The organism is Bartonella sp. AC70YNML, from assembly GCF_042196545.1.
Lineage (GTDB): Bacteria > Pseudomonadota > Alphaproteobacteria > Rhizobiales > Rhizobiaceae > Bartonella.
On the sequence record NZ_JBHIQK010000009.1, the window covers coordinates 1 to 57,671 of the forward strand.

Genomic DNA, 57,671 nt, shown 5'->3' on the forward strand with positions numbered 1-57,671 from the left:
TGCGAAGCGTGCTTTATAGAGAAATGTTAAAAATCCTATTCCCTAACTTTTATTTACGCGTCCCTCACTGTAAAAAAGCTGTATAAATACAGCAAGTTATTTTTACATAAAACTTATATATTATTCTGTTATTGAATGTTTTATATTAAATAAATCGTGATAATTAATCACGGTTTATTTATTTTTTTTAATCTTAATGACATTGATAAGTTTATCCTTTTATATCATCAAGATATTGTTTTGTGGATGCCAGTATATGGTGCATTAAATTCAGCTAATCAGTTGCTTTTTAAATTTACTTAAATTTTTTCCTCTTCAAAATGCGCATTTTAGCTAAGTTTGTGGTTGATATTTTTTTATGATGAAAACGCGAATGCATTAATTGAGATATCCATAAACTTTGTATATCAACTCAAAAAATACAAGGTCACACAATCTTACGACTATTTGTGGGTTTTATGTTGATGAACTGAATAAGTATAGCGATGCGTCTTACAAATATTTGCAAAAATGCTTTTATTGGAATCTTTTAATCTCTTTGTGGTTTACAATTCATTTTATCATTTTATCTTAAGCAAAGAGAATGTGAATTCATTTCTATTTCTCTATTTTATCTGAGAAGGGTGGAGTTATACGAATGTCAAAAAAAGTCATGATCGTGGAAGATAATGAGCTTAATATGAAGTTATTTCGCGATCTTGTAGAAGCGAGTGGTTATGAAACCGTTGAAACGCGTAATGGTCTTATGGCATTAGATTTGGCGCGTTCATCAATGCCATCTCTTATCCTTGTGGATATCCAGTTGCCAGAGGTCTCTGGAATAGATGTTATTAAACAATTAAAAGAAGATGAAAAACTTCGATCAATCCCCGTTGTTGCTGTAACAGCTTTTGCTATGAAAGGCGATGAGGAGCGAATTCGTGCCAGTGGATGTGAAGAATATATGTCAAAGCCTATTTCTGTCCCTCATTTTATCACAATGGTAAAGCATTTCTTGGACTAAAGCTTGTTAAGTGGTGATAGAAAAAGCATTGAAAAGCTTATAAGATTGCTAAAGTTGTCGCGTAAATATTTTTGTGCTTCAGCACGTGGATATATTACAAGTTAGTAAAACAGATTTTAAAAATTGAAACTGAAGTTTTGAATTTTTTCGGTTTATTTTTCTTGCCTTTTATCTTAAGAGAAGAAGTTGTTTTGCATTCTTGTTTTTTCTAATCGGTATAGATTTGTTCCTACATTCATCTAAAAGTTTGTTTTAGTAGGGGAAAAAGCCCCGTTTTTGTCCGAGGCTTTATGCATTGCAAAAATTGAAATTAACGCTTTGAGAATTGGAAAGAACGACGTGCTTTTGCTTTACCGTACTTTTTACGTTCAACAACACGGCTATCACGGGTAAGAAACCCACCTTTTTTCAAGATTGAGCGAAGTTCTGGTTCGTAATAGGTTAAAGCTTTGGAAATGCCATGGCGCACTGCACCGGCTTGTCCGGAAAGACCACCGCCTGCAACGGTTGCAATAATATCAAATTGGGTATCCCTATTTGTTGCAACAATTGGTTGACGAAGAATCATTCTAAGAACAGGACGAGCAAAATATTTGTCAAATTCCTTATTGTTGATCGTGATTTTTCCAGAACCTGGTTTAATCCATACACGTGCAACAGCGTCTTTACGCTTTCCTGTTGCGTAAGCACGTCCTTGTGAATCAAGCTTTTGCACGTGAACAGGAACAACATTTTCATGTGTTTCTGTAATACTTGTTACTATGCTAAGCTCAGAAAGAGAATTAATTTCAGCCATAATCAAGCAATCCTTTTGTTTTTGCGGTTTAAAGCACCAACGTCAAGAGATTCAGGCTGTTGTGCTTCATGTGGATGTTGGTTTCCAGCATAAACACGCAGATTCTTCAATTGACGGCGACCAAGAGGCCCACGAGGAATCATACGTTCTACCGCTTTTTCAATAACGCGTTCGGGAAAACGCCCCTCAAGAAGTTGACGTGCTGTACGTTGTTTTATTCCACCAATATAGCCGGTATGCCAATAATATTTTTTATCTGTATATTTTTTGCCAGTGAGAGCTATTTTATCTGCATTAATGACAATAACGTTGTCACCATCATCAACATGTGGAGTAAATGTAGCTTTATGTTTGCCACGTAAGCGGTTCGCAACAAATGTGGCAAGACGACCTAAAACAAGGTTTTCTGCGTCAATAATAACCCATTTTTTCACCACTTCAGTTGGCTTTTGTGAAAAAGTTGCCATAGAAGTATCCTTTATTAGAACCCTTTTAATATAAGGGAATTTTTACTGTTTTGCGTTGAAAATTGTTACCATAGCGAAATATTTAACGCATACTATTTGCTCTGATATAATGTCTTTTGATTGACGTCAAGAGAAAATAAAAACTTTATAAAACAGCATGTTATGAGAGCGGTATTATAATACCGCATTAAAGAAGTTTGTGGATCATTTAAATTTAAAATGAATGTTGCAAAAGACTATTTTATCTTTAACGCATGATTGTATTTTATCGTTCTTCATTATAAAATAAGTAATAATGCAGTGGTCTCGTTATTTTCTCAATGTTGAATCTTCTGCTTGTGGTCAAGCTTGGTTAGATGCCCTTGATGTTCAAGGGATAAATAATGCGCGCGCTATTTCTCAAAAATTTGGTTTTCCAGATCAGCTAGCTCGAGTACTTTCAGCAAGAGATGTGGATGAAGCTGAGGCTGTTGCTTTTATTAATCCAACATTACGTACGCTTATGCCTGATCCAGAAAGTTTTAGGGATATGCAATGCGCTGCAGAGCGTATTGTTAAGGCTCTTCTCAATCAAGAACAGGTTGCTGTGTTTGGTGATTATGATGTTGATGGTGCTTGTTCATCGGCACTCATAGCGCGTTTTTTTCGTTATTTTGGTATTGAAGTCAAAATTTATATTCCTGATCGCATTGTTGAAGGCTATGGTCCGAATGAACAAGCAATGAGGATGCTTGTGCAAGAAGGCGCTCGGTTAATTATCACTGTTGATTGTGGCGCAAACAGTCCAGATGCCGTAAAAGCAGCTAGGCTTGCTGGGGCTGATGTTGTGATTTTAGATCATCATCAAATGTCAGAGATTCATCAAGAAGCTATTGCTCTTGTTAATCCTAATCGTCCTGATGATTTTTCTGAACAGGGTCATTTATGTGCAGCGGGTGTTGTCTTTGTTACATTAGCTTGGGTTCATCATTTACTGCGGAAAAAACAATTCAAAGGGAAACTGCCTGATCTTCTCAGTATGCTTGATCTTGTTGCATTGGCAACCATATGTGATGTTGTTCCATTACAGGGGGTTAACCGTGCTTTTGTGATAAAAGGGCTGCAAGTTGCTCGTTCTATGCATAATCTAGGAATAACAGCTTTAACAAAGGTTGCACGAATAGGGGAGCCGCTTAATAGTTTTCATTTAGGTTTTTTATTAGGTCCTAGAATTAATGCAGGAGGGCGCATTGGTGATCAAGCTTTGGGAGCACGTTTGCTTAGTTGTGAGAATAAAGATGAAGCGGACAGAATAGCAGAACAATTAGATCGGCTTAATCAAGAACGCCAAGAAATGGAGAACATTCAATTAGCACAAGCGGAATCTTATATTACTTCTCTTTATCAAGATCAAGAAATACCATTGTCGCTTGTAATTTCTCATAAAGAATGGCATCCAGGAATTATTGGTATTCTTGCTTCCCGTCTCAAAGAGCGTTTTTTTTGTCCTGTTTTTGCTATTGCTTTGAAAGAAGATGGAAATGGCGTAGGGTCGGGACGCTCAATTAATGGTATAGATTTAGGAGCACTCGTTCGTGAAGCTGTTACATTAAATTTATTAGAAAAAGGAGGGGGACACAGTATGGCAGCAGGAATTACAATTCAATCAACAAAAATTGAAATTTTTCGAAAATGGCTAGAAGAAAAAGTTTCTTTAATGGTTTCACAGTTGCGTGCAAAAAAATCTCTTAGTATAGATGGTTCTCTTTCTGCTTCCGGTGTTAATGAAGCGCTGTTTGAATTGCTTGAAAAAGCAGGGCCATTTGGGGCAGGGAATGCAACACCTGTTTTTGTTCTTCCCTCTCATCGACTGGTGAATCTATCTGAAGTTGGTAAAGGACATCTTCGCCTCATTGTATCTAATGTTGAAGGAAAAAAACTACAAGGAATAGCTTTTCGTGCTGTAGGGACATCACTTGGTGATTTTCTTTTTGAAAATATTGGTGAAATGATTCATTTAGCTGGTCATCTTAGTTTGAATTATTGGAATGGAACGATCAATCCGCAACTGCGCGTGATTGACGCAGCCGCAGTGGTTTGAAAGGGATATTTTTTATATTAGATGTCTAGATTAGAAGCAAAAGTAGAGTTTTCTTGTATGAAACGAAATCGTGCTTCTGGTTTTGTTCCCATGAGACTTTCTACAGTCTTTTTCGTTTCTTGTATTTCCACGGCATCAATAGAAACACGAAGCAATGTACGTTTTTGAGGATGCATAGTCGTTTCTTTAAGTTGTTCTGCGCGCATTTCACCCAGCCCTTTAAAACGCCCGATTTCGATTTTAGCTTTTCCAGTAAATTCAGTTTTGAGCAATTCATCCTTATGAATGTCGTCACGAGCATAAGCAACTTTTCCTCCTTGCGATATTCTATAAAGGGGAGGGACGGCAAGATATAAATGTCCCTGATGAATAAGGTCAGGCATTTCTTGAAAGAAGAAGGTAATGAGCAGTGACGCAATATGAGCACCATCAACATCAGCATCTGTCATGATGATAATACGTTCATATCTGAGATCTTTTTCACGATACTTGGAGCGTGTTCCACATCCAAGAGCACGGATAAGATCGCTAATTGTTTGGCTTGAGTTCATTTTTTCATGTGCAGCACTAGCGACATTTAAGATTTTACCACGAAGAGGTAAAATTGCTTGGTTTGCTCTATTTCTTGCTTGTTTAGCAGATCCTCCTGCAGAATCCCCTTCAACAATGAATAGTTCAGCACCCAAAGCATGGTTCTGGCTACAATCTGCAAGTTTACCGGGCAGACGTAATTTACGGACAGCAGTTTTTCGACTTATTTCTCTATCTTGGCGTCGTCTAACACGTTCTTCAGCACGTTCGATAACCCAATCGAGAAGTTTTGTTGCTTCTTGTGGGGAATTTGCTAACCAATGATCAAAAGGATCGCGGATTGCATTCTCAACGATACGCTGTGCTTCAATGGTTGCTAATCGATCTTTTGTTTGTCCAACAAATTCAGGGTTACTGATAAAGACTGAAAGTATTGCGGCTGTTGAAATCATAATATCGTCAGACGTAATAATTGCTGCGCGCTTGTTTCCTATTAACTCAGCGTAGGATTTCAATCCACGCAAAAGAGCTTGGCGTAATCCTATTTCGTGTGTTCCGCCTTCTCCTGTAGGAATCGTATTGCAGTAAGATTGCACACAAGAATCACCACCATGCCAAGCGATCGCCCATTCAACGCAGCCATGGCCGTTATTTTGTTGTGTTTTGCCAGAAAAAATTTCTGACGTTACTCGATATTCATCTTTTAGTGACGCAAGTAAATAGTCTTTAAGCCCATCGGGAAAATGAAAAACAGCTTTTTCAGGAATATTTTTTGTGCCTTCAAGTATGACGGGATCACAACACCAGCGAATTTTTACGCCACCAAAAAGATAGGCTTTGGAGCATGTCATCTTATAGATTTTTTCTGGATCAAAAGCTGCTTTTTCACCAAAAATTTCATGATCAGGATGAAAACGAACGCGCGTACCACGACGATTATAAACATCTCCCAGATCTTCCAATCCAGATTGAGGAATACCGCGTGAGAAACGTTGGCGGTACAGTTTTCGTTCTCGTGCAACTTCAACTTCCATATCATCAGAAAGAGCATTGACGACAGAAATTCCTACTCCATGAAGTCCACCAGCAGTTTGATAAGCTTTTCCATCAAATTTTCCGCCTGAGTGGAGTTGTGTCATAATAACTTCAAGAGTAGATTTCTCGGGCATTTGAGGATGATTTTCGACAGGAATACCGCGTCCATTATCTGTAACGGTTATATAACCGTTCCTATCTAATGAGACTTCAATAGAATCTGCATAACCCGCAACAGCTTCATCCATCGCGTTATCAATAATTTCGGCAAATAAATGATGAAGTGCTTTACTGTCTGTTCCACCAATATACATTCCAGGGCGTAAACGTACGGGCTCTAACCCCTCAAGTACTCGAATAGAGAGAGCATTATAGTCATCTTCTTGCATATCTTTCGCACTTTTTTTTGAAATCACCGCTTTTGATTTCATTGGAGACTGCAGAGTGCTTTCTTTTGTATTTACCCGAGATTGGGCTTTATTTAAAACACTAAAAAGATCCTTGTTGTTATCGCTCATAGCGTTTAACTATCCACCTCATAAAATATTTATTAAAATAAATTTTATGCCTGTTTTTTATTTAAAAATCAATGCACTTAGGAAACATCAATTGTTGGACCAAAAATTTCTTCAAAAGCGTGTTTGAGAGCGATATCAATATCATACATTGTTACAGAGTACCCTAGATCAAGAAAGCTTGTTACACCATGGTTTGTAATTCCACAAGGAACAATTCCTGAATAATGGGCTAAATTAGGATTAACATTGATAGAAACTCCATGAAAGCTTATCCATTTGCGCACTCGAATGCCAATAGCTGCAATTTTATTTTCAGAAGAAAGATCATTTTGTTTTGATGGGCAATGAGGCTGTTTAATCCAGACACCAACGCGATCTTCTCGTCGTTCGCCTTTAATATTAAAATTTGCAAGCATCTGTATGATCCATTCTTCTAATGCACTAATGAAAGCACGAATGTCTTGTTTTCGGCGTTTAAGATCAAGCATGATATAAGCAATACGTTGTCCTGGACCGTGATATGTAAATTCACCTCCACGTCCTGCTTCATAAACAGGGAATAAATGGGGTGCTAAAAGATCTTTTTTGTTGGCACTCGTCCCCGCTGTATAAAGGGAAGGGTGTTCAAGAAGCCAAACTTGTTCATGTGCGGTTTTTGCAAGAATTTTTTCTACACGTTCTTGCATATAACGCAGAGCTTCAGGATACTCAACTAGATGATCACTTATCTTCCATTCAACTGGTGGATTGCCTAGAATTGCATTAAAATGATGTGATAAGTGATTACGATCCGTATGTTTCAATTCAAATGTCATTAGTAATATTTATCTTGATGTTTGAGTTTATATTGTAATCAGAAAAATAAAAAAAGAATAAAATTAAGAGATAGTTTATAAGAAGTGCAATGAATTTTATAAAAAAATTGTTATATGCTCGTTTTACCATCTTCCTGTTGCACCGCCACCACCTGATGATCCACCACCACCCCTAAATCCCCCTCCACCTCGAGGACCTCCGAACTTTCCACCAGGATATCTGCCACCGGCACTTAAGTTAAGAAACCAAGGTGTGAAGATAATCCCCATCCAAAGATACTTTTGTGGGCCTACTTTTTTACCAAAAATCATTGCAAGAATGGGCAAACCAACGACTATAAAGAGAATGAAAAACATGATTGTATTGATAATCATTTCTTCTTTTTCAGCTTGTTTACGTTGTTCTTCAACAGCTTTAGCTTTTTGATTGATTCGAAAAGAAAAATCAGCATCACTTTGTGTGATTACTTTGATAATTGCATGAACCGCTTCGACAATCCCTTTTTGATAATTTCCTTCACGAAAATTAGGAATCATGAAGCTATTAATGATGACAGAAGAAATGGCATCTGTTAGTTCTCCTTCCAGACCGTAGCCTACTTCGATACGTGCTGTGCGTTCATTTGGTGCAATGACCAGTAATACACCATTATTGATCTTCTTTTGGCCTAATCCCCATGTACGAAAAAGAGAATTGCTGTATGTTTCTATATCATTGCCCGAAAGAGTAGGGAGTGTGACAAGAACAATTTGATCTCCCGTTTTCTCTTCGAGTGCTGCCAGTTTTTTTATCAAGTCTTCCTTGGTTGCATTATCGAGCAAATGAGCTACATCATTAACATACCCTGTTAAATGAGGAAATTTTATTTGCGAACAAGCGATACTTCCCAATGCAGCAACTAAATACAGAGAGCAGATAAAAGCCCATAATTTTGGAAATACAATACGTTGCAAAGAGTATCGAAATAGTTTCATTAATTAAAATTAACCTTTGGTGTTTGTTGGCTATCTGTATCGATGGTAAAAGTTGGCATGGGTTTAGCATCGCGAAACCATAACTTTGCCCAAATCATCGTCGGCATTGTTTTGAGTGCAGTATTGTAGGCACGTACTGTTTCAATATAATCGCGGCGCGCAACGGAAATACGGTTTTCTGTTCCTTCTAATTGTGACTGAAGAGCAAGAAAGTTTTGGTTTGCTTTAAGATCCGGATAGTTTTCAACAACAGCCATAAGCCGCGAAAGTGCACTTGATAAGTTTGCTTGATTTTTGAGATATTGCTGCATAATTTCTGGATTATTCAACATATCTGCATTAATATTGACTTGCGTTGCTTTAGCACGTGCTTCAATTACATTTGTGAAAACGCTTTGTTCATGAGCTGCGTAAGCTTTAACTGTTTCTACAAGATTAGGGATGAGGTCTGTACGACGTTGATATTGATTGAGCACTTCACTCCATGCGGCGTGTGCTTTTTCTTCATTTGTTGGTATCGCATTGAATCCGCAACCACTTAAAAATGGCACTAACCATACCAAAAAAATAATAATTGAAAATCGTTTTAATATTCTAAACATTGAAGAAGTTTGTACATTTAACATAAAGATGTCTCCACAGATATTTTATGTATTATATAGAGTCTTTTTTCTTGGTGGAAAGTATTTTGAAATTTATAAACAGGCGTATTTATCAATAAATTGATATCTCTATGCGTTTTAGGTACGCTTAAGTGACTTGTTGATATTAAAATAATAATAGTAATATAGATGTCATCTTATAAAAGATCAATAATATTTATATCAATTATTATTACAGAAAATTATATTATTTTCGTAGGAGTTTTGGATTTCGCAACGTGCAGATAATAATTGGAAAAGAGAAAAATGTAAGGATCAATTTTATAGAAAAATAGAAGGTAAGGGCAGTTCTTATTTTCTTCCTTTAGAAGTTATGCTTAACGTATTGGATAAAAATACTTTTTAATTATGTATATCAGCAACTGTAAGGAGAGACAAAGTTCTATGATAGAAAGTGTCCAACAGCAAAGTGAAAAATTTGACGGATTGGCTGATGATTATAATCGCTATCGTCCTCGCTATCCCCTTACTTTATTTAAGACCATGCTCTTTCCTTTTAAGAACAAAAAGAATTTGTCCATCGTGGATGTAGGCGCTGGGACAGGCATCGCATTAGAGGGGATTGTTAAATTTTTAGGCAACGAGCACCAATATCATGCTATTGATGTATCGGAAGATATGATTAAGCAGGGACGAAGAAAATTTCCGAACGTGCGTTGGTATCAGGGCCGAGCCGAAGATCTATTGCCTCAAATAGGCAAGGTAGATCTTATCGTTGCAGCGCAGGCATTTCAATGGATGGATCGCCCTAAATTGCTTTGCGTTATTTCAGATCAACTTCGGGTCAATGGTGTCATGGCGGTTATTCAAAATAATCGTGATTTCAAGCATAGCGAATTTCTAGAGGCTTATGAGACATTGTTAGAGAAGATGAGTCCAAATTATTCCCGTTATTATCGTAATTTTGATTTTTTACAGGAAATGAGTGATGGCTTTGGGGTAAAAGCAGAAAAAATTTCTTTCCATACGCATAATTGGACGATGATGATCTCGTCTGAATCTTTTATTGGAATGAGCCGCTCTTCAACGCAAGCGCAACGCGCTATTGCGAGCCATGGAAAAGAATATTTGCGGCAATTGGTCGCATTGATAAAGAAATATGAAGTGCAAGGCAATTTGGAGATTTTGTATCGAAGTGAGCTCTATATGTATGCAGGATAATCCGATATCGATGATTGCTTTTGCTCTTTTAGCACATCAGAGTGGGCGGTATTCAGAAAATTAACGCATTATTAAGGCAGACTTTGAGGGAGAAAGGTTTTTTCTTCTTCAGCATTCACATTGACATCTTATTACCGCTGATTTTCATTGTTCATTTAATATGAGAGAGTTTAAATAGAAAACTTATGCTCTGCATTATAGCATCGAAGCGCTTTCTTTACTGCAGTTTAACAACAGATTATTTTATAAAATGGAAAGAGGTAGATTGAATAGAAATGTTTGATAATTCTTTGTTTTTATGATTGCTTTTTATTATTAAATGAGAGTGTTTTTAATAAATTTTGACAAAAATAACTGAAAAAGTACAAAAAATTATCATAATCAGAAATTTGTAGTAAAAAAGTAATGGCTTGGAAGAACCTTAAAAAAACAACTCATTTTGAAATTATCTCTAAATTTAGATTCAGTATAACAAAAAAGTAAAATATAAATATGCTATATGAAGCATTTCTCTTTTTAAAAGATATAATATAAAACAATATATTAATTATTTTTTTTGATATAAGAAAACTTCTTTTATTTTCTATTTTAAATAACGGGTTAGGCCGAGTCTTATGTGGTTTTATTGAAGATGTATTTTTCAAGGTTTAATCTGGCGCTTTAAATACAATTTTAGAAGTGGCAAATAAGCTCAATTTCTTCTCTGTTGTGATGTATTGAATAAGTTTTTAATTTTCTATAGAGTTTGATTTTTGCAATCATGATAGATTGTGACAGCTATCTATTTAAGGTTTTTATAAGTTTAGTAAGAATAGCTTGATAATAAATCCATTGAGTTTTCCATCTTTACGCTTCATAAAAGAATAAGCCTGCACCATCCACACTTTCATCTCCCAATGTTGCGACAGCCCTTGACACGGTTCATAAGAGGAGTTTTTAGTCCTTTTTTACAGTTTTATCCATACGCCAATCTCGCTTATTACGTGCAAGCGAATGGTTTTGATTTATTCAACATACACAGATTTGGAATGAGAGAGTTTTAAGATATTCAGCTCTCTCATTTAATATGCAGCATGCTAGATTATGATTATAAATTAAAGTGTTATCTATTTTTGAAATCCATTACTTTGGTTGTGCTTGTCAATATTTCATTTTCATTTATCGTCAACTATTCTACTTTTGGATAATGACTCCATTGTAAGGAATACCTTTAAGAAAGCATTATCGCTTTAAAGAGTCGTTATAGTTTTTTTTGTTTTATAGAAAGATCAATAATGTTAAGCATTGTACTTTAATGAACGAAGAAAGAAAATCATGATGATTACACTAAAACCGGGCGAGGTAACGCTTAGTGAACTTAAAGATATTTATTTTAATGGAGAAGTGGGTAAACTTCATAATAATACGCATTTAGCTATCGAGAAAGGAGCGCAGCGCATTTCTGAAATTGCTGCTGGAAGTAAGCCAGTGTATGGTGTTAATACTGGTTTTGGGAAATTGGCTTCCATTAAAATTGATACGGACAATGTTGCTGTTTTACAGAGAAATCTTATTTTGTCCCATTGTTGTGGGGTGGGAGAACCTTTAGCAGAAAATATTGTGCGTTTGATAATGAGCTTAAAGCTTATCTCTTTAGGAAGAGGGGCTTCAGGGGTTCGTCTAGAATTGATAAATTTGCTGGAAAATATGCTTGCAAAGGGCGTCATTCCTGTCATCCCTGAAAAAGGGTCTGTTGGTGCTTCCGGTGATCTCGCCCCACTTGCTCACATGGCGGCTGTTATGATGGGAGAGGGAGAAGCATTTTTTAAAAATATTCGTATGAGTGGAGCAGCTGCGTTAGAAAAAGCGGGATTGTCGCCTATTATTTTAAAGGCAAAGGAAGGTCTCGCTCTTATTAATGGGACTCAAACCTCAACAGCCCTTGCACTTGCCGGTCTTTTTCGAGGTTATCGGGCATTGTGTGGTGGATTGCTGGCAGGAGCTTTGACAACAGACGCCCTCATGGGGTCAACGGCGCCATTTCATCCTGATATCCATATTTTACGAGGACATTATGGGCAGATTGCCGTATCGAAAACATTAGAAAAACTTGTAGAGAATTCAGAAATTCGTGCAGCACATCTACGGGGTGATGAGCGTGTACAAGATCCTTACTGTATACGTTGCCAGCCACAGGTGATGGGGGCATGTTTTGATATTTTGTTAGCCGCAGCAAAAACACTTATTATTGAAGCAAATGCTGTTACAGATAATCCTTTGATTTTAAGGAATGGTGAGGTTGTATCAGGTGGGAATTTCCATGCAGAACCTGTAGCATTTGCTGCTGATCAGATCGCTCTTGCTTTGTGTGAAATAGGATCTATTTCTCAGCGGCGTATTGCTCTTATGGTTGATCCAGCTGTTTCTTATGGACTTCCAGCTTTTTTAGCGCATAATCCAGGTCTTCATTCAGGTTTTATGATCGCTGAAGTAACAGCAGCAGCTTTAATGTCTGAAAATAAGCAAATGGCCTATCCTGCTTCCGTTGATTCAACACCTACTTCAGCTAATCAAGAAGATCATGTTTCAATGGCTTGCCATGGCGCTCGTCGGTTATTGGTCATGAGTGAAAACCTTTTTACACTTATTGGCATTGAAACGCTTGTTGCAGCACAAGGAATTGAATATCGTGCACCTTTAAAAACAAGTACTTTTTTGCAATCTGTTATGGAATGTTTACGAAAAAATGTTGCTTCTCTTAAGGAAGATCGCTATCTGGCTCCAGATCTTCATCGAGTACATATACTTGTGCGTGAAGGACATTTATTATCTGTTTTACCAGAAACAATTTTTCCTTCATTAAGTTTTCAATAGTATTTGTTTTAAGGTCAATGCTGAAGGGGGGATATTGAATTTTGAAACTTTCTCATATGAAAATATAGAGGAGCAATAATATATTTGAATTATTTAATAAAATGTATATTTATTACTGTATATATCTGATTTTTGTAGTTAACTAGATATTTTGTTATTTTATAGAAACTATAAAATTAAAGCACCTATATTTTCTGATTTATATCAGAAATTTTAATATAAGTTAAATAATATATACGAATTATATATTCGTGATATTATATTTTTATAAATATAAATTATGATATATGTATTGTATCAAGTAAATATAAAATTTTTATTTTATATTCTTCTTATTTTTAATACTTTATGAATTTTATAGTTCATTTTTGATATTTAAAATAAAAAAGGAGAAAAGAATGTTTAAAAGTGCTAAATTATGTGTTTCAATAACAGTTCTTTTTTTCTCTCAAATTCTTGAGATTCATGCAAATTTTAGGAGAGCTAGCTTTCCAGAGGAAGTTTTCATTATGATAGTGGCTCAAGAGAAAGAGCCTCTTATTTCAGCGAAAAACAAAGATTTTATTGCTATCTCAGGGCAAATTCCCAGAGGTAATGAGAACGCTATCATCGGACCAATAATCAAAGATGCTCTTTTTATCGTATATTTTTTTTTCATTGGAAAGCTTGTCGTTAAGACAGCTGGAGTCCTTAAAAGATGGGTTGTAGATAAATTTTCTCATGCTTTTGAAGACTTGCGAGATTCGTATTATCATTGATTGAGCTATTCAATTGGCATAAAAAGTTTGTTTTATGGGCTCAAAGAAAGTTTGCTTAAAGTAACAAAAAATTAATTTTATGCATAGTTAATGTGTTTGTTATGAATTTTTAGGCTTCTATTTCAGTGCACCGAAATAGAAGCCTAAAAGTTTAGATTACATTAAGGTTAATTTTCTCTGTAAAAAACTAGAGAATACGAAATGAATTAAATGACAATTGTGAAAAAATTCATTATCACTTTATTTGAATAAAATAATACGAAATTGTAGGCTATAAAAGCTGAATAATTCGCAATAAAAGTATTTTTTCATTGTTTAGAGCAAAGTGTTGGACTGGCTGGTCTTCGATGTTTTTTGAAATATATTTGTGAAAGAAACATGAGGCTTTATTTATCATAGGGCTGTTATCGTGGTGTGGATTGTCAGCATTTCAAAAAGTAAGGAAAGAAATGGCAATAAATGAACTGAAACGGGGTATGAGTAAGCGCCAAGTTATTTTTTTAGCTCTTGGTTCTGCTATTGGAACAGGTCTTTTTTATGGGTCTGCACAGGCAATTAAGCTTGCGGGTCCCAGTGTTTTGATTGCCTATTGTATTGCTGGTTTAGCTATTTTTATGGTTATGCGGGCTCTAGGAGAGATGATACTTCATAATCCATTGCCTGGTTCTTTTGCTCGTTATGCGGCAAATTACATATCACCATTAGCAGGTTTTTTAACGGGATGGACATATGTATTTGAGATGATTCTTGTTGGTTTGGCTGATATTACAGCTTTTGCGACTTATATGGGTTTTTGGTATCCTGATGTTGCTCCTTGGGTATGGGCACTGAGTATTACATTAATCATCACAGGCATTAATTTAGCTGCTGTAGAAGTCTATGGTGAACTAGAGTTTTGGCTCTCTTCTATTAAAGTTATAGCTATCATTGCGATGATTATTTTAGGAATAGCAATTATTTTTTGGGGGTGGGGTGAAGGTGCAGATTTTTCTACCGTTACTGTTCATAATTTATGGAAAAATGGTGGTATTTTTCCCAATGGTTGGTTTGGTTTTTTAGCTTGCTTTAGTGTTGTTGTTTTTGCTTTTGGTGGCATAGAAATTATTGGCATGGCAGTTATGGAAGTTCAAAACCCTCATCAAACGATTTCAAAGGCAATTAATTCTACTCCAGTTCGTATTTTGCTTTTTTACGTCATGACGTTAGCTATTTTAATGTCTCTTTATCCTTGGAATGAGATTGGTCTTATGGATAGCCCTTTTGTATCTATTTTTGAAAATCTTGGGATTTCGTATGCAGCAAATATTTTAAATATTGTTGTTGTTACAGCGGCTATTTCAGCAATGAATAGTGGAATGTATGGTGCTTGTCGTATGATCCATGGTTTATCGCAGGAAGGTTATGCTTTAAAAAAGTTTCAATATTTATCAAAAAATGGTATACCAGTTTTTGTTATTTTGATGATCTTCGGTATCTTTCTTCTTGGTGCTCTCCTTAATTATTTTTATCATGAAAAGCTTTTTTTTCTTATTGCCGCAATGGCAACATTTGCGACAGTTTTTGTTTGGATGATGATTCTACTTTCACAATTTTCTATGCGAATTAAGATGCCTAAAGAAGCACAGAATGGTTTAAAATTTCCCATTCCATTTTGGCCAATAGGGTCGATTTTTTCTATTTTATTTATGGTTTTTATTTTTATTCTCTTATGGTATTTTGATGAGACACGACCGGTTTTAATTATAGGTGTTAGTTGGATTGCTTGGCTTGTTGTTTGTTTCTATGTACTTAAACTTTATAATTTTAAGCAAAAGAAACGGCAATAAAATGTGAATAGAGATAAAACTCAAAACAAATAGCTGATGTCATCAGGAAAACAGGTGTTTGATTGTTATTCTCTAAAGGTTAGAACAATCTAGATTGAAAAAATCTGCTCGTTATTATTTTGCTTTGGAAGTTTTTGTGAGCCATTGCTTACGGTAACGACCAAATCATATAAATATTAGGCGTTTTTTGATGGTGAGCTGTGCTATCAATATAAGTCTTTCAGGTTAAAATGCCTAACAGCGCAAATAGATTTTACCAGATACAAGATTATAGGCAGATATCTTTTTCTAAACGTATTAATGAAGTTCTGTTTTACAAGAGAAGTTATTGTAAGAATTGTTTTTTTAAGCTCTTTAAAAAATTGGTTGCTTAAATTTTGTTGTTTAGAAAATTACTATTGCTTTTAGAAACGAAGATAAAGTTCTTTATGTCTTTTCTTGAAAAGAAGGGGTGAAGTTTTTTTTTCTATTCTTTTTTCTTAAAGAGAATTGGCGTTGGTAGAAAATAGTGGATAACAAAGTTACATGAGGCATTGTATCATTGTTTTTATAAAAACTTTAATAAACAGCAGCAAGATATTACAATAAAATCTCATAGAAGAGTAAATTAAAAAGAACAATGAACGTGTGACAGTTTTACGATTCTTATTATTATTGCTCTCACAAGAGGAAGGATCAAACTTATTTTTTATAATATTGATACGAGAGTAGTTTTTATTACAAGTGGAGGCGGACAAAATGTACTCCGCAATTGTATTTCGGTGCAAAATTATTCAATATTACCATAAAAGGCGCTCAAGAACACTACGACCAGAAAAAACAATCATCGGAAAGTGGCTTTTTACACGAGAAGTCTTCCAATAGCTCTGAAACACACACAACAACGATTCCGTTTATCCTTGAGGTAACAGGCAAAGTTGATATGGATGTACAATGAGATGCTACGATTATTGCTTCTCATCTGATTTCTGGTCAAGATATCAATGTAATGGAAGAAAGTATGACGGTTGTTAGCATGACAGACCATCATAGCGGTCATTCACAGAGGCATGAAACAGGTTTTGATGGGCATAGATTTGACTTTGTAAGCAGAATTATTGGCGGCAATGACTATACTTACGAGACAGCACCTGCTGGTAGTAACTGGTGGACAGAATGGTGGAGAGTGATCATGAATCCCATAAGCTCCCATACCTGTCTTGGAGATGCGGGTCCGAAATGCCAAAAGTTTTATGGCACATCTCATTTAGAACAAAAGCCTTGAATTAAATCATGGAGGAAAAAATGAAACAAACCTTAAAATTATTAAGTGCGATAATTCTATTGGGTATAGCTGGGTGCCAGTTTAATAAACCTCCTCCAGGAGAGGTGGCTACGTGGGAGAAAAATGGTGTTACTGATTTTACTGAGGTAGGAAAAGCTTTGTTAGAATGTGGTATGCCAAGCCTTATTGATGCCGATCCAGAAAACAGAAAACTCAGCTACAATGCATGGGCAACTATTGATGCCTGTATGGTTCAATCGGGATTTCGTGATAAAGTGGGGGGAGGGACTTGGTGCGAGAATCATAAAGCCGAAGATCTCCCGATTTGTCGTCCAGGCGCTGTTGTTCCACAGCGCAGTGTCAAGAAGCGCTTAAACAGCCCTTTTTGTAAAAAATATAAAAATGCACCTGAATGCAAACCTTAAGTCTTGCTGTTTGTGACGATCAACAATCCCTACCTTCATGTTTCTCATGCCCGTGTGGGGATGGCTTAATTCAGCATGTCAATGCTATTTATTTATGGGGACTACAACTGTTGGCGCAATAATATAAAATATCTATCTTGGTTGTAATCAAAATATTGAGAATAATTATATGCATAACGTTGATAGAATACGATTTAAGTAGTAATTTTGCTGTATTTTTGATATAATATCGGTGGCATAATTATCGGAAAGAGATAAATAACCATGAAGGTTGATAATGTTCATCGTTATTTTGGAAGTGAAAAAACAGCATGTAAAGTAATTTATGGATTGTTTCATAATATCAAATTATTCAAGGATAGGAAAATGAAGCAGATTTTAAAATTATTAAGTGGGATGACCCTATTTGTTATGGCTGGATGTTATCCAGAAAAGCCTTCTCAAACAGCTGTAGATGCATGGGAAAAGTCTGGTGCTGATCAACTTGAGATAAAAAAAGCTCTGTTAGAGTGTGGAATACAGTATCTTGATGGTCGTTTTGATACAGAAACAAGTACTGATGAGAGATTCAATGCAGAGGAGTCTGTGAATGCATGCATGATACAAGCAGGTTTCCAAGATAAATTGGGAAGGGTAAAGTGGTGTGAAAAGTATGAAAATCTTCCAATTTGTCAGCCTGATGCTGTTATTCCTCAGCGAAGTGTAGAGAGGCGCTTGAATAGTCCTCATTGTGAAGAGAACAAAGAGCAGCCCGAATGTCAACCTTAAATATTGATGCTGTTGTAATCAATAATCCTTATATTTTTGTTCTCGCAAGGGGGGCGGGATTGTTTTTCTCAATAGACTAGCAATCTTACATGTGAAAAAATTAGCACAGAGTTATAGGCTTTTTTATTCGTAAATATTGAGGGAGGGGGAAAATGAAAAAAATATTGAAATTATTGAGTGCTATGATTTTTTTTAAGCTCTGCGGGATGTGTTAGTAAATCTCCCCCATCGATATTGGCATGAGGGGAAAAGCCTGGTGTCAATAAATCTATGGTTCAACAAGCACTGTTAAAATGTGGATGGAAACCAATCTACGTTTCTTCTGAAAATATGGATTCGCGTGCAAGTGAATTTGCAGCAATTTATGAGTGTATGACTAAAGCAGGTTATCGGTACAAATTGCAGGATTCAAAGGGAATCTATTTTTCATCAACACCGCGAAGTGATTCATTTTTAGTCAATTTAATGGTAGCAGGGTATCAGAAGGTTATGGACAATGATACTTTGAAACAAAAACAAGATTTGATGTTACGTCTTCAGAATGATAAAAAATAGAAAAGTTTTGAAAAAGTGACCTAACAGTAAAATATATTCATCTTTAAAGTAATAGTTCAATGAAAATATTAATAGGGGTGAGGGAGTAAAAGTGCTGCTCTTTTACCCTCGATATAGTTATATTCATTAGAAACTAGCTTAGCAATGTATTATTTTCAGATGATAATAATATTGGGGGATGGTTAGCATTTTTAGAGAAGGTTATTCAATATAAAAAATGGCAAAGAATAGCTTTGCTAAAATATCCTCTTTAACGATAATAAATAGATTATTTTTATAGAAATGAGTTTGATGAAATATTTTATTTTGATGTTTTTTAATTTCAGGAAAGTGAGTGTTTTATTGTATTTTAAATTTTATCAGAAGATATTAAAGCGTTATGCAAGTAATTTTGATGTAAATATCTTTTCATTTTATGGTCTATTTCGAGATGATATCTTTTAGAGTGGTTTATTGATGAATTGAAAACATTGATGATAGGAACTTACGAGAAAATTTATTCAATTTTTTCACTAGGTAGTTTACAGCTTTTATATAGAATTAGATACCTACATTAACTTATACGCTAGTGAGCATTTCCTTAGGTTTTTGTTGTAGAAGAAATGGTGCAATTATAACTTTTGTATAGTTTATTTCATAGTGTTGTGTTTTTATTAAGACATTTTGAGTTTTTAAATCTTAACAATTATTCTCATTTTATTGTATTTTTATTTTTGGGTAGTGAAAGAAATTTAAGATTATATCTCTCCAAAGTTTGCCTTTCTTCAAGTTTTTTTGAGATTATTTTTCCGACACTTTGTGTTGCCATTCTCAGCAATTGGGGGATTAGTTCTTTAAGAGAGCGTAATCCTAAATGGTATTATTAAGTTTTTTGTTCTTTCTTTACATAAAATACAAAACATATTATGAAATGCTGTCATTTATCAGTAAAATAGTAAAATAACTTTGTTTATTTTATTCTTATCGTATTTAATGTATGGTTTATTTTTTACCGGCATTTTTTGTGTTTGTTGAGAAAAAGAAAGTTTTGAAAATAATGATAAGCAAGGTATCTAAAAATCGCTTATATTCGTGTGTTTTTACGGCAGCTATTTTTTCTTTTTTGTTAAACACAAATATTGAGGCACATTCTCGTTCATTTGTATTACTGTCATGTGATGAAAACAAATTACCTTATGAATGCAGAGATGGTGCAAAGCATACAATTAGTGATAAAATATATAAGTTCACTGCACCTGTTAAAGAAAAGAATGGGGAAGGTAGTTCTCTCATATTGCCTGCTGCTATAGTAGTACAGGAGCCTAATACAGTTATTCAGGCAATGCGTGTAGAGGTTGAAGGAATTTCAGGTATAGAAGATATTTATGGTGCTGTTGTATCACGAGGGGGAAGAATTGTTTTAAGCGATTCAGCTTTTAAAAATGTATCAGTAGGTCTTAAAGCTGATAGTGGAATAATTGAGGTCAATCGTGGAACAATTGAAGCTTCTCATATAGCTGCTTATGCAGAGAAGCAAGAAGCAGCTGTTAGGTTAACGAATACAAAAATTAAAGTAGAAGGTCAGGGTATTGGTCGAGAGAGTGCTCTTTTCGTTGGTGCTGATGCGGGCATTCAGATGACGGGTGGATTTATTGATGTAAATGATGCCGCTGCACTTTATGTGGGTATAAGGGGAAATGCAACTTTAGATGATGTTACCATTACTTCAAAACGTCAAAAAACAGAAGATAAAGAAAATACAAATGAAAAAATTGCGTATACAGTTTTCAATGTAGACCAGCGTGGTTCTGTTTATTTGAAGAAGACTAATATTGTTTCTACAAATGTTCATGTTTTAATGGTTGGACAAGATTCTAAGGCACAATCCAATGTTGGCTGGAATGAAAATATTTTAATTTCGCGGGTTAATATTGAAGATTCAACAATTAAGGCAATCGGTAACAAACATGGTATGCATTTTGAGATGGGGGGAGGGAACAATGCGTACGAACAAGGACTAGTCTTTTTGAAAAGGACGGTTTTTGAGGTTGCAGATGGAACAGCTATTCATAGTCATAACAGTCGTAGTTATATTGCAGTAACAGAAGGCACAAAAATTTTGGGTGACTTATTATTAACAGCTGAAAAGGGGGGGGCTGTAGCGATTTTGGCTGATTCTTCTTCATTGATAGGAGGAACTCGTGTTGCTGATGGTTCTATTGCTGAGCTTTATTTAACAGGAGGATCAAAATGGTTCGTAACAAAAAGAAGGGCGATAGATTCACATATTGCAAACCGTACAAGTTCATTTATTTCATTTGTAAAACTTTCTGATAGTTTGATTGCTTTTGAAACGCCAATGTTTCAGGAGTATCAGACACTTTATATTGGGAAGGGAGAGAAAGAAGTTTATAGTGCGCAAGATAGTGCAGATATTTATCTCAATACACATCTCAGTCGTGATGGTTTGCTTGATAATAAACAGACTGACCGACTTTTGATACATGGTGATGTTTCTGGGAAAACCACAGTTTATGTGCAATTTGTTCCAGGAAATCAGGGGGAGATAGCAACCGGTGAAAAGGCTCATAGTATTTCACTTATTCAGGTTTCTGGAAAAGCGGCAGAAGATTCTTTTCAGTTAGATCGTGCTTATATTGCATTAGAGGGTTTGCCTTACCAATATTATCTTCATGCTTATGGTCCGAATTCTTCTCTTGGAAATGCACAAACTTCTCAAAGATTGGTTGAAGGAGATGGAGACTTTTGGGATTTCCGCCTTGAAAGTAAATATATTCAGCCTGTTTTAGAGGTGTCTGCTATTCCCCCTTCTGAGTTAAAGGTCAGAGAGGTTGTTCCACAAGTTCCGACCTATCTTTTGTTACCAAATGCTTTGTTTCATGTTGGACTCATGGATATTCGTCATCAACAAAAACAGTTGCAAGCTACGCGGTCTATTTCTCGTAAATTGTTAAAAAACGAAGAGAATTTTGCTTTATCTATTCACAGTTATGGTGGGCGTTATCGTTATGTCTCAGATCTTTCTACACTTAAATATGGGTACGATGGTCATGTTGATTATAACGCTATAAAAACAGATATTTTGCTCAAAACAATAGAAAGCGCATATAGTACGACATTTTTTGGGATTATGGGAACCTATGGAAAGCTTTCCTTACAACCTCGTAACGTGGAACGAAGCCAAAAGAGTACGTTTAATAAATGGTCATTTACGGCATACGCTAGTGTGGAAAACAACACTGGTTTTTATGTAGATGGTCTTTTATCTTATGGTTTGTTTAAAGGGGATGTGCTTACCCATGCTTGGGGTAAGACGGCGACATTAAAAGCAAGTCCTTTGAACGTTTCGTTTTCTGCTGGTAAAGTGTTTATGACAGGATATGAAGATCTTATTTTTGATCCGCAACTTCAGCTTATTTATCAACATCTTCAATTTAATAAGTTTCGTGATATTGATGGATTTGATGTTGAGATGAAAAAAATAGGTCAATGGTTGGTGCGTATCGGTGGGCGTTTAAATAAAACATTTTCAGCATTTGAAAAGGATCGTATCACTTCTTTTTATGGCAATATTCATCTTACTCATTGTTTTGATAAAGAAAAATTTGTTCATTTTAAAGATGTTTTCCAGTTGAGTTCTTTTGGTTCTTCCTTAGAGGTTGGCTTGGGTGTCAATTCACAGTTTTCTTCTAAAGTTACACTTTACAGTGATCTTGGCTATCAGCATACGTTAACAAAGGCGGGTTTTTCTGGAGTTCGTTTTTCTGGTGGATTGCGCTATCATTTTTAATCACTCTTTTTAAAAATAATAAATGTGATTTTCAAAATCTTGTTCTGTTGTCGAGAACTAAAACCATTGTTTGTGCAGAATTTTTTAACAATAGTCCCATGTGCTTTAATAAATATGAAAGTATCACGTTGATTTATTTTTATTGAGTATAGCATTTCTTAAATGCTTTTAAAAAATTGGTCTATTAGATTCTAAATTTTTTTGTCTTGTTTTGGCTATAAATATTTGGGATACCTTCGTTATCATCTTTTTAAAAGAACAGCATTGTTATCTTATTATGCCATAAAACACCGTTGTGTAAGGTATGCTGATATCAGGCATGAAAAAAGGCAGGGGAATATTGTTTGTGCTGATTGAGAGCCTTTGCTTTTAAGGATATGTGAAGGGAAAGAATGCACAACTCTATAGTTTCATGGATAATGGGCATTTTTCTACTTTTAAATTTTGCAAAAAGCGTTTTTGAAGCTTTAGAATCGAGTGCATTATTGTAAGTGGGGAATAAGAAAAGTGGTAAAGTGTGCTTCCTTTCACCATAAGATTCACTATCTTTAATTTTAAAATCAAGATAAATCCTTTGAAGAAATTGTTAGAATTGTTGCTGAATAGATGAACAAGGCCGTTGTTTTGTTTGTTAAATAGAGATGAAATATAACTTTTAAATCGGAGTGAAAGTGGTAAGATTTTCTTCTTTCTTTAAGGCGTGGGGAGAAGAGATTGATCATATCGAAAAAGTCGATGACAAGTTTTCTTTATGGTTTGAAATATGGAGATATTGAAGAGAGTCTATTAAAATGGGGTGTAAAAGTAGATCATCGCTTCCTCAATCATTAGGTTTTGAAAAGGGTAAGAGAAATATCTTTATCGGCTTATTGATAAATATGGTATTTCCAGTGGGTGCAGTTTTACGCGCTTGTTTTAAAGAGAGTTCTCTCAACGTTCCAAAAGTCCTTTCGCGACGGCATTTTTGAATGGTCTAACGGTAAATCCATTGAGCCTCCCATCTTTACGCTTATGAAGTAACAAGCTGGCACCATCACACACTTTGCCAGCTTCCAATGTTTTTTGCTACAGCTCTTGTCGTAAGATGATGCATAAGAGGCATTTTTACTTCTTTTGTAACGTGTAAGAAAATTTTTTTGACTGATTTAATATAAACAGGGTTGGGATGAGAGAGTTCTTCAATATTGGGAACGCTCATTCAACATACAAAAAAATAAATTGTTTTTATAAGTCAGTATTTTGCCATATGATGCTTAAAGTATCATCAAGCCATTTATGGTAATTGCGTGCTTCTTCGTTTGAGGCATGAACAGAGAAAATAAAACCAGGATATCCACCAAATGCTGGTGGCGGTGGTGAAATATGATCCGTTTCAAAGAAAATGATAGTTCTGCTAGTTTGTGGATGTTGTACGACCTTATCGAGACCTAAAAATCCAGAGAAGCGTCCATACCCATGAAGAGGAATAATATAATTTGCAGCCACTTTTTTAGCTGGGAGGACATCAGGAAGATCTAAATTTTGTTCAGCTAAAGCCGCTTTCATACAGAGTTTTGCAAATGAAATTCCTGTACCTTGTTCTACAATAAAATGGGAGACACCTGACCCACCTATACGAGCGCCGATCTCAATGATATAAGGTAAATTATTAGCATCTAGGCGTAGCTCTACATGGGCAGCCCCCATATTTATACCAAGAGCTTTGACTCCAGAGCATGCAGCCTCACATAAAGCAATAATTAAAGGATCATCTATATCACAGCGTTGACGATAAATTGTTTCTTCAAACCATGGTCCTTCAGGTTGTCCTTTGTCGCCAACGGCTAAAACATGCACACCTGCTGTATCAACAAAACATTCTACGACAAATTCTTTTCCTGGCAAATATTGTTCTACAATTAAACCTACAGGTTTATTTTTATCATTAAAACGTGCCATATCTTTATGCTGAATATTCCATACAGCTTTGATGAGCTTAGAAAATTCTTCAGGATTTTTAGCTAACATGACGCCTGTACTCGCCCATCCAGAGACGGGTTTAATAACGAGCGGATAGTCTAAGGTTTGTGTTTGTGATAGGTCTTCTGGATTATCTATATACAGAAATTTTGGTGTTCTTAAGCCTGCTTTAGCAAAAGCTTGACGCATGAGATATTTGTTTCTGGTTAATGCTGCTACTTCTGGTTCAATACTTGGAGTGTTGATTTTTTTGGCAGCCAAAGCTGTCCATAGAATGGCTTCTTCGCGAAGGGTCATAACCCCAGCAATATTGCGTTCTTTTACGCCTACTGCAAAAGCGTCTAGAGCTGCCTCTGGCTTATCAAAAACAGGAAGTTGCCAAGTTTCACTGACTGCTGCGGGGTGTTGAATAGGAGCGCTTTCAGCGGTATCATAGATCATTACTAATTCGATATTAGCTGCTTGTGCTGCTTCAAATATAAACGGGAGCTTTGTATTGCGCTGGCAAACTAACGCGAGTTTTTTCATTTTGTTTCCTTATTAAATTTGGAATTTGTGGCACGACATTTTTGTTGCCATCCAGATACCTTTGATGCATCTATAAATAAGAATGTCATTCCTATAACAGCCATCATCATAGCAATTATTTTGATAATGTTGAGAGAAGGGCTCGAGCCGATTATCCATTCACATGTAACCACTGCAAAAGGGGATAATACGCCAATAGTGTTGGCGTATAATACACCTCCCTCAGCTAAAACTTTTTGGTACAAAACGTAAACTGGTGCCGAGCAAATAGTTCCTAAAATCAATATCTTAAATACATCTTCTAACTTAAGATATAAGAGTGGGGCAGGATCAAAAATGAATAATGGCATAAATGATGCGGCAGAAATTGTTGTAATCCAAGCCAGTGAGGTGAGCAAAGGTAAATGTTTAAGATAACGTTTAGACAATAAGCCATAAGCAGAGTAAGAAAGTGCTGCTGTTAAGGCAAGACCTACTCCTATCAGGTTATAATATCCACCTTCTCCACTGTTTATATTGAATGCTACAGCTGCTACACTGACAATTATCACTCCACTAAGCTTCAGCCATGAGAATTTAAGGACATTTGTCAATGCACCTAATATATAAGTAATCCCTGGAATAGTAGCAAGCACCATGGTTAAATCACTAGCTTTGAGTGATTTTAATGCACCAAAACTGCATACAAAATACAGCGAGAATCCTAACACTGAGAGAATAAAAAAAGCAGGTATCATGGAAAGCAATGGTAGGGATCTGAAAACGGCTTTCTCACGAAATAGTGCAATTAACCATAAGGCGGCAGCGGTGGCAAACAACCTAAGTCCAACCGCATGCATGACGGGTATATTGCTAACCAAATTCTTAGATAATAACCAACTTATGGAAAACAATGCTAGAATAGCAAAGGTAAATAGGAATAACCGTCCTTTTAAGAAACTCAATGATTTAATCCCCCAATAATGTACTGTGCATAAGATGATGTTGAAAAGTTAAATCGTGACTTTGAGGTCTGTGGTTTTCCAAGATTATCTTGGATATAATCCTTAGCTCCTGCCAAATAAGCATCATCATCTAATGCTTCAAGTGCTTTATAGCTGCAATCATCAATGCTATTACTTGTTTGAGATGCTCCAAATTAAAGATACCTCCTTGATCCGTTTCAATCAATGCTTTATTCTGCATCAATATTTCAAAAAGCAAGACCCCTATACCAGCATCGAATGTCATATGCTGATCAGAATCTTTTGGATAACGAAATATGCGTTCTAAGAGGATAAATTCAGTTATTTCTTTCCAAAACTTTGAACAGTCTTCTAGCATAATACGCACTGTAACTAAGTTAACTTTAATTTCTTCTAGAAGATCTGTAAACCAATTTAATTTTATATACAGATTCTTATTTAATGGTTGCGGTCCAGTATGATGTGCATAGTCATGATAATACCCCCATAAACAGTGAACATCGTAAATGTCTTCTTTAGATAAGTTACGACTATGCAATTGACTGAACAGGAATTTACTATCTCGACCGAGTAAATTTTCAGCTTTCACAATTGTTTGCTTGTTGTAAATATCAAAGAGTTTGCTGAACAAACAAAGCAAATGCTTGTTTGTCAATTTTTTTAGCAGTTGCACAGATTTTGGGAATAAAACAATGTAATTGCCTTCTAAAAAACCTTTTGATGCTCTTCCCATTTTTATACATTGAAAAGGTGATACATAATCCTTTGTATATTTTGAGGCGTCGGCAAGATAGTCCGTTTCATGACGATATCCTGTCTAATTCCAGTCGGAATCCTTCTGGATCGGGACCATTTGTTGCACGCATTGGAGCCAAGAAAAATAGGGGAGCATCTGGTAATGGCGCTTTGAAAGCAGTCAAGGTGTTATCAAGTTTAGGAGGGGTAGTTAAACCGCTGAGCATTCACTGATGAAGATCATCAGAAGTGGTCACCAAAAGTTCCGGAGATAATCCGTCAATTATATCTGCATGATGATTGAGTAGAGTGATCAATTCATTAATCATATTACTATCTGCCGAAGTTGGTTCCTTAATGCTCCCATCTCGTTCTTGACGCATACGGAATTTGTCAACCAAGTTAACAATAGAAAGAGGAGCTTCAGATTGTTTTATAATGAGCTGACTTTAGCGAATGGAGCAAGAAAGCCATTGGCACTTGTCCAAAATTTTTCATAATATTCAGCTTATAACGGTTTGCTGCAACCGATGTTGTGATACTAGCATCGGCTTTTTCAGCCTTACAAAGAACGGCTGCATCAGCATTGCTGTTGGCAAATACTTTGTCATATTGATGAGCTACCAGAGATTGCGGAGTAGGACGAGTCGCTACGATTTTAATTTCATCAGCCTTATTTATTGTGTTTAGCTAAAACCATAGAATGGGTAGGCATGAAAAGCTATTAAATAATTGCATGTCACCTAAACGGGTGAATATAAATGTATGCAAGTCGGGGTAAGCTGCACAGCTTAGGAGATAACCATCCTTTTTCTGAGCGAGTTCATCAAAGGCTTCTTCAAGAGTTGCATATAAGATAATACGCGATTCTGAATCAGAGGAAAAAATATTTTGATTATGATTGTCAAGCCACTATTAAGCCACAGTTGCACAGTTAGTTTCTGCAGGGCCAAGTGTATTAAAGTATTATTTTCAGGTTTCACGACCTCTACACTCTATAATTATACAATTAAATTTAAGCTAGTGCAGTATGTGAAGTATATTAAGAAAAATAAGTTAAATAATTTAGTGCTTTAGAAAACATATGTATAGGTAAAAGAAAATTTACGATTATAATTTTGTCTTGTCATTGCCCTATTGCCATAAAATATCGTTATTTAGGGGAGTTATTAGGGAGAAAAGATTCTATGCAGGGGGTGTTTATTGGATATGTTAGAGAATTATTGGAATGGTGAAGCAAAGGTTGATGATGTGTAAAGCACACTGTTCTTTTGGGGATAATAAGCTTTTTTCTACTTTAAAATTTTGCAAAAAGTATTTTTTAGCTGTTCGTATCGAGTTGTAGGTGGATAACGAACAGAATGTTAAAACACGATTGCTTTTACCATCTCATTCAATATATTTAACTTTTTAATTAAAATAATATTTTTAAAAAATATTCTACAGTTGTAACTGTATTGAATATAGGAAAAGGTATCACCATTGGCTTGTTTGTGAAAGAAAGATGAAATATGATTCTTAAATTAGAGTGAGGTTGGCAAGAATCTTTTTCCTTCTTTGAGGTATGGGAAGGGTGGATTAAATCTTATTAAAATATATAAAACTTAGAAAAAATAGTCTCTTTCTTGAAAAGATCAGAGGTAAACAATATGCGTGAGATTTTGGATCATTTTGATATGCCATTGAATAAAAAGATTTCTGTTCAACAGACTCAAAATCTTTCATGCCAATCACACCCAAAACGATTTTATAAACAAGTGAAAATTGCTTGTGAGGAAAGAGGTTTTACTATCTTATTAGATGAACGTTCTGTTAAAACGCCCGCAAGGCGTCATTTTCATGTGCCAACACAAGTATTTGCTGAATTCGTTGCTCAAGAATTTGAGAGTCAACAGCACGTTGTTGATCCGGTAAAAATGCCGATGACGCGTTTGGTTAACACAGTTATTGATGGTGTCGCTGATGATATGCAGGCTGTGTTTGAAGATTTATTGCGTTTCGTTGCATGTGATATGATCTTTTATCGTGCGCAGACACCTAAAGAGTTGGTGCAAAAACAATCTGAACAATGGGATCCTTTATTAGATTGGGCAGAAGAAAAATTGGGGGCGCGATTTTATTTGACAGAAGGGCTAATGCATGTGGAACAATCACCAGAAGCACTTCAAGCAGTCAGTAATTATTTACGTAGAGTTGAATCTCCTTATATGCTTGCTGCACTTCATATGATGACGACCTTAACAGGGTCTGCTCTCATTGCTCTTGCTGTTGCTGCGGGAAAGATTGATGCTGATCATGCATGGTCTATTGCCCATTTAGATGAAGATTGGATGATGGAACAATGGGGAACGGATAAAGAAACAATAGCACGCCGTGCTCATAAAAAAGTTGAATTTAATGCTGCGGTTACAATTGCTACAGTATGTTTATAAGATTTCTTTATTTCCTTGGGCTTTTTAAAGAAACATCTCTCAAAGAGTACCCAAGCCCATTTCACGGTGACAACCATGAATGGTATAACGATAAAGCCATTGAACACCACCATCTTTACGCTTGTGAAGAAGCAAGCCAGTACCATCATACACTTTACCAGCTCGTAGGTGTTGCGAACAGTCCTTGGTATTTGAGAGGGTTCATAAGAGGCATTTTTAGTTCTTTCTTGTACAGTTTTTACTCATATGCTAGCCCCGTTTTTGACGCGCAAGGAAATGGTCTTTATTGATTCAATATACACAGATTTGAAATGAGAGAATTTTACAATATTTAGCTTTCTAATTCATTTATAAATCAATGTGTTGTTTTTGCTGTTACATTATTTTTGTGATTTTGAGAGGATTGATTTTTACTTTTTCAAGTCCAGGAAATATTTCATTGGTTATGTTTAAGATTGCTTCGTCATTACCACGGATAAAATACCATTCATTATCGTGAAGGAGGGCAATAATTTCAGTTTGAATAGAGCATTTTTTTCCAGCATTTGTTGCGGTTACAAGCTCCACGGGTATAACAAAATAAGGAATGCCATTATCAAGTGTCCCTTCACGTTTTTGTTTTTGATCAATGTTGATTGTTTCAATCTTGTAACTTTCTGCCAACCGTTCTATTTGGCTTTTCATAATTTGTAGAAATTGTGATTGATTAAGATTTTTTTTGGCGGTTAAGCGGTTGATGATTTGGGGAGGAATAGCATTTAAGATGGCATTTGCATCGGCATTTTTAAGTGCTTTACTATAAGCAGATGTTGCTTTCTCAAGAGTTGTAAGCTTTTGGTTGGTTATTGTATGTGCTTTAGTTGTTGATGTGATAAAGACAATGCATAAAAGAACGGGAACGAGAAAACAAATTCGCGGCATTAGAAACCTTTGTTAATTCATTTGAAGAGATTCAACACATTATAAAGGAAAAGCGGATGAGCAAAAAGCCTCTTGCGCTTTTGCATGAGACGAATATCCACAAAAATGGAGGCTTTTGCCTCCATTTTTAAAATCAAAAGAATGCGTATTAATTGTTTAAACAGAATAGTACATATCAAATTCAACAGGATGGGGTGTTGTTTCGTAACGCAAGACTTCTTGCATCTTTACTTGAATGAAGGAATTAATCTGATCATCATCAAAAACGTCGCCAGCTTTAAGAAAGCCACGATCTTTGTCAAGTGCTTCAAGCGCTTCACGCAGGCTTCCTGAAACAGTAGGGATTTCTTTAAGTTCCTTTAAGGGAAGATCATAAAGATCTTTATCCATAGCATGTCCGGGATGAATTTTGTTTTTGATACCGTCAAGACCAGCCATTAAAAGGGCTGCAAATGCCAAATAGGGATTTGCTGTTGGGTCTGGAAAACGAACTTCTACGCGTTTTGAATTTGGTGAGGAGCTCATTGGAATACGGCAAGATGCAGAACGATTACGTGCTGAATAGGCAAGAAGAACAGGAGCTTCATAACCAGGAACCAAACGTTTATAGGAGTTTGTGGATGGGTTGGTAAAAGCATTTATTGCTTTTGCGTGCTTAATAACACCACCGATAAAAAACAGACAGGTTTCTGATAGTCCAGCATATTCATTTCCTGCAAAAATGGGTTTGCCATCTTTCCAAATGGAAATGTGGACATGCATTCCAGAGCCGTTATCACCAAAAACTGGTTTTGGCATGAAGGTTGCTGTTTTCCCATAACTGTTTGCTATTTGATGTACAACATATTTAAAAATTTGCATCTTGTCAGCCTCGCGAACAAGTGTATCAAAACGAATACCCAATTCATGTTGGCCCGCTGCTACTTCGTGATGGTGTTTTTCGACCTGTACACCCATATCTTTGAGTGCTGTGAGCATTTCAGAACGCATATCTTGGCAAGAATCAATTGGCGGAACAGGAAGGTAGCCTCCCTTTATACGTGGGCGATGCCCTAGATTTCCTGTTTCATATTCCGTATCATCATTGGAGGGAAGTTCACTTGAATCGAGTTTAAACCCTGTGTTGTAAGGGTCCGTTTTATAGCGCACATCATCAAAGATAAAAAACTCTGCTTCTGGACCCACATTGATTGTATCTCCAATGTTTAAAGATTTCATATAAACCTCAGCCCTTTTGGCGATAGAACGAGGATCTCTACGATAAAATTCACCAGAGACAGGGTCAAGTACGTCACAAAATATGACCAAAGTAGATTGAGCAAAAAAAGGATCAATATGTGCTGTTGCTGGATCTGGCATTAAAACCATGTCAGATTCATTAATTGTTTTCCAACCAGCAATTGAAGAGCCATCAAACATAACACCATCACTAAAAGTATCCTCGCTGATTTCTGCGATATCCATTGTGATGTGATGCAATTTTCCTCGTGGATCAGTAAAACGTAAATCAACAAAACGGATTTCGTTGTCTGCAATCTGTTTGATAATATCTGATGCGGTTGTCATATTCAATTTCCTTAATGTGGCGTTGAGGTGGATAAAAAGACTAATTTTTTCGTTATCTATTAAAGGGCATCGATCCCAGTTTCGTCAGTCCCTATACGAATGGCATCATCAATGGAAAAGACAAATATTTTTCCATCTCCTATATGTTTAGTTTGGGCTGCTTTACGTATTGCATCAACAGTTTGTTCCAGTTTGTCATCGGACACGACAATTTCAATTTTTACTTTAGGGAGAAAGTCAACAACATATTTCGTCCCACGATAAAGTTCTGTATGTTCCCTTTGACGACCAAAACCTTTCGCTTCTGTTACTGTAATACCATGTAACCCAATTTTTTGAAGCGCTTCTTTCACTTCATCAAGTTTGAAAGGTTTTATAATGGCTTCAATTTTTTTCATGCTGAAATTATCTCCAACGTTATTTTGTCTTTTTAGACTGCATCACATTATATTGACAACTGTAAGATGTCCAACAGATACTTTGTGCACAAAAAGTCGGAAATGATGATACTATATATTCTTGGAGAGGCGCTTCTTTTGTAAAATTAAAGTGAAATATTATTGTTTTGGAAAAAACTTATAATCCTTATAAGCGAATCAAAATAATATCATTAAGAGAGTTTGCTTCCTTTTTGGGGGATAATGCATTGACTTATAAGGATAATTAGACGTTTTCTATATGGCATGAGGAATTCTAATAGCGTAAGATTTTCTCATTTTAGATCGTCTCATCAAAGTTATATCCTTGTATATCAAGAGATATGAGTGTGTGGATAAAAACATTTGAAAAAGGAATATAAATGCTTTTTATGAAAGCTCTCGATAACCAAAGGTTATTACAATATTAGAGATTAGGGGAGAGCGCAAATATTGGAAATGAAGGTGTTAGTTTGCACTTGCTTAAAAGCACAAAGATAGTGGTGTATAATAATTAATTTACCATTCTCAGGTGATGTCGTGAACTGGATTTGGGAGTGTTGAAAAATATTTTTAAAAACAAGCGTGTGAATTGGCAACGCAAATATATTCTATTTGGGGCGTTTTGTTTTTCGTGAGGAGCGAGATCTCATTAAAGAATGCGATAAACAAAAGCGTGAAGCAATGCGCAATCTTCATTCTTTTTAAAATATTGCTGTAGATGTTTTTGAAAATCGTAAAGATGAATTAAAAGGGGAGGGTAAAGATGGAAACTGGTTTATACCCTTAAAACTTCATATCCTTTCAAAATTAGGTTGTCTTCTCGTTTCAGAGATTACACCCAATAGAGCTATGCAATATGTTTGCCGCTATTTGACAATACAAAAACTAAAATAAAACAGCTTATAAAGCGCTAAATTGTTTTTAGTCTTTGCTTCCAACATGTTGCACCACTGGAATTAGGTGTTGGTTTACAGGTAACAATAAAAGTACAGGCTTTGTTCGTATGCTGTATTTTTAAGGGGAAGCATTTTTAAGAATTGGAATTATAGAGGGATGGGCGCAGTAAAACATCTTTTAGAAATTTTCCTGTATAGGAAGCGGGAATTTTAATAATGTCTTCAGGGCGTCCAATTGCAACGATTTCTCCACCGCGATCTCCACCTTCTGGTCCTAAATCAATAATCCAGTCGGCTGTTTTTATAACATCAAGGTTATGTTCAATGACGATGACTGTGTTGCCTTGCTCGACTAGTTCGTGAAGCACTTCAAGAAGTTTGGAAATATCATGAAAATGTAAACCTGTTGTCGGTTCATCCAAAATATAGAGTGTACGTCCCGTTGTTTTACGAGAAAGTTCTTTCGCAAGTTTTACACGTTGTGCTTCCCCACCAGAAAGTGTGGTTGCTTGCTGTCCTACTTTTATGTAACCCAATCCTACTTTAATGAGAGTTTCCATTTTATTATGAATAGCGGGAATAGCTTGGAAAAATTCTTCTGCCTTTTCAATTGTCATATCCAAAATATCGGCTATAGACTGTCCTTTGAATTTTATTTCTAGTGTTTCTCGATTATAGCGTTTTCCTTTACAGACATCGCAAGTAACATAGACATCAGGTAAAAAATGCATTTCAATTTTGATGACTCCATCACCTTGACATGTTTCGCAACGTCCTCCTTTAACATTAAATGAAAAACGCCCAGCTTTGTAACCGCGGGCTTTTGATTCTGGAAGATCGGCAAACCACTCACGAATCGGTGTAAAAGCACCTGTATAGGTTGCGGGATTAGAGCGTGGGGTGCGTCCAATAGGGGACTGGTTGATATCAATGACTTTATCAAGAAATTCTAGTCCTTCAATTTTGTCATAGCTGGCAGGGCTGTGATGAGAGCCCATGATATGATGTGATGCTGCTTTGAAAAGCGTTTCAATAAGAAATGTTGACTTTCCTCCTCCAGAAACACCAGTTATGCATGTGAAGGTTCCAAGAGGGATGTTCGCATTGATATTTTTGAGGTTATTGCCTTTGGCACCGATGATTTTAAGTGTTTTCGATTTTGATATTTTACGCCGTTCTGTTGGCATTCTAACAGCCATTTTTCCTGAAAGGTATTGGCCTGTGAGAGAGGCTGAATTTTCTATAATTTCCTGCGGTGTTCCTTGTGCTACGATTTTTCCACCATGAACGCCCGCGGCCGGCCCCATATCGACAACATAGTCTGCCGTGAGAATAGCATCTTCATCATGTTCAACGACAATAACTGTATTGCCAAGATTGCGCAAATGCTGCAGCATTTCCAAAAGGCGTTCATTATCGCGTTGGTGTAAACCGATAGATGGTTCATCTAAAATATAAAGAACGCCTGTAAGACCAGAACCAATTTGAGATGCTAATCGAATACGTTGGCTTTCTCCCCCTGAAAGCGTTCCTGAATTTCGAGACAAGGTAAGATATTCCAATCCTACATGATTTAAAAAAGCCAAACGTTCACGAATTTCTTTTAAAATACGTACGGCGATATTACGTTGTTTTTCTGTGAGATATTGATGAACATTGGCAAACCAATCATCTGCTTGTGAGATGGAAAGATCTGATATTTGCCCAATATGCATTCCGTTGATTTTTACAGCAAGTGCCTCTGGTTTTAAACGATAACCGTGACAAGCCGGACAGGGCGAAGAAGACATATAACGTTCGATTTCTTCTCGAGACCAAGCAGAATCGGTTTCTTTCCAGCGTCTCTCCATATTAGGGATGATTCCTTCAAAAGGTTGGGTCGTTTTATGCGAACCAGAATTATTTTTATAGATAAAAGAAATTTCATCTCTTTTTGTACCGTAAAGAATAGCCTGTTGTGCTTCATTAGAGAGTTCACACCATTGATCTGTGAGTTTGAAACCGTAAGCTTTTCCTAATGCTTCTAAGGTTTGTTTATAGTAAAGTGAATCTGATTTAGCCCAAGGGGCAATGGCGCCATTCTTGAGGGTAAGATTTTTATTGGGCACAATTTTCAGTGGATCCATTGCTTTTTTTATGCCCAGTCCATCGCAGAGAGGACAGGCGCCAAAAGGATTATTGAACGAAAAAAGGCGTGGTTCAATTTCAGGAATAGAAAAACCCGATACAGGGCAGGAAAACTTTTCTGAAAAAATGAGCCGTTTGTGTGTATCATTTTTTGATTTATGAGCAGATTCCTTTGTCGTTTCTTTTTGTGCTAAGGGTTGGTCTGCCATTTCAGCAATGGCAAGCCCATTTGCTAGCTGTAAACAGGTTTCTATACTATCAGCTAAACGAGAGGTGATATCCTTTTGTACAACAATGCGGTCTACCACGACATCGATGTCGTGTTTATATTTTTTATCAAGAGGTGGAATATCAGCGATTTCATAGAATTTTCCATCAACTTTAGCGCGTTGAAATCCTCTTTTTAAAAGTTCTGTTAGCTCTTTTTTATATTCTCCCTTTCGTCCTCGCACCAAAGGGGCCATAATAAAAATTCGCGTTCCTTCTGGTAAGGACATAATTTGATCCACCATTTGGCTTACTGTCTGGCTTTCAATAGGAAGTCCTGTCACAGGAGAATGAGGAATGCCAATACGGGCAAAGAGAAGACGCATGTAATCGTGGATTTCAGTAACGGTACCTACCGTTGAACGAGGATTGCGACTGGTTGTTTTTTGTTCAATGGAGATAGCGGGAGAGAGACCGTCTATGCGGTCGACATCGGGTTTTTGCATGACTTCCAAAAATTGGCGTGCATAGGCTGAAAGGCTTTCGACATAGCGACGTTGTCCTTCAGCGTAAATTGTATCAAACGCTAAGGATGATTTCCCTGATCCAGAAAGTCCTGTTATAACAATGAGTTTATCACGAGGCAGATCGAGATCAATATTTTTAAGGTTATGCTCACGTGCACCGCGAATGGAGATATATTTTTGATGAGTCATACTTTATCCTTGGCATATGTGGCAAAAATTGAGCACCTAAAATGGAATAAAACTGTTTTTTTAGAATTACAATGTGTTTAACTGCTTTAATGCAAAAGGAAGGTATAAGTTTTGTGAAAAAAATACAAATAAGCAGCTTTTTATTCTCTCGTGGTGGAATAAACTATGCGTTTTTATCATCTTTTGTTATAATTACACTGAATACAATATTGGTAAAGGATAGCAATACCTATATTGATGGTCAATTGCGACATGTAAATTGAAGGTCAAGATGGTTATAACTGTTATAGAACAGAGTATTTTACAAATTAAAATTTTGGAGTTTATGCGATGGCTGGTAGCCTTAATAAAGTTATTTTAATTGGTAATCTTGGTGCGGACCCTGAAATCCGCCGTTTGAATTCTGGTGATCAAGTGGCAAATCTGCGTATTGCTACTTCAGAAAGTTGGCGCGATCGGAATACAAATGAGCGAAAAGAACGCACTGAGTGGCATAGTATTGTTATTTTTAATGAAAACCTTGTCAAAGTTGCAGAGCAATATTTAAAAAAGGGGAGCAAAATTTATATTGAGGGGCAGTTACAGACACGAAAATGGCAAGATCAAAATGGAAATGACCGTTATACGACAGAGGTTGTTTTGCAAAAATACCGTGGTGAATTACAAATGCTTGATGGGCGCGGAGCAGCGGGTGGAGAGCAGGGAGCAAGTCAAGGGGGGAGTTACAGTGGTGACTTTGCTAATAGTAGTTCAAATCAAAGAAATACTTTTGGTCAAAATAATAACCAATTAGGAGAAAGTTTTTCACACAAATTAGATGATGATGTTCCTTTTTAAGAGGCTTTAAAGTTGCAGTATTATGATTGCTTTATGGTTTGTTTGTTTTAGATTTTTGAAGTTTAGCAAAGTGAAAGTTGTTAATTATTATTGGTAATTTAAAATATAAATTAATAACATCTTGAAAAATATTGTTAAATTTCTTTTTTGTTATGGGAGAGAAATTAGCATTTTTGTGTATTTTTCGATATAAACCGATATAAATAAAGTGAAATGATTCTTTTTTGAAAGTTTTTAAATTGTGACCGATCTTACTCCACACCCAGAACGTGATGTGCTGACCGGTATTGAACCAATCAGTATTATTGATGAAATGCAACGCTCCTATCTCGATTATGCGATGAGCGTGATTGTTTCGCGTGCACTCCCTGATGTCCGTGATGGTCTTAAGCCTGTTCATCGACGTATCCTTCATGCTATGAATGAGATGGGGCTTTCTTTCAATAAGTCGTATCGTAAATCTGCTGGTGTTGTTGGTGAGGTTATGGGAAAATTCCATCCTCATGGTGATGCTTCAATTTATGATGCTTTGGTGCGTATGGCGCAGGACTTCTCTTTGAGAAATCCATTGATTGATGGTCAGGGGAATTTTGGTTCCGTTGATGGTGATCCACCTGCAGCTATGCGCTATACTGAGTGTCGTTTAGAAAAAGTTTCAGAAGAACTTTTAGCTGATATTGATAAAGATACTGTTGATTTTCAGGATAATTACGATGGGCGTGAGCGTGAACCGGTTGTCTTGCCAGCACGTTTTCCCAATCTTTTGGTTAATGGGTCAGGGGGAATTGCTGTGGGAATGGCAACCAATATTCCTCCCCATAATCTTGGTGAAGTCGTTGATGGTTGTATTGCTTTGATTGATAATCCTGATATCACACTCGATAAAATAATTGAAATTATTCCTGGTCCGGATTTTCCTACAGGGGGTATTATCCTTGGCCACTCTGGTGTCCGTTCAGCTTATGAAACAGGGCGGGGTTCAATTATTATGCGTGCTAAAGTTGATATTGAAGAAATTCGTAGTGGTCGGCAGGCAATTATTGTGAGTGAGATCCCTTATCAAGTTAATAAGGCCACAATGATTGAGAAAATGGCCGAATTGGTGCGCGATAAACGCATTGAGGGAATCTCTGATTTACGTGACGAATCGGATCGTGATGGATATCGCGTTGTTATTGAGTTGAAAAAAGATGTTGTTGCGGAAGTTGTTTTAAATCAATTATATCGTTATACGCCGCTGCAAACTTCCTTTGGTTGTAATATGGTTGCGTTGAATGGGGGAAAACCCGAACAAATGACGTTGCTTGATATGCTTCGTGCATTTGTTTCTTTTCGGGAAGAAGTTGTCAGTCGGCGAACAAAATATCTTTTGCGTAAAGCGCGTGAGCGGGCCCATGTTTTGGTTGGTCTTGCCCTTGCAGTTGCCAATATTGATGAAATTATAGCGCTTATTCGCAAAGCTCCTGATCCACATACAGCACGTACACAATTAATGGAACGACGTTGGCCAGCGATGGATGTCGCGCCTTTGATTAAACTTATTGATGATCCTCGTCATATTATCCACGAGGATGGTACTTATAATCTCTCTGAAGAACAAGCACGTGCTATTTTAGAATTGCGTTTGCAACGATTGACAGCCCTTGGACGTGATGAAATCGCTGATGAATTGAATAAAATTGGTGTGGATATTGCTGATTATCTTGATATCTTAGCATCGCGCGTACGCATTATGGGTATTGTTAAGGACGAGTTGAGTGCTCTGCGTGAGGAATTTGCAACACCGCGACGTACCGTATTTGGTTTTGGTAGCGCTGAGATGGAGAGTGAAGATCTGATCGCGCCAGAGGATATGGTCGTAACGGTGAGCCATAGTGGCTATATTAAGCGCGTACCTCTTAATACCTATCGTGCGCAACGTCGTGGTGGTAAAGGGCGTTCTGGTATGTCCACGAAGGATGAGGATTTTGTAACACGGTTGTTTGTCGCCAATACGCATACTCCGGTTCTTTTCTTTTCATCACGTGGGATTGTTTATAAGGAGAAAGTTTGGCGTTTACCGCTAGGTACACCGCAATCACGTGGGCGGGCTTTGATCAATATGCTTCCCTTACAACAAGGTGAACGCATTACGACAATTATGCCTTTGCCTGAAGATGAAGCAAGCTGGAGCGCATTGGATGTCATGTTTGCGACAACACGTGGAACTGTGCGTCGTAATAAGTTGTCAGATTTTGTTCAGGTTAACCGTAATGGTAAAATTGCAATGAAACTTGATGAGGAAGATGAAATTCTTTCTGTCGAAACTTGTACAGAACATCACGATGTCGTTCTAACAACAGCGAATGGACAGTGTATCCGTTTTCCAGTTGTTGATGTGCGTGTCTTTGCGGGGCGTAATTCTGTGGGAGTTCGTGGTATCAATTTGGCTAAAGGCGATAAAGTCATTTCAATGACAATTTTAGAGCATGTCGAGGCAACGTCCATTGAACGTTCTGCTTATATTAAACGTGTCATGAATGAGCGGCGTGCTGCTGGTGCAGATGCTGATGTTGAAGATATTGTCATTCTGGATGATGAAGATGGGGGTGTTGAAACAGAGTTAACAGATGAACGTTATGCAGAACTTCATGCACGTGAACAAATGCTTTTAACAGTGAGTGAATTTGGTTATGGTAAACGTTCTTCTTCCTATGAGTTCCGGATTTCGGGGCGTGGTGGAAAAGGGATTCGTGCAACAGATCCATCTAAAACAGCTGAAATTGGTAAATTAGTAGCGGCTTTTCCGGTGAAGGCGCAAGACCAAATTATGTTGGTGTCAGATGGGGGGCAGCTTATTCGTGTCCCTGTTGAGGGAATTCGTACTGCTGGGCGCTCAACTAAGGGAGTCACAATTTTTAATACAGCCAAAGGTGAAAGAGTCGTATCGGTTGAACGTATTTCTGAGCCTGAAGATGATACGAGTTCATTGGATGATGAAGGTGAGAAGCATTCTGATACGATTGATATGAGCGAAGAAAAGTAATTTTTAAGAGGAAGGAGTAAAATCATGAAAATTGCTCTTTACGCAGGTTCGTTTGATCCTCTTACAAACGGTCATCTTGATGTTTTAAAAGGGTGTTTTGTGTTAGCTAATAAGGTGGTCGTCGCTATAGGTATACAGGGTGACAAAAAAGCACTCTTTAGCTTTGAAGAGCGTGTTGGTTTTATTACCCAAGTAGGGAAAGACTTTTTCGGTGCAGATTCTAATCGGTTGCAGGTTCTTTCATTTAATAACCTTCTCATTGACAAGGCACGTGAAGTTGGTGCTTCATTTCTCGTTCGCGGATTACGTGATGGTACTGATCTTGATTATGAAATGCAAATGGCAGGGATGAATGGCATTCTGGCTCCTGAATTGCAAACTGTTTTTTTGCCCGCAAGTGTTTCTGGGCGTGCGATAACGTCTACATTGGTACGTCAAATTGCCTCTATGGGAGGTGATGTGACACCATTTGTGCCGCCCAATGTTGCACAAGCTTTGCGCTCGAAATTCCAGTCTTTAGAGGAGAATAAGTGTGTCTCGTAGAATTTTTGCTGTTTTGATATGTGTGTTTTGTTTTTTTTCATTGTCCGCTGTCGCTGGTAATTCTAGTCCAGCGAGTGATTCAAGCCTTCTTGTTTTATCTCTCAACAACGGTGATGTTGTTATTCGCCTGCGTCCTGATTTGGCACCAAAACATGTTGCGCAAATCAAAAAACTAACAGAGGAAGGGGCCTATAATAATGTTGTGTTTCATCGTGTAATTCCTGGCTTTATGGCGCAAACTGGTGATGTAGAATTTGGAAAAAAAGGCAGTAGAGATTTTGATCTGAAACGCGTTGGTATGGGGGGATCAAATTATCCCAATATACCGGCTGAGTTTTCAAAGCAGCCATTTAAGCGTGGTACTGTTGGGATGGCACGTTCACAAGATCCAGATTCCGCGAATTCTCAGTTCTTCATTTGTTTTGATGCTGCTGCTTTTTTAAATGGTCAGTATACGGTTGTTGGGGAAGTAATAAAGGGGATGGATGTTGTTGATAAAATTAAAAAAGGTACCACAAGTAATAATGGATCTGTAGAAAATCCAGATGTTATTAATGCTGCTACTTTACAAGTTGATAGATGAAGCAAAGGAGCTTTTCATATGATTGAGGATAAAAATCCGGAAAATACTTTAATTCTTGAAACAACAAAGGGCAGAGTTGTTATTGAGCTTTTTGCTGATTTAGCGCCTTGTCATGTTGCACGTATCAAAGAACTTGTCCGTGAAGGTGCTTATGATAATGTTATTTTTCATCGCGTTATTGATGGCTTTATGGCGCAGACTGGAGATGTGCAATTTGGAAAGAAGGATGGTGAAAAATTCAATTTATCACGTGCTGGTATGGGGGGGGCAGAAAAACCAAATTTAACAGCAGAGTTTTCAAATCTTTCTCATAAGCGTGGTACAGTTTCTATGGCACGGAGTCAGAATCCAAATTCTGCTAATTCTCAGTTTTTTATTTGTTTTGCAGATGCTCCGTGGCTTGATCGTCAATATTCCATATGGGGGCAGGTTGTTGAAGGTATGGAAAATGTTGATAAAATTAAACGTGGTGAACCTGTTGCAGACCCAGATTCAATTACCAAAGCCATTATTGCTGCGGATGTAGAATAGTATAAATTATACTGGTTTCAATTGTAAGTTGCTAAGAGAAAATTCTCCTATCTGATATAGGGTGGTGATCAGTGATTACAGCTTAAATTCCTAACAGAGTTCAGCTGCTATGCCTTTATTCTTTCTACCAAGTTTCTTTTAATTTATGGATTTAGAGAATTTTGTTTGCTGTATTGGGGAAAGGTTGTAATTTGTTTGGGTGTTTTCTCGAACGAAGAGACAGCTCAATTGGGTGGAAGACGTAAAGATGAAAATAAAAGGCTCATCTTGCTCTCTCCTTTTTAATTCAGCTTTACTTTTTCAAAAGTATCTAAAGCAATGTCTTTTAAATAATGAAGATGACGCATTGCCTTATGCTTTGGTTCCTCTTGTTTTTTAATAAGAGGAACACTCATTACGTGGAATAGAGCGTCCCAAATAGAGTTGCGCATTTACGCGCTTTTTTAAAGAAACATCTCTCAGTCTATTCCAACATTCATTTAAACTCCCTCATCTTTATGCTTGTGAAGGAGCAAGCCAGTATCATCATATGCTTTTTTCAGCCTCCAATGTTATAACAGAGCCTTTGGTATGTGTAGTTTGACAGTAAGTTTCGCAGTAAGTGGGAAGAGGTGGGATTAGTTAGGAATGCGTGATAATTTACTATTTTATGTATAAAATTTAGCATTAAATGCGTATTTTGTCAAAATGGATTTTGACACTTGAAATTGCCAAAAAGAGCTAAAAATAACGAAATTTGGAATTTTGGAGCAAAAATGATAAAAGGCTTTGAAAGATCTTTTAAAATCCTTTGAAGATTTTTAAAAAGTCTGTGAAATCCCAGAAAACCGCCTTTGAAGACCCTTTGAGAGCCCCTTAAAAATCATTTGAAAAAAATAAATTGATGCAAAACCCGATGATAAGCTACAGTATGTGAGAATCTTAAAAAAGTGCTTTTTTTTAGTGTTTTTATTTACACGTTAATCTCTCTTGTGATGTGCAAGAAAATGATTTTAGTTATTTTAATATATACAGATTTACAATAAGAGAAGCTATCCCTTCATTCAACATATAGAAATGAATTATTATTATAAATCAATGTATTGATGCTGTTTCTAAATATTGTCGTTAATAGGATATTCTATCAAAGTTTGGCTTTTACATCTTAATACGGTTTGTTCGATGTAATTTGAGTATGAATAGCCTATTTTATTGTACTTACTATTTATAGGGTTCGTCGTTTTTTAAAATTGTTTTTGCGTTTCATAATAGGTGGTTCATTTTATTTTTATCCCATGTGGGTAATGATCTTACAGTTTAATTAAGGATTTTTCCTGTTAGATTGAATGAATTATTTTTTCATGCTTGTGCTTTTTAAAAAATTTTGATGAATCTATCAATGTGGATGATACAAGGTAAGGTTTTAAAATAGAGTATTACATTTGTGATGTTGGTTGTCTTGTACAATCTGGAGAGCATTTTAACGCCATATTATATGAATATATTGCGCAAGATAATGAAAATGAAATCATGATTTTTTTATTTGCAATTACAATGGAGCAAAGATGTAATCTCTAGGCTTGTGTTTTATGAAGTTATATCTAAATAACTTTAGAGATAGGTTTCTTTCTAGATTAGTACATTGATTTATAACGGATAAATTATTATTTTGTCCATTGAAAGAGCGCTTTGAATATTGTAAGATTTTCTTATTTCAATTTCTCTTATATTGACTTCTTCTCCATCCTAAAGGGTGAATTTTCTACAAGTGTCGGTTTGTAAGCCTTTCTTTTTTCACGGTAGGGGTCTCTTACAGATTATTTATGCGGTTGAATTAATCAAAATCATCCCTTTTGCTCGTCACAAATGAGATTGGCGTGGGGAAAAACTATTGGAAAAAGCTCCCTTTTATGAATTATCTCAAGGGCTATCTCAATGTTGTGAACGGATAAATGATAATATGCATTTGCACTTTTATTAAGCGTAAGGCTCTCGGTGCCCGATAGATGAAAATTTTTTATCTGTAAAAGTGAAGAATATTGGAAGTTGTATAATATTTTCAGAATTTTCTTCTATTCGTACGAAATGATTACTTATGAAAGTACGTAAAGATGAGATTATTGAGATAATAATTTTGCAGTTCTATTAAGGCTTTAGTGTGTTAAACGTAGGTATTTTGAGGCATGATATTTAAAGATTTTGCTATTTTTCTGGAGCTAGATTATTTCTTTATTATGGTGATTTCTTCATAACAAATGCTCTTTTATCTCGTTTAATTTTTTATGCTGGTTACAATATTAAGCGAATCAAGAATTAATTCATAAAGCTTATGACAATGCTCGTAAGGGAGGTATTCTTTCTCTTTCTATAGAGATATGCATTGATGGAATCAAGAAGACGAGAATGATGATAAAGACATTTCATTATAGAAAAATTGCTCAAGATGGATGTGCACGTCGAGGCGAAATTATAACGGGGCGAGGATGCGTTCGTACACCCGCATTTATGCCAGTTGGGACGGCAGGAACCGTTAAAGCTATGTATATGGATCAAATACGTGATCTTGGAGCAGATATCATTTTGGGAAATACTTATCATTTAATGTTACGTCCAGGAGCTGAACGTGTTGCACGTTTGGGAGGATTACACGAGTTTTCACGCTGGAGCGGACCTATTTTAACTGATTCTGGAGGCTTTCAGGTGATGTCGCTGGAGGGAATCCGTAAAATTACTGAACAAGGTGTGATTTTTCGCTCTTACATTAATGGCGCTTACTATGAAATGAGTCCAGAGCGTTCTATCGAAATTCAAGGGCTTCTTGATGCGGATATCCAGATGCAGTTGGATCAATGTATTGCATTACCTGCCACTGAAAAAGAGATGGAAGAAGCTATGGAACTTTCATTGCGGTGGGCGCAGCGTTGTAAAACAGCTTTTGGGGATCAGCCAGATAAAGCATTGTTTGGGATTGTTCAAGGGGGTGATAATATGAAACTGCGTGAACGTTCTGCTCAAGCATTAAAAGAAATGGATTTAAAAGGTTATGCTATTGGAGGGCTTGCTGTTGGTGAGCCGCAGAGTGTTATGACAGCAGTGTTGGATACTACTTGTCCGATTTTGCCAGAGGATAAACCGCGCTATCTTATGGGAGTAGGGACACCTGATGATATTTTACAAAGTGTTGCTCGTGGTATTGATATGTTTGATTGTGTTATGCCGACGCGTGCAGGACGTCATGGTTTAGCTTTTACACGCTTTGGTAGAATTAATTTGCGTAATGCGCGTTATGCAGAAGATCCCCATCCTCTTGATCCACAGTCACTTTGTCCAGCAGCACGTGATTATAGTTGTGCTTATTTGCATCATTTGATCAAATCTGGTGAATCTCTTGGGGGGATGTTGTTGACTTGGAATAATCTTTTTTATTATCAACAACTTATGCAGGGAATTCGTGATGCCATTGAGGAAGGTTGTTATGCTGATTTTTGCGCTGAAGCGCGTGCTTTATGGACACAAGGACGCTAAAATATTAATCGTAATATAGCACCTCATTTTTTTATTGAATTTATTCTCGCACTTACAAATTTAGCTAAAAATATGAAATTAGAAATATCTTCCAAAATTATAAAATCCACTATCTTAAGATATAACAGTGCGGTTTTATAGGGCATATATTCTCTTTCTAAGTACTATATAAAACAGAAACTGTTACTCCGGTACGCGCTACCTGATCCGGAGAAAAACAGTTTTTCTGTTTCTGATGACTGTTTACAGCAACAATGTTAATGAGGCGTTAGCGAACTCTTAAAGAAGTATGAAAATTGTACTTTTATAAGCTACTTGGTATTTTTTATTACTAAAGTTAAAGAATGGATTATATACAATCGAACAGATAAATTTTTAGAAAATTAAAATAAAGTTAAAATAAAATTACAACATTTTAAATGTTGTAATTTTATTTTTTAATTTTTCATATATAAATATTCTTTAAAATATATTTATGTAATATTATTAATATTATAAAACTATAGATATAATGTTATAATAAATTAAATATTAATCACGATAATTGTCATATTTATAAAATATCAATAAATATACTTATACAAAATTTGTTATATTTGTTTTTTGCTTTGTTTATAGAATTTATCTGAAAATAATCATAATATATTTATGTGAATATTTTAATTTACAGATAGTGAGTTAGATATCTGATGCGATTCCTCTGTTAGATGAGGGAGGGCTAAAGATGCCTAAAAGAGGGTATTTAATAAATCTAGAAACCAAGCACTATTATCATGAGAATTTTTAAAAAAATTTATAATAATTTATAAAAATGGCATAAAGTTGAAATTATAACTTATCGATTTGGAGGGGCTGTATTCAGGTAGCAAAAATAAAGCAACAATAATTTTAGGGGAGACGTTTTATCTTTGTATCAAAATAATGATGAGATATTATTCACTTGTTGAAATGCATTCTTCAGCAAATTTTAGAATTATTTATAGGATATAGTATGTTGTTGCAAAATAAAGCTTTCATTGTAAAATTACAATGACTGAAAAGAGGAGGTAAAGTTTATTATCTGGCAGATCTGATAAAAATAGGTAAATACGTCTGTGACCTTGAGGTTTTCAAAGGTTTTTCATTAAAGAATCTTACTTAAAGCTTCATAAAATGCTTTATATATCAAAATATTTCTAAAATTTTATTAGGGACTATTGGGCATGCGTATAACAATGTTTTGAATTTTTGTTTGTGTGTATTACAGATATCTACAGTTAAAACTCCTATCCAGAAGTGATGATATGAAGGATTTTTATCAACAAAAGGTTCTTGCATTGGGAATTGATTCGAGAATACGGCGTTTAATAATTTTAGCTCTTGCTGTGGGGAGTTTTGCTATTGGTACTGCAGAGTTTGTCGCAATGGGGCTACTACCAGAGATGGCACGAAGTTCCTATGTTGATATTCCTACCGCTGGTCAATATATTTCTGCTTATGCATTAGGAGTTGTGATTGGAGCACCTCTTTTAGCTGTGGCAACAGCTCAGGTATCACGCAAAACTGTTTTGATAGGATTGATGCTTTTTTATGCTTTAGCAAATATCGCTAGTGCCTTTTTTTCTGATTTTAGCATATTAGTCGTATTACGCTTTCTCAGTGGACTTCCCCATGGAATCTACTTTGGACTTGCGGCTATGGTTGCCTCTTCAATGGTCGAAATGAAAGAACGTTCTAAAGCTGTTGGATATGTTATGCTCGGCTTAACAATTGCAACCGTTTTGGGAGCACCCAGTGCTACTTGGATTGGTCAACTTATTGGTTGGCAGATTGCTTTTATCCTTGTGGGTATGATTGCTTTATTGTGTAGCTTGCTTATTTGGAATTTTTTTCCTTGTGATTCAATTTTTCCAAAAACGAATCCTTTGCAAGAAATGGGTGCATTAAAGCAAAAGCAGGTGTGGTTTCTTTTGTTGATGGTTTCGGTGGGAGCGTCAGGATTATTTTCTGTTTTCACTTATATCAAGCCAACGTTAATGCATATTTCTGGTGTTTCACTTGAGTTGGTACCATTTATCATGCCTTTAGTTGGATTGGGTATGGTGGTAGGAAATCTCTTGGGGCCTAAATTAGCCGTTAAAATTGGTATTTCGCCGATGATATTTTTTTCTATGCTTTGGAGCGTATTTGTTTTTTTTCTTTTTTTCTTTTTATCCTATGCTCCGTTAACAGCGGCAATAGGATGCTTTTTTGTTGGAACTTCTTTTGCTGCTATGCCTTCTATACAAACAAAAATTATGGATGTTGCACTACAGGGACAGATTTTGGCAGGAGCATTAATGCAGTCTGCTTTTAATATTGCCAACGCTCTTGGTGCAGAATCTGGAGCATTAGTTTTAAAATTGGGCTATAGTTATGAATATACAGCTGTTTTAGGAAGTGTTCTAACTTTGTGTGGATTAATGGTTTTTTGCATCTCATGGTATATGGAGAAGCATGCTTAATATTTTTCATTTTTTAAATGAAGAAGGAATTTTTATATTTATTTTTAGTTATTGGAATGTCCTGTTGGGTTTTTTAATATGCAGTAAGAAATGCGCAGTGCTAATGGAATAGCAAGACAAAATAAAAGACCCATGAGCACTATAAGAAGAGTTTTTGCTGCTAAGATCATTCCTATTGTTCCTCCAGGATTAAAGAGGCCAGCAAGATTGGTGATGACTCCTGCTAGAGTTGCACTTAAGGCCGCTGAAAATAGTTGTACAGAGGTAAGGGATTCACTGGCACGGAGAGCATCTTCATCATTTGCACATTGTAAGATCCTTGTGAGCAAATGTGGCCATGCTATGCCCGCACTGATTCCAATAGAAAACAGTGCTAAGCAGATCATAAAAATATATTCAAGTGTGGAAACTTTTGTTGGAATGAGCCATAAAAGAATAGCTATGCCTAATAGTTTTAATAGGGGGGAGTATATAATGATGTTGCGAATTTTTTTTGCCGATACACCAGCACTTGAGAGGGCTCCACATGTCCATCCTAGGCTCATAAGTGCTGCTATGTAACCAGCAAGAAGTGGAGTTTGTCCATGAAGCTCTTGAAGAAAAAGTGGGAAATAAAGCTCCATACTATATACGACTGTCGTCATAACGAGTATTAATGCGTAAACAGGAAAAATTTCAGAAGAAAAAGAAAAGGATTTGCGTGGCAACATAGGATGAAGGGTAGATGATTCGATCTTTGCTAGGACAAAGAGGAGACTAAGTCCGATAACTAATCCGCAAATTTTGGCCATTGTTGTGTCCATAGCTCCTCCAACAGAAATGATAAAAATCAATAAGGTGAGTGTGAGAAGCTGGAGCAGAGGGAGAGGGGTTGTTGGAATATAATTTTCATTCTTTTGGGGTAAAAATTTAAAGGCTATGAGTGAGAATAATATAGCTAATGCACCAATGATCCAAAAAGATGCTCTCCACATGCCATAATATACAGAAATTCCTCCGATTGCTGGTCCTAACAAGGTTGATATTCCCCACATTCCAGAGATGACACTTAATGCGTGTGACCATAAAGATGGACTGAAAACAATACGTACCATGGAATAGGATAAGGATAACAAAGAACCACTTCCAAATCCTTGAATAAAACGTCCTATTAAAAATAATGGCATAGATGAAGAAATGCTGCACATGAAAGTGCCTAGGGTAAAGATAAGTCCAGAGAGAACATAAGTGTTGCGAGGACCTAATTTCCCTAATATTTTTGTTGCAAGTGAAGTCCCAAGAAGTGAAGCTGTAATAAAGACAGTTGCCACCCAAGAATAATATATTTCATTGCCAATATGATTCATAAGAGAGGGCAAAATAGTAATAACAATATAAACGTTGGTAGCGTGTAACACAACACCGCCTATAAACGTCAAAAAGCAAAGACCATTTTTACCTAATAAAAGCGCAGACCAGCTTTGTTTTTTCACTGTTTTTGCTATTTAATAAAATTTATCCTCTTTTTATTTATAAGGCAGTTCTTTAAATTTGCCAAGAGAAATTCAAAGCTCTGTTTAGAGCTTTGAATTTTAATTTAAGTAATAACTTAATTGCCCATTGCTTTTTTGAGATTCTCATCAATTTTATTGAGGAAACCTGTTGTAGAAAGCCACTTTTGTTTAGGCCCAATCAAAAGTGCGAGATCTTTAGTCATAAAACCTTCTTCGACGGTTTTAATACAAACTTCTTCCAATGTCGTGGAAAAGTTTTTTAACTTTTCATTGTTATCTAGTTTAGCACGGTGCGCTAGTCCACGCGTCCATGCAAAAATAGAGGCAATGGAATTTGTTGATGTTTCTTCACCTTTTTGATGCTGACGGTAATGGCGTGTTACGGTGCCGTGTGCTGCCTCTGCTTCAACAATTTTGCCGTCAGGTGTCATGAGAACAGAAGTCATGAGACCCAGAGAACCAAAGCCTTGGGCAACAATATCAGATTGGACATCACCATCATAGTTTTTACATGCCCATACGTATCCACCTGACCACTTTAATGCAGAAGCAACCATATCATCAATAAGACGGTGTTCGTAATATAATTTACGGTTTTCAAATTCATTTTTAAATTCCGTATCGAATATTTCTTGAAAGATATCTTTAAAACGACCATCGTAAGTTTTTAGAATGGTATTTTTTGTTGAAAGATAAACTGGAACATTTCGTTGTAGTCCATAATTAAAGGATGCGCGGGCAAAATCACGAATTGACTCATCAAGGTTATACATAGCCATGGCAACCCCTGCGCTTGGAGCATCAAAAACATCATGTTCAATAACTTGATTATCATCACCGACAAATTTAATACTTAATTTCCCTTTTCCTGGAAATTTAAAATCTGTTGCCTTGTATTGATCACCAAAAGCGTGACGTCCGATAATAATTGGCTTTGTCCAGTTAGGAACAAGGCGAGGGACATTTTTACAGATAATGGGTTCGCGAAAAATGACTCCTCCTAAAATATTGCGGATTGTGCCATTAGGTGATTTCCACATTTTTTTTAGGTTAAATTCTTTAACGCGTGCCTCATCAGGTGTGATGGTTGCGCATTTTATACCAACCCCATATTTTTTGATAGCATTGGCAGAATCGATAGTTACCTGATCATTGGTTGCATCACGATTTTCGACGGAAAGATCATAATATTTTAGATCAATGTCGAGGTAGGGATAGATTAATTTATCTTTGATATATTTCCAGATGATGCGGGTCATCTCATCCCCATCAAGTTCAACAACGGGGTTTTCTACTTTGATCTTTACCATTAGAAATCCTTTTTCTTTTAAGCGATACTATTTGTATAACACTTTCAAGTTTATAATGAAAAGTAAAAACAGGGGAAAAAAGCATTCAAATATGAGCTTTTAGAATATATTATCAATAGAGTGTAAAATTTTGTTGGAGGGTTTAATTTTTGAAAAGAAGTGATGTGTTTGCAAATCTATAATTATTCTATGATTGATGAGGAATCTGTTTAATAGATTAAGGTAGTTAGATCATCGGGGGATCGAGATTATACATTTTTATTATCAGAGATTCCATTTAATAAGTTGATCGTATTCTGAATTATAGTTTCTTGATTTGTTGTGTTAGGTGAATAAGAAACTATTTTTATATTTCTATTTCAATTTTAAGCTTACGGTCTGTTTGTTTATAAAAAGTTTAATGTGATAACAATGGCACTGTAATTAGAAATGCTTCATATAAAATGCGTTTGGGATAAACTTCAATTTTGAAGGTTGGAAAATACGCAAGGATATGACTTATAAAATTACCGTATCGCGAGCTAGAATCTTCTAATTTTTATGTTTTATCGATTCTTATTGTTATTAACTGTGCGCAGTAAAGCACTATCCTCGAAATGCAACAAAGAAATTAATCACCTAATGATTCTTGTATCCTTTTTACGAAGAGATTCCTTTTAAAATCTTATTCCCTCGTTTTTATTTATGCATCCCTCATTTTTAAAAACACAAATAAAATGAATATATTACACATAAAAAAAAGAAACATGGTACGCTTAAGGGATCTACAACAGCATTTTCGTAAAAAGAGCAATCTTATAAAACACGTTTTGTATGGAGAGGCGTGGTAAATAACACGATTATTTGTTTTGATCTAGGTACGAAGATGGGGTGGGCGATACGTGGTGCAAGTGGTGACATGTTCAGTGGTACCGTGAATTTTCAATCACGCCGTTTTGAAGGCGGTGGAATGCGTTACTTGCGTTTTAAGCAATGGCTTAATGAAATAAAGCAGACAGCAGGTCAAATTGACGCGGTGTATTTTGAAGAGGTGAGGTGTCATAAAGGTACAGATGCCGCGCATATTTACGGTGGTTTGTTAGCAACGTTAACGGCGTGGTGTGAACAGCATCAGATACCGTATGAGGAGATAGCAGTAAGTACGATTAAGAAAGCGATGACGGGGAAGGGGAATGCGTCGAAAGAAGAGATGATTAAGGCGATATGTTCCAAAGGTCATGCGCCTTGTGATGATAATGAAGCAGATGCATTTTCAAAGACGCGCGCTTTGTCATAAACCCAGCAATTTCCTTTGTGAGATAAGTTGCTTTCCTTTTCAATAAAGCCGCCTAGATCGCCAGCTTTAACATCCCCAAAATCTCTTAAAGCACAAATACGATATAAGAAATGACCAGCTACGCAATCCATTTCACTAGTAAATTCATATTTTTTAGATATTTTTTTGTATTTTTTAAATTTAATTGTGTATTAATGTTATCATGTGCTTATGAAATGCTTCTTTTATATTTATATGCTTTTAGAGCTATATTATGGCTTTAGAAACGATTGCGTTATGCTTTGAATCTATATACATTTATAATATTTAGAAACGCTCTCATAATGCGTATTTTTAGCTTTATAACCTATCATTTTTTTACTAAATGAATTTTAAATTTTTTGTGAATTTTGTTTATAAGAGGCTTTAATTTAAACGACCTTAATAGCACCACGCTCTTATAAAAAATGCCTTCATTTGCATTTTTGCTTTCTCTATAGCTGTTATGTTCTTTATAGCCATGGCATCATTTTCCATTTTCATAAGAGAAATGATAAATAGAATATATGATAATTATGATTTACTGCTTTTTATGAAAACATCTAAAGAGAGAATGATAATTATAGAGATGAGCAAAATCCCTTTTAATAAACTTTTGTCATTTTTGTCAGTTCTTTTTAGAACCTATATCATTTTTTTTAAATGATAAAAAATTAAAATCATTATATTTCAATAAGTTAAGTTTTATGAATTTTTCAAAATACAACTTATTAAAACATCCATAACAAATAAATACAACTGTAAATATATATTTGTCAGTTTATGTCAGTACATTGAATCGACAAAAGTGATCATTTAGTGAATGATTAAAACATGTCTTATGAGAGTATATAACCTTTAAAGCCTTTCAAAAGATAGTTTGTAACTCATAAGAAATGTTATCAAGACTTTTATGGTACTTAGTTTTGAGGGTTTTAAGAACCTTCAAAACCTATAAGTAATATAAGAAAATGAATATACATAATTCTGTTTAAACAAAGCTTTTGAAAAGGATAAAGCTATCATTTTAGATTACGGTATAATCTTTTAAAGGCAATGTAAAAGAAGCGTATTCACTTTAAGATGGGATTTTTTAAAAGTCTTAAAGCAATCAAAATAAGAGTATTTAAAAGTGGAAATGATTTCTTTTTTAGAATAACGCATATTAGGATTGTATCTAATCAACTTAACAAGAGAGGTATAGATTATAGTTATAAGATTCTATACCCCTTGTGAGTTTAGCAAGCCAAGTCTATTCAGTTTCTCTAATTTCTAGTTTTGGTAGGTTCTTAACGATTTTCATTGTCTCTAAACTTACGGTAATAACCCTCTGAAATAACTCTAGAGGGTAGGCAGGGTTGCCAATGGTTTCAACAGCATAGCGATTAGCATCATTAACAATGCCACTCTTTTTATCGGTCTTAACACATTGACGCCCTATAACCCATTCAAGAGCTGGTTTACCATTAACGATATACTCATAAGCTTCAAGAGGGATATCTGTTATGGTAATATTGCTATTGTAAATAACTGTTGATTTATCTTTCTCTTTACCTGCTTTTGCAAATTGCATTTCAGTCACATAATAGAATTTTTCGGGATTAGAGATCTCTGTAACTTTTGGATTACCCTTTTTAAAAGTTACTGGATAAGGCTCTACATCTTCATAATTTACGTGCAAATGACCTAGTTCACGCCCTGCTGTTACAAACTTCCAAAAATCCTCAGCACTCTTTACGCAAGGAATGCGAGGTAATTCTTTGCATAAATTATGAGCATAACGAGCACGATAATCTTCCGAATGTAACAATCCGTAGACGTAATAGAACAAATCATCTTTAGTGATTTTTTCATTCGGATAAGCAGCTTTAAAATGTGCTAATCCTTCATCAGTAATGGCATCACGCCTCTGTAAACCAGCTATTTTGCTGTCTTCTGTAGAATTTGTAAATAAATGGGATTGTTTTTCACTTTTACCTTTTGAAACCATAGTATCTTCATAAATATAGCGTGGAAAGCATTGGCTACCATCTACCATATTCACATCAGGTACATTTTTAGCCATTAAAATAGAAAAACCACATCTTGCTCCTACAGTAGAAATCTGTATTACCTTATTATCAACCCCTTGCTCTATCGGAAATATACGCGGCATTCGGTAAACACCGTCGTTGAAATCCCGATTATAATAAAGCCATTGTTGTGTAAAAGGACGATAAAGGCTTTGCGTAAGGCAAGCACCTTCAAAGTTAAAAGTCTTTCCTTTGTCCAAGTCTCGTTTGAGATTATGACTCCAACTAATTTTGCTTTCATCCAAATTGACAAAATTATTTACAGCATTTTTACGTATCTTGCGATCAACATGTTCATAAGCATTATTAAAACGTTCCACTTCCTTATTATAGAACGTGATCATATTACTCATGTTGTTAGCTAAAGCTTTATAGCTTGAGTGATAAACCCAAAGATCACGACTCGTCATAATACCACGAGAAAACGTTTCAAAGAGTTTTTTCCCATGGGGTTTTTTATCACCTATAGCTAAGAATGTTTCAAAACTGTTATCACGTTGATTAATCCAATCACCATGTTCATCCGGTGTAATCATTTGCCAACTTGATTTATTAGCTATACCACCAATACTAGTAAAGTATTGAAGCATCTCAAGTTTTTTTCCGGTGGAAAGATTATTACCAATATCATGATAATAAATTTTACACTCTTCAGAAACATTAGAATTTTTGATAAATAGCGTTACCGCAATACCAGTCATACTACCATTGCCAAAGACATTCTCTCCTTCTTCAGCTTTCCCGTTGCTTAACATATTTTTGCGAAGATCACCCCGTAAATTAAGTACATAAATACTTGTAAACTCTTTGGCTAAAGATTTTCGTAAACTGTCCATTGTTGGCTTTTCTACATAACCAGAACCAGAAACAAAACCAATTACCCCAGCATTATCAATACGGTCACTAGCCCAGCGAATGGCACGGATATAACTATCATAAAGCGCTCGTATATTCATTACTTTAGATTGAGCAGCGTAGGTTTCACGAATACGATTATCTAGGATAGGATAAGGGGTGTTTTTTGCATTATCGTTTTCATTCTTTTGTCCTACTGAATAAGGGGGGTTACCAAAGATAACTTTAATATTTAGATTTTTCTGATGTTCCAAATATTCACTGTTTTCTTTGAGTATACCGTCGATCAAGTTTTTTTCTTTAAGCGTCTGAAACGTATCAGCCAAACCAATATGCTTGAAAGGAATATATTCACCTTTCATAAGACTATGATACGTCGTTTCAATGTTAATCGCTGCTATGTAATAAGCGAGTAAGACAATCTCATTGGCATGGATATCATGACGGAACTTGTATTCCATATCCTCTGGTTTGATGAGATTGGATTGTAATAGCCTTGTGATAAAGGTACCCGTTCCAGTGAAAGGGTCAAGAATAGAGACACCTCGTGACCCTAAGCTTTTTCCAAACTCATTACGCAACACATCATCAACAGAATGAATGATAAAATCAACGACTTCAACGGGCGTATAAACAATCCCAAGCCTATCCGTGGTTTTCTTAAATGCCTTGGCAAAAAAACTTTCATAAAGCTTGATAATAAGATTCTGTTTGGCATGAGTTTCAGTAATGCCTGCTGTATAGAACGTGACACTTTTGTAAAATTTATCAAGATCTTTCGTTTTCTCTTCGATATTGGTTTTATCCAGTTTAGTTAAGATCTTGTCCATTGCTTGCGAAATAGCATTGTTCTGTACAAATTTATTGCCTTCAAACAAGGCTTCAAACACGGGACGCGTGATAAAATGTTGTGCAAGCATCTCAATCGCTTCCTCTTGCTTGATTTCACTGTTGACGTTGTTCTTTAATTCCTTATGAAAAGCATCAAAGGCGTGAAAGGCTTCACTCTTTTCATCGGAAATCATATCTTTAAGATGATTGATATGGTTTTGAGCAATCTCAGCAACATTGTTCGCCCATATGCCCCAATAATCCGTGATTTTAAAACTATCCAGAAAAATGGCTTTGACAAAATCAAAAAATTCAGAACGGCGGAATAAGTCTCCTTGTCCTCCAGATACCGATTGAGATTTGCTTTCTGCTGTTCCAATCGTGCGTCCAGAACTTTCTGCTTTTGATTGGATTGAGATCTCATCAATCGTTGTGGTGAGTTCTTTTAATTCATCGGCTCGTTTAATTTCTATAATCTCAATCGTATGGCTGCTATCTTGTCCTAAAGACATTTGATTAATTGTTCGTGCAAGCCTTTCATCATGAGAATGTAAAGCATGCAAAACTTGCCAAACAACACGATACCTCTTATTATTTTTTAAAGCCTTTTTGGCTTCTAAGTGTGAAGGAATGATAATGGGTAAAATGATATAACCTGTTTTCTTATTTGGAGCACGACGCATCACACGTCCTACCGCCTGTATCACATCCACTTGGCTATTACGCGGGTGTAAAAACATGATGGCATCAAGAGCAGGGACATCAATCCCTTCAGACAGACACCGAACATTGCTTAAGATCCGACAAACATTTTGACCCGCATCTTCTTTAAGCCAATCCAATTCCTCATTGCGTTTTTTGACGCTTTGCGTTCCGTCAATATGTCTTACTTCACAGTTTAGAAAGGGAACGGTTTGAAGGAAATCATCAATATGAGATTTGATAATTTTATTGAAGAGCTTTGTGATATATTGAGAGGTGTTGATATCTTTGCAAAAAGCTAAAGCACATTGCATGGGCTCTGTATCATCATCATCAACAGCGGCTTGCTTATCTATTTTAGTCAGTGCTCTATAACAGCCAATAATTTTTGCCGCATCATCTAAATCAATTTCACGGTTTTCATTGGCAATAATCTCTTGTATGGCTGGTGTGATATAGGTTTCATCAATTCCCAAGACCACAATCTTGTAAGGGGTTAACAGTTCATTATCGACAGCTTCCGCGAAGGTATAATGATGGAGTTGTTTACCAAAAAGGGTTTCATCATCCATAGATGCCAAAACAGCATTAATCTCATCAGCGCGCCTTTTAGCAGTGTCACTAAAGATACGAGGCGTTGCTGTCATATACAGACGTTTTTTGCCCCAAATGATGCTGTTATCATGAACCTTGATAAATTCAGATTCATTGTCGTCAGTTCCCAATGAAGCCCCCGTCGTACGGTGTGCTTCATCACAGATGATCAAATCAAATTCGGGTAATCCATGATCTTTTTGTGCATCCGAAATCACTTGGATAGAATGATAGGTTGAAAAGACCACCGTCATTGCATCTGCTAGGTTTCCACGGGCTTCTTTGGCAAGGGCTTGAGCATCCGTAGTAGCAGGGAGAACAAGATCTGATGTTTCCATGCCTATAATATCATCTTGATTTTTACGACGCTTTCCTACTTTCGTATCCGAACACACAGCAAAAGAACGCAACGGGATTTGTGCATCGGCTGTCCATTCACGGATTGTTTGCGAGACTAAAGCCAGAGAAGGCACTAGAAACAAAACACGCTTGCCTTTCCCAGCAAGGGTTTCTGCTATCTTCAAACTGGTGAAAGTTTTGCCCGTTCCACATGCCATAATCAGCTTGCCACGGTCTGCTTCTTGTAAACCTTCACAGACTTTCTTGATGGCTTCTTCTTGATGGGGACGAGGCTTTTTTGTTGATTTCAAAACCACTTCTTTTTTTGTTGCAAATATTTGCCAATCTATCCGACTGTTTTCCATATGACGAAGGTCAATACGATAAACGGGTATCGCTTGTCCTTTAATCATAGCATTCACATTGTCACTTAATTCCACTTCCGTGCTGTCAACGAGAAGACGATATTTAAAGATGTCTTTTCCAGATGCCGCGATAAAGCTATCAATATCCTTTTTACTGATCTGATGATCTGCTTGATAAAACTTACATTGAATAGCGACATAGCTCTCTTGATGACGAAGCTTGGCAACCAGATCAATGCCGATATCATTTTTATTCCAATCTTCACGCTCTTTAGCCCATTCATAATAGCTCTCAACTTTTTCGTATCTCCCATAGTGGAGAGGGTCATACATAAGATATTTTGTCACAAAATCTTCAAACACTTTCCCCCGTAGAGCATTTGATGTTGCCTGTTCACGATAGGATTGTAAAAGGGAGCGTAAAGTGAATTGTTCATTATCAGAATGATGAGAGCGAAGCATAAAGAATAAACTCCATAACTATCTACGATACAGATTAATTCTCTTCAAAAGAATCGAAATGAAGCTTATTAAATCCATTTTGAGCAAATGGTGAA

Annotated in this window: 38 protein-coding genes and 1 pseudogene; 21 read left to right on the plus strand and 18 right to left on the minus strand. The window is 36.1% G+C overall.

What is annotated here, in order from left to right:
- Window positions 1-637: 637 nt before the first annotated feature.
- Window positions 638-1,003 (plus strand): response regulator, encoded by a 366-nt coding sequence (locus ACFIMU_RS06740; protein WP_345096953.1) that lies wholly within the window; start codon window positions 638-640, stop codon window positions 1,001-1,003.
- A gap of 78 nt (window positions 1,004-1,081) precedes the next feature.
- Here ACFIMU_RS06740 and ACFIMU_RS06745 read toward each other — a convergent pair whose 3' ends face one another.
- The 3 genes from ACFIMU_RS06745 to rplM form a co-directional block, all read right to left on the minus strand.
- Window positions 1,082-1,159, minus strand: coding sequence for a hypothetical protein (locus tag ACFIMU_RS06745; RefSeq protein WP_375608704.1), 78 nt, complete (start codon window positions 1,157-1,159; stop codon window positions 1,082-1,084).
- A gap of 154 nt (window positions 1,160-1,313) precedes the next feature.
- Entirely contained in the window at window positions 1,314-1,799 is a 486-nt protein-coding gene (gene rpsI / locus ACFIMU_RS06750) for a 30S ribosomal protein S9 (RefSeq protein WP_015856545.1), read from the minus strand.
- Window positions 1,800-1,801: 2 nt separating this feature from the next.
- Window positions 1,802-2,266, minus strand: a complete 465-nt coding sequence (rplM, locus tag ACFIMU_RS06755) for a 50S ribosomal protein L13 (RefSeq protein ID WP_375606694.1) — start codon at window positions 2,264-2,266, stop codon at window positions 1,802-1,804.
- Window positions 2,267-2,561: 295 nt separating this feature from the next.
- On the opposite strand from rplM, the gene recJ reads away from it, so the two are divergent.
- The gene (gene recJ, locus ACFIMU_RS06760; protein ID WP_375609452.1) at window positions 2,562-4,346 is read left to right on the plus strand and encodes a single-stranded-DNA-specific exonuclease RecJ; all 1,785 of its coding nucleotides are present in this window, start codon (window positions 2,562-2,564) and stop codon (window positions 4,344-4,346) included.
- 17 nt (window positions 4,347-4,363) lie between these two features.
- Here recJ and parE read toward each other — a convergent pair whose 3' ends face one another.
- From parE to ACFIMU_RS06780, 4 genes are all read right to left on the minus strand, one after another.
- Window positions 4,364-6,430, minus strand: coding sequence for a DNA topoisomerase IV subunit B (gene parE, locus ACFIMU_RS06765; RefSeq protein WP_375696926.1), 2,067 nt, complete (start codon window positions 6,428-6,430; stop codon window positions 4,364-4,366).
- A gap of 77 nt (window positions 6,431-6,507) precedes the next feature.
- Window positions 6,508-7,245 carry a lipoyl(octanoyl) transferase LipB gene (lipB, locus tag ACFIMU_RS06770; RefSeq protein WP_375606691.1) on the minus strand — a complete coding sequence of 246 codons (738 nt, stop codon included), beginning with the start codon at window positions 7,243-7,245 and terminating at the stop codon, window positions 6,508-6,510.
- 123 nt (window positions 7,246-7,368) lie between these two features.
- Complete coding sequence (locus ACFIMU_RS06775; protein WP_375606690.1) at window positions 7,369-8,220, minus strand: TPM domain-containing protein; 852 nt, start codon at window positions 8,218-8,220, stop codon at window positions 7,369-7,371.
- Window positions 8,220-8,846 (minus strand): LemA family protein, encoded by a 627-nt coding sequence (locus tag ACFIMU_RS06780; RefSeq protein WP_375606689.1) that lies wholly within the window; start codon window positions 8,844-8,846, stop codon window positions 8,220-8,222. The genes ACFIMU_RS06775 and ACFIMU_RS06780 overlap by 1 nt, the downstream gene beginning before the upstream one ends.
- A 420-nt stretch (window positions 8,847-9,266) precedes the next feature.
- Here ACFIMU_RS06780 and ACFIMU_RS06785 point away from each other — a divergent pair, with 420 nt between their 5' ends.
- The 9 genes and pseudogenes from ACFIMU_RS06785 (at window position 9,267) to ACFIMU_RS06825 (ending at window position 22,282) form a co-directional block, all read left to right on the plus strand.
- Entirely contained in the window at window positions 9,267-10,043 is a 777-nt protein-coding gene (locus ACFIMU_RS06785; protein WP_375608696.1) for a class I SAM-dependent methyltransferase, read from the plus strand.
- Between the two features lie 1,314 nt (window positions 10,044-11,357).
- Entirely contained in the window at window positions 11,358-12,896 is a 1,539-nt protein-coding gene (gene hutH / locus ACFIMU_RS06790) for a histidine ammonia-lyase (protein WP_375608697.1), read from the plus strand.
- 398 nt (window positions 12,897-13,294) lie between these two features.
- A complete protein-coding gene (locus tag ACFIMU_RS06795; protein ID WP_375609454.1) occupies window positions 13,295-13,654 on the plus strand; it encodes a hypothetical protein in 360 nt (119 codons plus the stop codon).
- A gap of 449 nt (window positions 13,655-14,103) precedes the next feature.
- Entirely contained in the window at window positions 14,104-15,480 is a 1,377-nt protein-coding gene (locus tag ACFIMU_RS06800; RefSeq protein WP_375606685.1) for an amino acid permease, read from the plus strand.
- 775 nt (window positions 15,481-16,255) lie between these two features.
- Window positions 16,256-16,744 (plus strand): annotated as a pseudogene (locus tag ACFIMU_RS08820) (hypothetical protein); the annotation flags it as partial.
- A gap of 20 nt (window positions 16,745-16,764) precedes the next feature.
- Window positions 16,765-17,169, plus strand: coding sequence for a hypothetical protein (locus ACFIMU_RS06810; protein WP_375606683.1), 405 nt, complete (start codon window positions 16,765-16,767; stop codon window positions 17,167-17,169).
- A gap of 366 nt (window positions 17,170-17,535) precedes the next feature.
- Complete coding sequence (locus ACFIMU_RS06815) at window positions 17,536-17,937, plus strand: hypothetical protein (RefSeq protein WP_375606682.1); 402 nt, start codon at window positions 17,536-17,538, stop codon at window positions 17,935-17,937.
- Window positions 17,938-18,207: 270 nt separating this feature from the next.
- Window positions 18,208-18,492: a hypothetical protein gene (locus ACFIMU_RS06820; protein ID WP_375608699.1), complete on the plus strand. Its 285-nt coding sequence runs from the start codon at window positions 18,208-18,210 to the stop codon at window positions 18,490-18,492.
- Between the two features lie 1,036 nt (window positions 18,493-19,528).
- Window positions 19,529-22,282 (plus strand): autotransporter outer membrane beta-barrel domain-containing protein, encoded by a 2,754-nt coding sequence (locus ACFIMU_RS06825; RefSeq protein ID WP_375696927.1) that lies wholly within the window; start codon window positions 19,529-19,531, stop codon window positions 22,280-22,282.
- A gap of 1,224 nt (window positions 22,283-23,506) precedes the next feature.
- Here the strand turns inward: ACFIMU_RS06825 and ACFIMU_RS06830 are convergent.
- The 3 genes from ACFIMU_RS06830 to ACFIMU_RS06840 form a co-directional block, all read right to left on the minus strand.
- Window positions 23,507-24,769: an acetyl-CoA carboxylase biotin carboxylase subunit family protein gene (locus tag ACFIMU_RS06830; RefSeq protein WP_375696928.1), complete on the minus strand. Its 1,263-nt coding sequence runs from the start codon at window positions 24,767-24,769 to the stop codon at window positions 23,507-23,509.
- Window positions 24,766-25,713, minus strand: coding sequence for a DMT family transporter (locus ACFIMU_RS06835; protein ID WP_375696929.1), 948 nt, complete (start codon window positions 25,711-25,713; stop codon window positions 24,766-24,768). Before ACFIMU_RS06835 ends, ACFIMU_RS06830 begins: the two co-directional genes overlap by 4 nt.
- A gap of 130 nt (window positions 25,714-25,843) precedes the next feature.
- Entirely contained in the window at window positions 25,844-26,467 is a 624-nt protein-coding gene (locus ACFIMU_RS06840; RefSeq protein ID WP_375696930.1) for a DUF6421 family protein, read from the minus strand.
- 32 nt (window positions 26,468-26,499) lie between these two features.
- On the opposite strand from ACFIMU_RS06840, the gene ACFIMU_RS06845 reads away from it, so the two are divergent.
- Entirely contained in the window at window positions 26,500-26,703 is a 204-nt protein-coding gene (locus ACFIMU_RS06845) for a hypothetical protein (RefSeq protein WP_375609460.1), read from the plus strand.
- On the opposite strand, the gene ACFIMU_RS06850 is transcribed toward ACFIMU_RS06845, so the two are convergent.
- On the minus strand, window positions 26,697-26,852 hold the full coding sequence (locus tag ACFIMU_RS06850; protein ID WP_375608388.1) for a hypothetical protein: 156 nt from the start codon (window positions 26,850-26,852) through the stop codon (window positions 26,697-26,699). The two genes, ACFIMU_RS06845 and ACFIMU_RS06850, sit on opposite strands and share 7 nt — an antisense overlap.
- Before the next feature lie 1,266 nt (window positions 26,853-28,118).
- On the opposite strand from ACFIMU_RS06850, the gene ACFIMU_RS06855 reads away from it, so the two are divergent.
- On the plus strand, window positions 28,119-28,901 hold the full coding sequence (locus ACFIMU_RS06855; protein ID WP_375696931.1) for an ATP12 family chaperone protein: 783 nt from the start codon (window positions 28,119-28,121) through the stop codon (window positions 28,899-28,901).
- Between the two features lie 375 nt (window positions 28,902-29,276).
- Here the strand turns inward: ACFIMU_RS06855 and ACFIMU_RS06860 are convergent, their stop codons facing one another.
- From ACFIMU_RS06860 to uvrA, 4 genes are all read right to left on the minus strand, one after another.
- Window positions 29,277-29,822 carry a hypothetical protein gene (locus ACFIMU_RS06860; RefSeq protein WP_375606673.1) on the minus strand — a complete coding sequence of 182 codons (546 nt, stop codon included), beginning with the start codon at window positions 29,820-29,822 and terminating at the stop codon, window positions 29,277-29,279.
- Window positions 29,823-29,978: 156 nt separating this feature from the next.
- A complete protein-coding gene (gene glnA, locus ACFIMU_RS06865; RefSeq protein ID WP_375606672.1) occupies window positions 29,979-31,388 on the minus strand; it encodes a type I glutamate--ammonia ligase in 1,410 nt (469 codons plus the stop codon).
- A gap of 59 nt (window positions 31,389-31,447) precedes the next feature.
- Complete coding sequence (locus tag ACFIMU_RS06870; RefSeq protein WP_375606671.1) at window positions 31,448-31,786, minus strand: P-II family nitrogen regulator; 339 nt, start codon at window positions 31,784-31,786, stop codon at window positions 31,448-31,450.
- Window positions 31,787-32,837: 1,051 nt separating this feature from the next.
- Window positions 32,838-35,753 carry an excinuclease ABC subunit UvrA gene (uvrA, locus tag ACFIMU_RS06875; RefSeq protein WP_375606670.1) on the minus strand — a complete coding sequence of 972 codons (2,916 nt, stop codon included), beginning with the start codon at window positions 35,751-35,753 and terminating at the stop codon, window positions 32,838-32,840.
- A gap of 330 nt (window positions 35,754-36,083) precedes the next feature.
- Between uvrA and ssb the strand changes: the two genes are divergently transcribed.
- The 7 genes from ssb (at window position 36,084) to ACFIMU_RS06910 (ending at window position 47,259) form a co-directional block, all read left to right on the plus strand.
- A complete protein-coding gene (ssb, locus tag ACFIMU_RS06880; RefSeq protein ID WP_375606669.1) occupies window positions 36,084-36,590 on the plus strand; it encodes a single-stranded DNA-binding protein in 507 nt (168 codons plus the stop codon).
- A gap of 241 nt (window positions 36,591-36,831) precedes the next feature.
- Complete coding sequence (gene gyrA, locus ACFIMU_RS06885; RefSeq protein ID WP_375608384.1) at window positions 36,832-39,615, plus strand: DNA gyrase subunit A; 2,784 nt, start codon at window positions 36,832-36,834, stop codon at window positions 39,613-39,615.
- 24 nt (window positions 39,616-39,639) lie between these two features.
- Complete coding sequence (gene coaD / locus ACFIMU_RS06890; protein ID WP_375606667.1) at window positions 39,640-40,158, plus strand: pantetheine-phosphate adenylyltransferase; 519 nt, start codon at window positions 39,640-39,642, stop codon at window positions 40,156-40,158.
- On the plus strand, window positions 40,148-40,741 hold the full coding sequence (locus tag ACFIMU_RS06895) for a peptidylprolyl isomerase (RefSeq protein ID WP_375696932.1): 594 nt from the start codon (window positions 40,148-40,150) through the stop codon (window positions 40,739-40,741). The genes coaD and ACFIMU_RS06895 overlap by 11 nt, the downstream gene beginning before the upstream one ends.
- A gap of 18 nt (window positions 40,742-40,759) precedes the next feature.
- Window positions 40,760-41,272, plus strand: coding sequence for a peptidylprolyl isomerase (locus ACFIMU_RS06900; protein ID WP_375606665.1), 513 nt, complete (start codon window positions 40,760-40,762; stop codon window positions 41,270-41,272).
- Between the two features lie 2,385 nt (window positions 41,273-43,657).
- Window positions 43,658-44,776, plus strand: a complete 1,119-nt coding sequence (tgt, locus tag ACFIMU_RS06905) for a tRNA guanosine(34) transglycosylase Tgt (RefSeq protein ID WP_375695422.1) — start codon at window positions 43,658-43,660, stop codon at window positions 44,774-44,776.
- A gap of 1,283 nt (window positions 44,777-46,059) precedes the next feature.
- Window positions 46,060-47,259: an MFS transporter gene (locus ACFIMU_RS06910; protein WP_375606662.1), complete on the plus strand. Its 1,200-nt coding sequence runs from the start codon at window positions 46,060-46,062 to the stop codon at window positions 47,257-47,259.
- Between the two features lie 44 nt (window positions 47,260-47,303).
- On the opposite strand, the gene ACFIMU_RS06915 is transcribed toward ACFIMU_RS06910, so the two are convergent.
- Together ACFIMU_RS06915 and ACFIMU_RS06920 are read right to left on the minus strand one after the other, a co-directional pair.
- On the minus strand, window positions 47,304-48,731 hold the full coding sequence (locus tag ACFIMU_RS06915; protein WP_375687121.1) for an MFS transporter: 1,428 nt from the start codon (window positions 48,729-48,731) through the stop codon (window positions 47,304-47,306).
- Window positions 48,732-48,847: 116 nt separating this feature from the next.
- The gene (locus ACFIMU_RS06920; RefSeq protein WP_375614544.1) at window positions 48,848-50,062 is read right to left on the minus strand and encodes an NADP-dependent isocitrate dehydrogenase; all 1,215 of its coding nucleotides are present in this window, start codon (window positions 50,060-50,062) and stop codon (window positions 48,848-48,850) included.
- A gap of 865 nt (window positions 50,063-50,927) precedes the next feature.
- Here ACFIMU_RS06920 and ACFIMU_RS06925 point away from each other — a divergent pair.
- Window positions 50,928-51,338 carry a crossover junction endodeoxyribonuclease RuvC gene (locus tag ACFIMU_RS06925; protein ID WP_375696945.1) on the plus strand — a complete coding sequence of 137 codons (411 nt, stop codon included), beginning with the start codon at window positions 50,928-50,930 and terminating at the stop codon, window positions 51,336-51,338.
- A 1,270-nt stretch (window positions 51,339-52,608) separates the two neighbouring features.
- Here the strand turns inward: ACFIMU_RS06925 and ACFIMU_RS06930 are convergent.
- Window positions 52,609-57,576 (minus strand): DEAD/DEAH box helicase, encoded by a 4,968-nt coding sequence (locus ACFIMU_RS06930; RefSeq protein WP_375696933.1) that lies wholly within the window; start codon window positions 57,574-57,576, stop codon window positions 52,609-52,611.
- Window positions 57,577-57,671 lie beyond the last annotated feature (95 nt).

Excerpts from the sequence above, each read along its gene's own strand:
- ACFIMU_RS06740 (WP_345096953.1), top strand. The coding sequence starts at position 638 with ATGTCAAAAAAAGTCATGATCGTGGAAGATAATGAGCTTAATATGAAG.
- rpsI (WP_015856545.1), bottom strand. The coding sequence starts at position 1,799 with ATGGCTGAAATTAATTCTCTTTCTGAGCTTAGCATAGTAACAAGTATT.
- rplM (WP_375606694.1), bottom strand. The coding sequence starts at position 2,266 with ATGGCAACTTTTTCACAAAAGCCAACTGAAGTGGTGAAAAAATGGGTT.
- recJ (WP_375609452.1), top strand. The coding sequence starts at position 2,562 with ATGCAGTGGTCTCGTTATTTTCTCAATGTTGAATCTTCTGCTTGTGGT.
- parE (WP_375696926.1), bottom strand. The coding sequence starts at position 6,430 with ATGAGCGATAACAACAAGGATCTTTTTAGTGTTTTAAATAAAGCCCAA.
- lipB (WP_375606691.1), bottom strand. The coding sequence starts at position 7,245 with ATGACATTTGAATTGAAACATACGGATCGTAATCACTTATCACATCAT.
- ACFIMU_RS06775 (WP_375606690.1), bottom strand. The coding sequence starts at position 8,220 with ATGAAACTATTTCGATACTCTTTGCAACGTATTGTATTTCCAAAATTA.
- ACFIMU_RS06780 (WP_375606689.1), bottom strand. The coding sequence starts at position 8,846 with ATGTTAAATGTACAAACTTCTTCAATGTTTAGAATATTAAAACGATTT.
- ACFIMU_RS06785 (WP_375608696.1), top strand. The coding sequence starts at position 9,267 with ATGATAGAAAGTGTCCAACAGCAAAGTGAAAAATTTGACGGATTGGCT.
- hutH (WP_375608697.1), top strand. The coding sequence starts at position 11,358 with ATGATGATTACACTAAAACCGGGCGAGGTAACGCTTAGTGAACTTAAA.
- ACFIMU_RS06795 (WP_375609454.1), top strand. The coding sequence starts at position 13,295 with ATGTTTAAAAGTGCTAAATTATGTGTTTCAATAACAGTTCTTTTTTTC.
- ACFIMU_RS06800 (WP_375606685.1), top strand. The coding sequence starts at position 14,104 with ATGGCAATAAATGAACTGAAACGGGGTATGAGTAAGCGCCAAGTTATT.
- ACFIMU_RS06810 (WP_375606683.1), top strand. The coding sequence starts at position 16,765 with ATGAAACAAACCTTAAAATTATTAAGTGCGATAATTCTATTGGGTATA.
- ACFIMU_RS06815 (WP_375606682.1), top strand. The coding sequence starts at position 17,536 with ATGAAGCAGATTTTAAAATTATTAAGTGGGATGACCCTATTTGTTATG.
- ACFIMU_RS06820 (WP_375608699.1), top strand. The coding sequence starts at position 18,208 with ATGGTTCAACAAGCACTGTTAAAATGTGGATGGAAACCAATCTACGTT.
- ACFIMU_RS06825 (WP_375696927.1), top strand. The coding sequence starts at position 19,529 with ATGATAAGCAAGGTATCTAAAAATCGCTTATATTCGTGTGTTTTTACG.
- ACFIMU_RS06830 (WP_375696928.1), bottom strand. The coding sequence starts at position 24,769 with ATGAAAAAACTCGCGTTAGTTTGCCAGCGCAATACAAAGCTCCCGTTT.
- ACFIMU_RS06840 (WP_375696930.1), bottom strand. The coding sequence starts at position 26,467 with ATGGGAAGAGCATCAAAAGGTTTTTTAGAAGGCAATTACATTGTTTTA.
- ACFIMU_RS06850 (WP_375608388.1), bottom strand. The coding sequence starts at position 26,852 with ATGCGTCAAGAACGAGATGGGAGCATTAAGGAACCAACTTCGGCAGAT.
- ACFIMU_RS06855 (WP_375696931.1), top strand. The coding sequence starts at position 28,119 with ATGCGTGAGATTTTGGATCATTTTGATATGCCATTGAATAAAAAGATT.
- ACFIMU_RS06860 (WP_375606673.1), bottom strand. The coding sequence starts at position 29,822 with ATGCCGCGAATTTGTTTTCTCGTTCCCGTTCTTTTATGCATTGTCTTT.
- glnA (WP_375606672.1), bottom strand. The coding sequence starts at position 31,388 with ATGACAACCGCATCAGATATTATCAAACAGATTGCAGACAACGAAATC.
- ACFIMU_RS06870 (WP_375606671.1), bottom strand. The coding sequence starts at position 31,786 with ATGAAAAAAATTGAAGCCATTATAAAACCTTTCAAACTTGATGAAGTG.
- uvrA (WP_375606670.1), bottom strand. The coding sequence starts at position 35,753 with ATGACTCATCAAAAATATATCTCCATTCGCGGTGCACGTGAGCATAAC.
- ssb (WP_375606669.1), top strand. The coding sequence starts at position 36,084 with ATGGCTGGTAGCCTTAATAAAGTTATTTTAATTGGTAATCTTGGTGCG.
- coaD (WP_375606667.1), top strand. The coding sequence starts at position 39,640 with ATGAAAATTGCTCTTTACGCAGGTTCGTTTGATCCTCTTACAAACGGT.
- ACFIMU_RS06900 (WP_375606665.1), top strand. The coding sequence starts at position 40,760 with ATGATTGAGGATAAAAATCCGGAAAATACTTTAATTCTTGAAACAACA.
- tgt (WP_375695422.1), top strand. The coding sequence starts at position 43,658 with ATGATAAAGACATTTCATTATAGAAAAATTGCTCAAGATGGATGTGCA.
- ACFIMU_RS06910 (WP_375606662.1), top strand. The coding sequence starts at position 46,060 with ATGAAGGATTTTTATCAACAAAAGGTTCTTGCATTGGGAATTGATTCG.
- ACFIMU_RS06920 (WP_375614544.1), bottom strand. The coding sequence starts at position 50,062 with ATGGTAAAGATCAAAGTAGAAAACCCCGTTGTTGAACTTGATGGGGAT.
- ACFIMU_RS06925 (WP_375696945.1), top strand. The coding sequence starts at position 50,928 with ATGGGGTGGGCGATACGTGGTGCAAGTGGTGACATGTTCAGTGGTACC.
- ACFIMU_RS06930 (WP_375696933.1), bottom strand. The coding sequence starts at position 57,576 with ATGCTTCGCTCTCATCATTCTGATAATGAACAATTCACTTTACGCTCC.